This is a genomic window from Williamsia sterculiae, assembly GCF_900156495.1.
Taxonomy (GTDB): Bacteria; Actinomycetota; Actinomycetes; order Mycobacteriales; family Mycobacteriaceae; genus Williamsia_B; species Williamsia_B sterculiae.
This window is the reverse complement of the sequence record NZ_FTNT01000001.1, coordinates 230,687-286,229: the sequence shown is the minus strand read 5'-3', so window position 1 is coordinate 286,229 and position 55,543 is coordinate 230,687. Positions and strand designations below refer to the sequence as shown.

Sequence of the window (55,543 nt, the reverse complement as noted above, 5' to 3'; positions counted from 1 at the left end):
TCGATGGGCGGCGTACGGCACGAATCCCCCGCCGTGACTGAGGATGAACCGGATGTTCGGGTTGTCGCGCACGATCCCGTTGCGCACCAGCAGGTATGACGCACGGGTGGTGTCCAGCAGGAAGTCGGCGGCGAACGGCGGAATGCCGTCGACCGGTGCGGCCGGCAGCTCCGCAGGATGAATGAACACGACGGCGCCGCGCTCGTCGAGCACCTGCCACAGCTCGTCGAGCCCGGGAGCTCCCAGGTAAGTTCCGGCCGAGTTGGCCAGCAGGACCACCCCATCGACACCGTGATCCAGGGCCCGGGTCGCCTCGGCCACCGATTGTTCGACGTGCGGTGTCGGCAAGGTCGCGAAGTACCCGAATCGGTCGGGCCGCTGTGCGACCAGGTCTGCACCGTAGTGGTTGAGCCGCGTTGCCAGTTCCGCGGCCTCGCCTGCGTCACTCAGAAACGAGGTCCCTGGAGTGGACACCGACACCATGGCGGTCGAGATGGCCAGATCCGACATCGTCGCCAACGACGTCTCGGGCGACCAGTCGGGCAATGCTCTGCCACCCGCGTCGGCGATCCCGTGGTCGCGCAAAGCGTCACGATAGAACGGCGGGATCAGGTGATGGTGGGTGTCGATCCGGTTCATGGGTGAACCCTTTCGTCAGCGTACGGAGAGGTCAGTTGTCGGGTATGCCGGAGCCCGCGAGCGCGGGTACGACATCCTCCTCGTGGCGCAACGACCTGGCCGCGAGCCGGAACTGATCGAGTTTGTCGATGATGGTCTGACCGACCGGTGTGTGACCCCAGATGCTGATGCCGTGGTGCGTTGACGGCTCCCAGGTCTTCTCGTCCACGACAAGGGGATTCCACCCGACCTCCCACTCGAAACCGGAGGGAGTCTGCGCATAGAAAGACAGTTCGCGGTCGTTGGTGTGTTGTCCCACCGACAGGGCCATCTCGAAGCCGAGCTGCTTGACCCGCTGGTACGCGGCGGTCATGTCATCCAGGGATGCGACCTCGATGTTCAGATGCTGCACACGCGTGCGAATGGGGTTGATCGGCGCTGTGAGGACGTTGGCGATGGCGATCGAGTGGTGACGTTCGTTGACCCGAAGGAAACGGATCTTTAATTTTGCACCGCTGATCGTCTCGTCGATGTAGTCGGTGAGGCGAGCATCGAACACGGTGTTGTAGTAGCCCCGCATCTGCTGGGGTTTTGTCGACGTGATCGCCACGTGCCCCATCCCGGAAGCGCCGGTGACGAAACCGCCGCGATTGCTCATGTACAGCGGCTGGTCGGTGGTGCGTGCGGTGGTGAAGATCTCCTGAGCCAACCGGTTGGGGCCGGGAAACCTGACCAGACGCTCCACGCCGCGAACGGCCGCGTCCTCCTCAGTGCCCTGCAGCGTGGCCACACCGTGATCGGTGACGCGCGCCAGCACCCGGTCGAACGACTCGTGATCGTCGAGGTGCCAGCCGATGGCGACGACGTCCTCTGCCGGCCCGCGGGTGACGATGAACCTCGCTTCGTGGTCGTCGAGGCGAAAGCGCATGACGTCCGGAGACAGCTCATCGAGATGCATTCCGATGGCATCGCGGCCAAATCGACGCCACTCGGTGAACCGTTGCGACTCGATGACGACGTAGCCCAGGTGCACGTTGCCGAACACCGACGTTGTTGTGGCACTGGTCATGACTGCATTCTTTCTGGAGCGGGGTTTTTCAGGCGTAGGTCTCGGAGAGGAAATCGCCGACGAGTCGGTTGAAGAGCTCGGCGCGTTCCCATTGGACCCAGTGCCCCGTACGAGCGGGCATCACCAGATCGGCGTTGGGCAATCGGTCCAGAAGCTGGTGGGCCCCTGCGGGTTTGTTGACCTTGTCATCACGGCCCCAGAGGATCAGGGTGCGGGTCTGCAATCGTCGCAGGCGCGTGTCGCGAGTAAAGTCCATGCGCCACAGCGTCTTCACAGCACCGAGTCCCGAGGGCCGACGCAGCGGGGGGTTGGCGATGACCTCGGGATCAACAGACGCCTCATACCGCTCATCGATGGCCGCAGCGGGAATGGACTCCGCGTCGTACACCAGGTACGACCGGATGAACTCCTCGAGCTTGTCGCGACTGGGCCCGTCACCGGTGTAGTAACCCAGAAGACTGTTGAGCCCCTTGGTCGGTGCACCGCGAGTCGTACCGATACCACCGGGTCCCATCAGCACGAGGCGCTTGACCCGATGTGGGGTGTCCAATGCCAGCCGCAACGCGCAGGCGCCGCCATAGGAGTTGCCGACCAGGTGGGCTGCGTCGATACGGAGGGCGTCGAGCAGTCCGCGAATGGCGTCGGCCAGGCCGCCGAACGGATCATCCTGCGGCAGCTTCTTGCTGGATTTCCCGTAGCCGGGTAGGTCGGGGACGATGACCCGGAAGTGTTGTGCCAGTGCGTCGATGTTGCGCGCGTAGTTGGACAGCCCGGCGGCTCCCGGCCCGCCACCGTGCAGCAGCAGGACCGGTTCACCGGCACCGCATTCGGTGTAGAAGATCGAGGTGTCACCGTTGACGGTGACGGTACGCGACTGCTTCTCAGCGAGCATGCGCAGAACCTTTCAGAGGAGTGATTGTCGCCGGCGGTGTGGGTAATGGTCTGCCGGCCTCGGCGGCCGCATAGATGAACCCGTCGGGACGGATCACCGCCGCACCCACGGCGCGGTCGGTGAGCCACGCGGTCAGCTCACCACTGATGTCGACGACCGCTTCCTTGGTCGGCCGTGCGCCTCGAGGCACCACGCGTATGGTCGGCACACCCGCTTCCGCCCACTGCTCGTGCTCGACGCCCGTCACGGCCAGAACACACCACCGCCCGGCGAGGACATCGTCGAGAAGTTGCTCGTCGCCGTCACCGGTGGCGACGATCGGCTGGGGAAGCTGCCACCCTCGCGCCCGATGCTCGTCGGGAGCGAGAAGCCCTGCTTCGTAATGGGCGTCGGGAATCCAGTTGTTGTCCACCAACCATCGGCGGGTGGCCGGTGCCCTGGCCAACAACCGCATCACGTGGTTGCGGATCGCGGCAACGACCGGACGTCGTTCGGTGATCATGCGGCCAGTGAAGACGGCATGTTTGGTGGTCTCTCGTACGTGCGGTTCCCGCTCGGTCTGATAGCTGTCGAGCGCAGCATCGGGCAGTTCACCGGCGATCACTCCGGCCAATTTCCAACACAGGTTGGCGACGTCGCGTACACCGGACGCCATGCCCTGACCGATCCACGGCGGCATCGCGTGGGCGGCATCGCCGGCGAGGAACACCCGGCCGACCCGCCAGCGGTCGGCGACCCGAACGTGATGGCTGTACACGACGGATCTCAGGATCTCGACATTGTCGGGAGTAATGTTCTGACCCCGCAACATCTCCCAGATCGCCTCGTGGGTGACGAGATACTTCTCGTCCTCGCCGTCGCGGACCGGGAACTCCCACCGATGGTGACCCAGGGGGGTAGGACAATCCACCGTCGGACGCTGGGGGTCACAGTGGAAGCGCAACCGTGAGCTGCCCGGCCAATCCGAGAGCACCTTGGTGTCGATGACCACCCACCGCTCGGTGTAGGTCCTTCCTTGATATCCCACCCCGAGCTGTCCACGAGTGCCCGAGGATCCGCCGTCGGCGGCGATGACGTACTGGGCAGTCAGTCGCACGAACGTGTCGTCCGCGAGATCCGCGGCCAGGACCTGGGCACACTCCCCCGCCGGGACCACTTTGAGACACTCGTGACCGGTCAGGACGGTGACGTTCGCGAACCGCGAGACACCCTCCCGCAGCGTCATGTCGACAGCCGGTTGGTAGATGAACTGCTGCGGCGGGTGTCCGGCTCCACGCGAGACGGGCTGGACCTCGACGAACGGTCGACCATCGGCATCGACGAAGGCGACCATGCCGCCGGGCAGCATGTCGCGCTGCAGCGCATCCGACAACCCGGCGGACTGCCAGATACGCATGACCTCCTCGTCGGTGGAGATCGCACGTGCGCGCCCATAGATGTCGGCATCGCGCTCGAGAACCACGACCCGGAGCCCCCGCTGACCGAGCAGATTCGCCGCGGTCACACCCGTCGGTCCGTAGCCGATGATCGCCACGTCGTAGTCCGCCTGCTCAGACACGGTTGGATCTCCTTCGGCCTCGTCGCCCGAAACGACGAACGTCGTCCCGTAGTGGTCACTACACTAAGACCTTGACCCGGGGTGGTCAAGGCCCTACCGTAGTGATCACTACAGAATTGGCGAGCGAATTCGCCACTCGAGAACGGGAGCGTCGATGCCTACACAACCGCGCCGCAAGCGTGCGAACGGAGAAGCCTCGCGTGTCAAGATCCTCGACGCCGCAACCGAGATCGCCAGCGAGCGAGGATACGAGGGCACCAGCATCGGGTTGGTCAGCAAACGGTGCGGGCTTCCGGCCAGCTCGATCTACTGGCACTTCACGGACAAGGACGATCTGATCGCTGCGGTCATCGAGCGCAGCTTCGGCCGATGGCTGAGTGCCTGGACGATTCCCGACGCGGGGCCCGCGGCACACCAGGTCTCCGAGATGGCCGGTCAGGTGGCCAAGGCATTGCAGGACTCGCCCGACTTCCTGCGTCTGGGACTGATGTTGGCTCTCGAACGTCGCCCGGTCGAACCGCGTGCGCGCGAGATGTTCCTGTCAGTACGCGCCCAAGCCCTCATGGCCGTACGTGCCGCCGGTGCGCAACTCTCACCGGGACTCGACGAGGCGGATCTCGATCAATTGGCCACCTATGCGATGGCCGGGGCGGATGGGCTGTTCATCGCCAAAGAGATCGGCGGTGATGCCGTCGACCTCCTCGGTTTGTTCCAGTTGCACGGGCAATTGGTCATGGATGCCGCTGTGCGGTTGGCGAACAAGGATCTCGACCGGTGACCGCCGTGAACGCATCGGTCATCGACCACCACGCCCACAGACTCGATGACGCCACACGCGCGGCGTCACCGATCGAACCACTCACCACCGCGCTCCCCGAACTCGACGTGGCCGCCGCGTATGAGATCCAGCAACGTAACCTCGAACGCGCGTTACGCGCAGGGGCGCACCTCGTCGGCCGCAAGATCGGGTTGACCTCCGCACCGATGCAGACACTGCTCGGGGTCGACGAACCCGATTACGGGTTCGTGCTGGACACGATGGTGGTGCCCGACGGCGGCACCATCGCACGCTCGAGTCTGTGCGCGCCACGCGTCGAGCCCGAGATCGCATTCCGGTTGCACCGCCCGTTGCGTGGTCCAGGAGTGAGCGTTGCCGATGTTCTGGATGCCACCGATGCGGTGGCCGCCGCACTCGAGATCGTGGACAGCCGCATCGTCGACTGGCGGATCACATTGCCCGACACCGTTGCCGACAACGCGAGCTCCGCAGCCGTGGTCCTGGGGCCGTGGGTCGCGCTCGGCGACGCACCCGACCTCGACACTGTCGTCGCGACGCTGTCCCTGCGTGGCGACGTGGTGGACACCGGCACCGGTGACGCCGTCTTGGGACATCCCGCCCATGCCGTGGCGTGGTTGGTCAATGCGCTCGCCGACTACGACACCGGGCTCCAACCCGGGGAGTTCATCATGTCGGGATCGATCACCTCGGCGGTGTTCGTCCACGCCGGTGACACCGCGACAGCCGAGTTGTCCGACCTGGGACGGGTATCCGTCTCGTTCACCTGAGGAGCACCATGACCTACAACTATTCCGTCGCCATCATCGGATCAGGCAACATCGGCACCGACCTGATGATCAAGATCTTGCGTTCGGACGGACCACTGCGGGTGGCCGCCATGGTGGGTATCGACCCCGAGTCCGACGGGCTTGCCCGCGCGCGGCGCATGGGTGTGGCTACCACTGCCGATGGCATCGATGGCCTACTCGCGATGGATGAGTTCGCCGAGGTACGACTCGTGTTCGACGCGACGTCCGCGGGCGCGCACCGAGCGAACTGGGCACGACTGCACGAGACGGGCAGGCGCATGTTGGACCTGACACCCGCGTCCATCGGGCCGTTCTGTGTGCCCGTGGTCAATCTGGATGATCATCTCGATGCGCCGAACCTGAACATGGTCACCTGTGGTGGTCAGGCCACGGTGCCCATCGTCGCAGCTGTCGGCGAGGTGACACCGGTGTTCTACGCCGAGATAGTCTCGTCGATTTCCTCGAGGTCCGCCGGGCCCGGAACCCGGGCGAACATCGACGAGTTCACCGAGACCACCTCCACCGCACTGCGTGACGTCGGGGGCGCACAGCGCAGCAAGGCGGTGATGATCCTGAACCCGGCCGACCCGCCCATCCTCATGCGCAACACCGTGTACTGCCTCGTGGAAGGCGACACCGACGACTCGGCGATCGAGGCATCCATCGCGGCGACCGTCGACAAGGTGCACGGCTACGTACCGGGATACCGATTGAAGCAGCGCGTGCAGTTCGAGAAGTTCACGGCCGATGAGCCGTTGTTCATACCCGAGACCGGCAAGTTCATCGGTACCCGAGTGACCACCATGCTCGAGGTCACCGGAGCCGCACACTACCTGCCCTCGTACGCGGGCAATCTCGACATCATGACCTCTGCGGCCAAGGCCACCGCCGAGCGCATAGCCTCCCACGCCACGCCGAAAGCCGAGGTCAACGCATGAGCGCCCTGTACATCAGCGACGTGACCCTCCGTGACGGAATGCACGCCATCGGCCACCAGTACACCCGTGAACAGGTCGCCACCATCGCCCGAGCCCTCGATGGGGCCGGCGTGGATTCGATCGAGGTCACCCACGGGGACGGGCTGTCCGGATCGAGTTGTATCTACGGCTTCGGAGCACACACCGATCTCGAATGGATCGAGACCGTCGCCGGCGTCGTCGAACACGCCCGGGTCGCCACTCTGCTACTACCGGGAATCGGCACCGTGCACGATCTCCGGCAAGCACACGCTGCCGGTGCTCGCGTGGTGCGGGTGGCGACTCACTGCACCGAGGCCGACATCTCCGCCCAGCACATCGCCGCTGCCCGCGAACTCGAGATGGACACCGTGGGTTTCCTGATGATGAGCCACATGACCTCGCCCACCGAACTCGCGACGCAGGCCAAACTCATGGAGGACTACGGCGCGACATGTGTCTACGTCGTCGACTCCGGCGGCGCGCAGACCATGCGCGATATCGCCGATCGCTTCGACGCACTGCGCCAGGTGCTCGATCCGGCAACCGAACTCGGCATCCACGCTCATCACAATCTGTCGTTGGGTGTCGCGAACTCGTTGGTGGCGGTCGAGCACGGAGCACACCGGGTGGACGCCTCACTGGCCGGTATGGGTGCAGGTGCAGGCAACGCACCGCTCGAGGTGTTCATCGCCGCCGCAGCGCGCATGGGGTGGGAACACGGCTGTGACCTCGATGCTCTCGAGGACGCGGCCGACGACATCGTCCGGCCGTTGCAGGACCGTCCCGTCCGCGTCGACCGTGAGACCCTGACCCTCGGTTACGCCGGTGTGTATTCCAGCTTCCTGCGGCACGCCGAGCGCGCCGCGGCGCGGTACGACATCGACGCCCGCTCGTTGCTCGTCGAGGCGGGTCGCCGCGGTATGGTCGGCGGCCAGGAAGACATGCTGGTGGACATCGCGCTCGACCTCGTCGGCCACAATGCCGGCTGATCACCCACAGGAGTCGGCCGTCTCAGCGGGTCGCGGTGGTCATCGCGGCACCCTGTTCGCGATGTGTTTGGCTTTGGTGCTCGTGGTCGCGTCGGTGTCCGCGCTCAACCTCGCGCTGCCGGATCTCGCCGTGAGCCTCGGCGCCGACAACACGGCGCTGACGTGGATCGCCGACGCCTACACCGTCGCGCTGGCCGCTCTGGTCCTACCGCTCGGCGCGATCGGCGACCGACTCGGCCGGCGCAGCGTGTTGATCGCCGGTTGTCTCGTCTTCGGCGTGTCGTCGTCGCTGGCCGCGCAAGCCGGGTCACCGACGACCCTGATCATCTGTCGAATCGCGATGGGCGTCGGCGCGGCGATGATCATGCCCGGCACGCTATCGACGATCACTGCGACTTTCCCCGCCGACCAGCGATCGCGCGGAGTCGCCACATGGTCCGGATTCGCTGCTGCTGGAGCGATTCTCGGTATGCTCGCGGCCGGGGGCCTGCTGGAGCGATGGGGCTGGGAGTCGATCTTCTACGCGAGCGCGGGAGTCGCCGTCGTCGCGGCAGTGGCCGCCGCTATACTCGCGCCCAACACCAAGGACTCGGACCCGGCACCCTTCGACACCGCGGGATCAGTGTTCACCGCGGTCGGCATCGGCACCCTGGTGTTCGCCATCATCGAGGGCAGCGACCAGGGTTGGACGTCGGTGACCGTTCTCGCGACGGCGGTGGTGTGTGTGATCGCGTTCGCCGCGTACGCCGTGCACGGGCTGCGCGCCGAACACCCTCTGCTCGATCCACACCTCTTCGCGCTCCACGGCTTTCGTGCCGGCACCATCACCGTTGTCACGCAGTTCATGGCGATCTTCGGCTTCTTCTTCGTCGGCCTGCAGTTCTTGCAGCTGATCCTCGACTACAGCCCTCTCATCAGTGCCGTGGCTCTGATCCCCGTCGCCGTCGTGGTACTGCCCACCTCACAGATCACGCCTCGCCTCGTTGACGCACTCGGCCTCAAGATCGTCATGACGGTGGGTCTGCTGCTGATCGCCGCTGCCCTGGTGTGGGTGTCACGGCTGACGGTCAGCTCGACCTACCCGGTGTTTCTCGTCGGGCTCGTCCTTGCCGGACTCGGGGTGGGTCTGACCGGCGCAACCGGTACCGCCGCGATCGTGGGCGCGCTCTCGTCGGGGCAGCAGGGCGTCGCCTCGGCGGTCAACGACACCACACGAGAAGTGGGGTCGGCCCTGGGGATTGCGATCATGGGATCGGTGTTCTCGGCGCGCTACGCCGACGGCCTACCCGACCTGAGCCGCTTGCCCGAGAGCGCTGCGACCGCAGTCCGTGATTCCGCTGCCGGTGGACTCGCCGCCGCCGGGCGACTCGGCTCCGCCGGTTCCCAGCTCGCCGACGCGGTGCGGCACGCCTTCATCGACGGACTGTCCTGGGCCATGCTCAGCGTCGCCATAGTTCTCTTCATCGCCGCCGCAGGATGCCTGGTGCGTGCGCCTGGTCGCGCACAACCCACGGCGATCGGCGATGGGCAGGACAACACCTAGAGGCCGCCCACCCGGGCGCACCGACACTTTCGTCCACAACTACACGACCAAGGAACCAATGAAGCCGATCTCGCCCTCGTCACTCAACCGCCGTCAACTGTTCGGCGCCACCGCGGCCGCCGCGGGGGCGGCAGCCGTGGCCGGTACGACCGCCGGCGCCGCCAGCGCCGAGACCTCCCTACCGCGGGGGAACTATCGCATCGATCTGCACGCGCACTTTCTTCCTCCGGAGTACCGTGCGGCACTCATCTCCCACGGGTACTTCACCATCGGCGGTTATCCCACTCCACAGTGGTCACCCGAATCCGCGATCGACTTCATGGATAGATGGGGTATCCAGGCACAAGCTCTGTCGGTGTCGGACCCCGGTGTCTCGTTTCTCCGTGGACGCGAGGCTCGTGACATGGCTCGGTACTGCAACACATACGCCGCCAACCTCTTCAAGCGGGACGGTAGACGTTTCGGGGCCTTCGCCGTGCTGCCCATGCCCGACATCGCGGCGTCGGTGGTCGAGGCCACGTACGCCCTCGACACCCTGCGCCTAGACGGGGTCATCCTGTTGAGCGCCTACGACGGGGTGTACCTCGGCGACCCGCGCTTCGAGCCGCTGATGGCGGCGCTGAACGCACGCCGCGCGTACGTGTTCGTCCACCCTGCGTCCATTCCGGATGACGTCAAACCCAACCTGCCGCTGCCCGACTTCTTGTACGAGTTCACGTTCGACACCACCCGAGCAGCCACCTACATGATGACAACTGGGGTACGAAATCGCTATCCGAACATCCGTTTTCAGCTCGCCCACGCCGGCGGGACGCTGCCATTCCTGTCCAAACGAATCGGTGTCGCGTCGGAGACACCGCTGGGGAACGCCGCCATCCCGAAGGTCTCGCTGCTGGGCGCTCGCCAACTGATCTCCAGCTACTACTACGACACCGCGCTCAGCGCATCGGAAGCCGCGATGCGCTCCGTGCTCGCCGTCAGCGACCGCTCGCACATCGTCTTCGGATCCGACTGGCCCTTCAGCGCGCTCACGTTCACCGGAAGCGGCGACCCCGCTCCGGATCTGAGCGAGGTGTTCACCGCCGACCAACGCGTCGAGGTCGAACGAACCAACCCGCTACGTCAGCTCCCCCGACTTGCCGATGCGGTGCGGTGACATCGGATGCGCGGTGATTTACGCGTGGCCGGAAAAGACCATCCCTATGGGAGGCGCCGTATGAGCGGCAACTAATGCGCTTCGGCCCACGCGGTCGCGGCCGCCTGGATGTCAGGGAACCGCTCGGCCATCCGGGTAGCAAGTGCATGAGCTCCTTTGAGAGGACGCACCATGACCATGAAGTCAACGATTTTTCCCTCGTCGTCGTAGACGAGGAAGTCACACCCGGTCAGCTGGAGCCCATCGACTGTGGCCTCGAAGACGAAGGCGTGCATCGGGTCTTCGCTGATTTCCCTGATGTAGTGAAAGTCTTCGAAGACCTCGATCACCGAACGGAGGATCGCATTCGTGATTGCCTTACCCGTGTAGGGCTTGAACGCCACCGGACTGCGGAAGACAACCTGATCGGCCAACATGGACTCCACCTCATCCATGTTCGCGGTCTCGATCGCCTCGCGGAATCGCATCACAACAACCTCCGGAAATCCCCATCGTCACGTCACGGAACGTCACCCGTCGGTGCAGCCGCCACGGACAGTGTTCGACGCCTGCACCGGAGCCACCCTGAGAACGGTACGCGGTGTCTGCGGCGTCATCGGGTGTCTTCCGCAAGTGCCATGTCATCAATGTCGACGTTGGTGTCGGCGATGGCCGATCGTCTATCCCTCATCACCGGGCGTTGATCCGACGACCGGTACCAACCGATGAGCCCGGTCATCGATGCCGGCGGGCCGGGTTCCCGCATCATCCGTCCAGATCGTCCAGGAACTGTCGGTTGGGCGCGAAGAAGGTGCAGCCGGTGACCGGCGTCGAGTAATCGAGGATACGGTCGTGTTTGCCGGGGGGATCACCGATGAACATGCGCTCCAACATCTGCTCGACCACCCACAGGTGCCGCGAGTACCCGATGAAATACGTCCCGTACTCGTTGCGACCCGGCGTCGCGAAAGGCATGTTGTCCCGGACGATGTCGTGTTCACCGTCGTCGTCGGTGATCGTGCACAGCGTCTTGTGCGACTTCTGCGCATCGCCCTCGGCGTCGGGTAACTCGATGTTGTCGAATTTGGTCCGACCGATGATGTCCTGCTGCGTCTCCGTGCTCTGACTCCGCCAGTCCTTTATCTTGTGCAGGTACTTCTGGATGACCACATAGCTGCCGCCAGCGTATTTCTCGTCCTCATCGCCGACCAGGGTGCTCGGCAGCGCATCGAGACCGTAGGGATTCGCGGTCCCGTCGACGAACTCGAGGAGGTCGCGCGCATCGAAGTAACGGAATCCGCTGACGTCGTCGACCGCGGTGACCGCATCTCCGAAGGCCTCGAGCAACAGTTTCTCGAACTCGAACACCATGTCGTTACCGTCAGCGCGGATGTGGAAGAGCAGGTCTCCGGACGTGGCGACAGCCGTGTGCTCGTGACCCTCGATCACCTGAAACGGCTTGAGCTCCTTGGGTTTGGGCTGACCGGTCAGACTGTCCCACACTCGACTACCGATACCGACGTTGACGCTGAACTCGCTCTGCAGCGATCGCAGACGAACGTCCTTGATGAGGTCCGCGGTACTGGCGACCACCGAGCGGGCGGTGCTCATCGCGTCCTCACCGTCGTTGACGGTGAGGACCAGGAACGCGGCGGCACGAGTCAGTGGTGTGGTGACGTCCTGGGGTCGGGTGGCGATCGCGTGCGGATCAGTCATACACCGAACTCTAGTGCGGCACGCACCAGCGCATCACCCCGCCAGGGTGAGTCCAGCGCTGTCAACGAACACCTCCGATGGCAACGGGTGTGGCGCGTGGGGACGAGCGACGGTCGACCGCCACGACCTACGAAGAATCGCGATGACTCGAAACCGTGCACCGAGTACCTCGTGACACTACTGTGACAACCGATCGAGAAACGGTCGCCGGATACACGGCATCTTCACTCGAGGGGCGCGGGTAGGAGACACCTTCAGACAGGGGACTCCATGTTCGACCGCACGTTCATCAAGAATTCCATCAGCCGGAGCGCCGAGAACCCGGTGGATCGTCGGCGCTTCATGCGCGCCGCAGGTCTCACCGGGCTGGGCATCGGGGGCGCGATGGTCGCAGGCACCGCCGTCGCCGGAGCGGACAGCCCCGACATCCCGCCGGGTGTCGGCGGACTCATCCCGGGACCGGCGCAGCCCATCACCGACTCCGCCATCCTCAACTTCGCGCTCAATCTCGAGTACCTCGAAGCCGAGTTCTACTCCCGTGCAGTGTTCGGCAAGGGGCTCGACGACGGTCTGGTCGGCGGCATCGGCCCGTTGGGCAACGTCACGGGTGGTACCAAGGTGAACTTCACGACCAAGGCCATCGCGAACTACGCGAAGGAGATCGCCGAGGACGAGGTCGCCCACGTCCGGTTTCTGCGTAAGGCCTTGGGCAATCAGGCCGTTGCTCGACCGGCCATCGATCTCGACGCGAGCTTCACCGCCGCCGCCAAGGCCGCCGGGCTGGTCAGCGGGAACCAGAAGTTCGACCCGTTCGCCAACGAGCAGAACTTCTTGCTCGGTGCTTTCGTCTTCGAGGACGTGGGGGTGACCGCGTACAAGGGCGCGGCTCCCCTGGTCGGTAACAAGACCTACCTCGATGCCGCCGCCGGGATCCTGGCCGTGGAGGCCTATCACGCGGGGATCATCCGTACCACGCTGAGCTCACTGGGCCTGGCCGATTCTGCATCCGCCATCTCCGACGCGCGGGACTCGCTCGATGGATCGGCAGACAAGGACCAGGGTCTCGCCGGGGGCACCAACCTCGTCCCTGCCGATGGCAACGCGATCGCCTTCGGCCGCACACCATTTCAGGTTCTCAACGTGGTGTACCTGAACCCCGGTCCGGTTACGTCGGGCGGGTTCCTCCCCAAGGGAGCGAACGGCGCGCTGCGCGTCAGCGGCTGACCGCCCCAGGTATCTCGTCGGGTGTCAGCGGTCGCTGACCACGGCTTGGTCGTTCACGCCCACCGCCGGTTCGCGCAGTCGTTCCAGCGTGGCGGCGTGCAACTTGGTCTTGATCTCCTGCAGGGCGCGACCGCGGGTGTTCTGCACCAACCGTGCCCGCTCCAGGGCACGCGGCATCAGGTCGTCCAGCGAGACCGCCTCGTCCACCACACCGAGCTCCACCGCCTGCGGGCCGCCGTACCGGAGCCCGCCCACCAGGAGTTCGTGCGCGGCGCGGGGCGTGGTCCGGTCGGCGACGAAGTCGATGGTGCCGGGCGCGTAGCTGGCTCCGATGTTCACCCCGGGCATGCAGAAGTATCCGCGGTCCGCCCGCATCAGCGCATGGTCGTGGGCCAGGGAGAACAATGCACCGCCACCGAAGGTGTGCCCCGGCAACGCGGCGACAGTCGGCGTCGCCAGTTCCAACATCCGGGCGAACAACAACTGGACGGCTGTCGTGAACGCGTCGAGCTGATCCAGGTGCGCCATCACCCAGCCGGTGTCGAGACCGGTGGAATAGTACTTGCCGGTCGCGGTGGTGATCAGCGCGGTCGGCCCCTCCGCCGCATCCACCTGATCCAGCAGATCGTGCACCTCGGCCAGCCAGTCGGGTGTGAAGGCGTTCTCGCTGTTCTCCACCCCGGGACTACCGAGATACAGGACGAAGATGTTGTCGACCATCGTCAGGTGGGGCATGGGGTCAGTCTTGCAGAGCCACCCACATCCGATCGTCCGACCGGCGATATCCGCCTGTCAGCGCGCCGTCGACAGCGATCCGGCCCGCGTGTTGTGGACCGGCGGAAGTCCGTAGTGCCCGCGCAACGTCTCGGCGCCGTACTCGGTGCGGAACAGTCCGCGGCGCTGCAGCAGCGGTACCACCTCGTCGACGAAGATCTGCAGGCCACCGGGAAGATGCGGCGGCATGATGTTGAATCCGTCCGCGGCCCCATGGGTGAACCAGAGCTCAAGGTCGTCGGCCAACTGCTCGGGAGTTCCCGCGAACGAACGGTGTCCGCGTCCCCCACCGAGGCGACCGATCAGCTCGCGGACGGTCAGGCGCTCGGTCTCGGCAAGCCGCTTGACGAGGGTGAACCTGCTCTTGGCACCCTCGATCGCGGCTTCCTCCGGCAGTGGAGGCAGCGGAGCGTCCAACTCCTGTCCACTGAGATCCATACCCAGCATCCGCGAGAGCTGCCCGAGGGCGTAGTCCGGTGAGATGAGGTCGGTGAATTCACGTTCCAGGGCGACGGCCTCCGCTTCGGTGGACGCGAGATAGGGCACCACACCGGGCAGGATCGCGACATCCCCCTCGGCTCGCCCGGATGCCCGCACGCGCTCGCGCAGGTCGGAGTAGAAGTCCTGACCGTCGGCCAACGACCGCTGAGCGGTGAAGATGGCCTCGGCGTGTCGCGCGGCGAAGTCCTTACCCGCCTCGGAGGATCCGGCTTGGACCAGCAACGGCCGACCCTGCGGTCCGCGCGGGGTGTTCAGCGGCCCGCGCACGCGGAACCGCTCGCCGACGTGGTCGATGGCGCGGACACGTGTCGGATCGGCGAAGACACCCGCCCCCGGGTCCAGGACCACCGCGTCGTCATCCCAGCTGTCCCAGAGGGCGGTGACCACGTCCAGGAACTCCTGCGCGCGCTCGTAGCGGCGTGCGTGTTCGGGAATCGTCTCGTGACCGAAGTTGCGCGCCTCGTCCTCGGTGCCCGAGGTGACGATGTTCCAACCGGCTCGACCACGGCTGAGGTGATCGAGCGATGCGAACTCCCTTGCCAGATTGAAGGGTTCGTTGTACGACGTCGACGCGGTCGCGATCAGGCCGATGTGCTCGGTGGCCACGGCGATCGCCGAGAGGAGGGTGACCGGTTCGAACACCGCGGTCACGTTCCGCTTCACCCGCGGACCCACGGCGACATTGTCGGCGAAGAAGATCGAGTCGAGTCTGCCGCGTTCGGCGATCTGCGCGAGTTCCTGGTAGTGCCGTACGTCCAGGATCCGCCGCTCGTCGGTCGATGGATGTCGCCAGGCGGCCTCGTGGTGACCGACCCCCATCAGGAACGCGTTCAGGTGCATCTCACGAGCTCTGGTCACGATTGTCCTCTCATGCGCCGGTCCGCCACCGCGAGAACCGGCGTTCCAGCGCGATCAGCAGATAGTTGAACGCCACTCCGATCCCGGCGACCGTGATGATTCCCGCATACATCTGCGGTATCTGGAAGTTGAACTGCTCACTGCTGATCAGGTAACCCAGACCTGCCTTGGCACCGACGAATTCGGTGGTGATGAGCACCAGGATGGATGCGGCTCCGGCCAATCGGATCCCGGTGAAGATGGTGGGCAACGCGGCGGGCAGCACGACCTTGCGGAACAACGCGAAGCTGCCGATCCCGAACGATCGCGCCGATCGGATGAGCAGCGGGTCGACGTTCTTGGCACCGCCGATGGTGTTGTACAGCACCGGCCAGAAGCTCGCGTAGGCGATGATCGCGATCTTGGAGGTCTCGCCGATGCCCAGGATCAGCGTGAACACCGGCAGCAACGCCACGGCTGCGGTGTTCAGGAAGATCGCGAACAGCGGGCTCAGCACCTGCTCCACGTGGCGATACCACGCGATCAACAACCCCACCGGAACCGCGACCACGATGGCGATGGCGAACCCGGACAGCGACCGGGTGAGGCTGGCCCGGACGTCGGTCCACAACTCCCCCGACTGCGCCAACGACCACCACGCGTGCACGACCTGCGTGAACGGCGGAAGGAAGGTCGTGTCGACCCAGCCGAACCGTGGCGCGAACTCCCAGAGCAACAGGAAGGCCACGATGGCGACGGACCGGGTGAGCACCGTGCCCGCCGCGCTGAGGACCCTCCGCCTCCGTACGCCTTTCGCGGATCCGACGGTTTGTGACGGGTCGACCGCGGTGGATGCGGTGACCGATGGTATCGAGGTGGTGTCTGCGAGGGTCATCCCGACACCGCCCCGCTCAGCTCACCCTGGGTCAGACTTTCTGCGGTGAGATTGTTCGCGCGTAGCACCTCATCGTGCAGTGATTCCCATACGCGACTGCGATATCGGACGAATTCGGGTGACGACCGCACATCGGTGCTCAGATCCACCTCGCCGAGGTCGATCTCGAGCGCCTCCTTCACGCGACCGGGTCGCGACGTCATGATGAGGACCCGCTGTCCGAGGAAGATCGCCTCCTCGATTCCGTGGGTGATGAACAGGACGGTCGTCGCCGTACGCTCCCAGATCGACCGTAGTTCCACCTGCAGCAGCTCACGGGTCTGGGCGTCGAGCGCCGCATACGGTTCGTCCATCAACAAGACCTCGGGCTCGTAGGCGAGACTGCGGGCGATGGCCACCCGCTGTTTCATACCACCGGACAACTCGTGTGGATATCGGTTGGCGAACGCGGCCAAACCGACCAGCTCGAGGACTTCACGGGCGCGGTCGGCGCGGTCCCGCTTGCGCAGACCCTTTGCTTCCAAACCGAATTCGACGTTGGCCTGGGCCGTGCGCCAGGGAAACAGCGCATACTGTTGGAACACGATGCCCCGGTCCAGCCCCGGTCCGGTGATCAGTTCACCGTCCAGCCGGACCTCTCCGGACGTCGGTGTCGACAGTCCGCCGACCAGATCCAGCAGCGTCGACTTGCCACAGCCGCTGGGTCCGACCAGGGTCACGAACTCCCCGGCGGCGACGTCGATACTGATGTCATCGAGGGCCGTGAGCGACGTGCCCCGTGCGCGGTCGGGAAAGCTCTTGGTGACGTTGCGCAGGGAGATCTTGGCATGCGTCTGGGCGTCGGACATCACGTCAGCCCTGCGCCGATCCTGTGGAACCCGACTGTCCGGCATACGGGTTGAACTTGTTGGTGTAGATCTTGGACGCGTCCAGCGATCCCTTCACCGCACCGGTGTCCTGAAGCCAGCTCTCCCAGCGGGTGAAGTCCTGGTCGGACTGCAATCCCCCCTTGGACGGGATACCCACGCTCAGCCAGTACTTCAACGCCGACGTGTCCTCGTTCGGCCGCTTGCGCTTGTTGACGATCTCGGTGAACTTCGCGATCACCTGATCACGAGGGGTGGTGCGCTCCCACTCGATGGCCTTGGCGATTCCGGCGGTGAACGCGCGGACCGCATCGGGGTTCTTCGCGATCAGATCGTTGCGGAAAACGTACGGGCCCCCGTTGAACGGACCGTAGAGCGCGAGATCGGTGAACACCGCGCGCAGGCCACCGTTGGCCACCGCCCTCTGCTGGAACTGCCCGGACAGCCCGGCGGCGTCGATCTGCCCCTTGCGCAGCGCATCTTCGGTGTTGGGGGCGGGAAGTGCCACCAGTTGGACCGTCTTGATCTGCTCCTGCGTCAGGCCATCCTTCTTCAGCTGGTCGTGGATGTCCGCCTCGAGCTGCCCGCCGAGGGTGTTGACACCGATCTTCTTACCCACCAGATCGGTGGGTTTGGTGATCGGGCTGTTGTCGGGAACGTAGAAGCCCGCGATGGTCTTGTCGTCGGTGCCGTAGTAGTTCACCACGGCGGTCACCGGTGCGCCCGAACTGACCAATTTGGCCACGGCACCGGCGAACGCGCCGCCGAAGTCTGTCTGACCGGTGGCCGCGGACTGGATGTCCTGTGGACCGCTGATGGTGTTGCCCACCCAGTTCAGCTTGATCTTGCCGTCGAAGAACCCCAGCTCATCGGCGACCTCGGGGAGGATGACCTGCCCCGGCCACCCTTGATACCGCAACGTGGTGACACCGTTCTTGTCGGCGGCAGCGGTATTGCCGCAGGCGCCGAGCACACTCGCGGTCAGTACCACGGCGAGCGCGGTGACCAGGGTTCGCATGGTTCGCACCATTGCTCCGTTCGTCGGGAATGCGTGAAGTCTCAGCGCACACTCCAACCGACGGAAGCCGCAACCGACAACACTTCGACCCAGCGTCGGCAAAACCGTTGTGCGCCCGCCTCTCGTCTCGTTCACTGTGAGCATCTCTACTCATGCGCACGGCTCGCGCACACCAATCACCCTCGGACAAAAGGATCTCAACATGGTCGAGAGCATCAATGGCGATCGCCTCACGGTGACCAAGATCGGTGGACGGATCGGCGCCCAGATCGACGGTGTCGCACTGTCCGGTGATCTCGGCACCACAACGGTGCGGGCGATCAACGATGCACTGCTCGAACACAAGGTGCTGTTCTTCCGCGACCAGCAGCATCTCGACGACGAGGGTCAGGAGCAGTTCGCGCGGCTACTCGGCGAGCCGACGATCGCCCATCCCACCGTCACCTCGCGGGGTCATACGGTGTTGCCGATCGACTCCGACAACGGCAAGGCCAACAGCTGGCACACCGACGTCACCTTTGTCGACCGGGTTCCCAAGGCATCGATCCTGCGGGCGATCACCCTCCCGCCCTACGGGGGAACAACGGTCTGGGCCAACACCGTCACCGCATATGAGTCACTTCCCGAGCCGCTCAAGCGGTTGGTCGAGAACCTACGGGCGGTACACACCAACCTGTACGACTACGCCGACAATCACGACGACGCCGATCAGCCGGTGTCGGACGCGGTGGCCGGTTATCGCGCGGAGTTCCGCTCGCAGCGCTTCGAGACAGAGCACCCGGTGGTGCGCGTACACCCCGAGACCGGTGAACGGTCCCTGCTGCTCGGCCACTTCGTCCGGGAATTCGTCGGACTGAGCGCCAAGGAGTCGAGCGCGCTCTTCGATCTGCTGCAGGCCCGAACCATTCGCCTGGAGAACACCGTGCGGTGGTCCTGGCGGTCGGGTGACCTGGCGATCTGGGACAACCGCGCGACCCAGCACTATGCGGTCGCCGACTACGACGACGCGTACCGGCGTCTGAACCGGATCACCCTGGCCGGTGACGTCCCGGTGGACGTGCACGGTGAGCGCAGCCGCACGCTGAAGGGTGACGCGTCGCACTACTCCGACATCGTGGAACCGCTCGCGCACGCCGGCTGAACCACGACAGCGGGCCGACCCGAGCGCCTCGGATCGGCCCGCTGGTCGGTGGCCTGTTGTCGCGCTCGATCAACCGTTCAGAAACTCGAGCAGGATCTCGTTGATCTCCTCGGCGTGGGTCCACAGCAGCCCGTGTGGCGCGCCCTCGATCGCCTCGAACCGCGCGTCTGGAAGTGCCTCGGCGAAGCGCCGCCCGGTTGCGTCGATGGGCAGGATGTTGTCGGCGGTCCCGTGCACGATCAGCGCGGGCTTGTCGATCTTGGGGACGTCCTCGCGGAAGTCGGTGAGCCATGTGGGTTGGCACCAGACGGACGCGTACGGCGACGCGTTGTAGGCGAGTTGGGTGTTGGCGCGTAATGCCTGGTCGCTCAAACGGTTACCGAGAAAGTCGTCGGTATTGAAGAAGTTCTGGAAGAACTCGGTGAAGAACGCGTAGCGGTCGGTCCGGACGGCCTCCAGAAGCGGGTCGAACACCGACTGGTCGACCCCATCGGGGTTGTCGTCGGTCTTGAGCAGGAACGGTTCGAGCGACCCGAGAAATGCCGCCTTGGCGATACGTTCGGAACCGTACCGTCCGAAATAGCGCCCCACTTCGCCCGTACCCATCGAGAACCCGACCAACACCGCATCACGCAGATCGAGTGTGTCCAGGACGATTTTCAGGTCGCGCGCGAAGGTGTCGTAGTCGTATCCGATGGTGGGCCGGCTCGACCTGCCGAAACCGCGTCGGTCGTAGGTGATGACCCGATATCCGCCGTCCAGCAAGGCCGCGGTCTGCTTCTCCCACGACGACCCGTCGAGCGGATAACCATGGATGAGGACGACGGGCTGACCGTCGCCGTGGTCTTCGTAGTACAGCTCGATGGAGTCGGTGTTCTCGTCTCCGACCTTGATGTGGCCCACTACAGATCCTCCTGTTGGTTGGTGGTCGTGCTGTGTGGCGCGCGCTGCGCGATTCGCGCCGATCGGTGGCACCGACGAACCGACCGCCCCGATCAGAAGATCCGGGGCGGTCGGGGTCAGCGGCGTCGGGCGTCGGTCAGTGGGTCTGTCCGGCCCTCTTCAGGGCTCGCCCACCGGAAATGCGAACGTAGATGCCGATCAGGATGATGGCGACGACGATACCGACGATGAACGGGATGACCTCCCAACCACCGTTGCTGTTGTTGTATCCCAACTTGTAGGTCAGCCACGATCCGATGGCCGATCCGATGATGCCCAACAGGATCGTCATGATGATGCCGATGCTCTGCTTCCCGGGCATGATCAGGCGGGCGAGACCGCCGACGATCAGACCGACAACGATGGCGCTGATGATTGTCCCGATCACGATTGCCTCCACTCGTCTTCCGCGGGCGGGTGTGCACGCGGTGTTGTCGCCGAGGACGCTCCGGGCTCGGATCGGAACCACAGACCGCCGCTGTGCGGCGCCTGATCTGACGCTAGACGTCCGCGCGGGCGCCGAGAAGGCATTGGCGGAACCGGTATCGAATCTTGGTGATGGTCACGAAAAGGTCTCAGTCCTGGACCAGGCTCGGCGGGAAGCCGCCGGTCGCTATCGGCCCCCACCCGGTGAGCCGGATGCGGATGACGGACTTCCCCTGGTTCACCATCGCCTCGCGGTATTCATCCCAGTCGGGATGTTCACCCGAGATCGACCGGAAGTACTCGACCAGCGGTTCGACCGATTCCGGGATGTCGGTCACCTCGGCGACGCCGTCGATCTGCACCCACGCGTCGTTGAAGTCGTCGCCCAGGGAAATCAGCGACGTCTCCGGGCTGCGGCGCAGGTTCACGACCTTGGCACGTTGCGGGTAGGTCGAGATGAGGATGTCGCCGTCGTCGGCCAGGCCGTAGGTGATGGGGCTCAGCTGCGGTCCGCCGCCGGATCGGGTGGCCAGCAGAACCCCGTTGCGACGGCTGCGCAGAAACGTCAGCAGTTCCTCACGTCCGACCCTGTCGGCCTTCGCCACCCTGCGCGCCATACCCCACCTTCCGACATCTCGGCCACCGACTCACGGCGCCGCATCCAGTTCTACTCCTGGGTTGCGCCCGGTTGTCCGGTCAGGAGACGCCGGCCAGGCTCCAGCGTGCACCCGGGCGGATCTCCTCGGGAAAGAGTGGTCGCAGGCGGTCGTGGACGTCGTAGCGGCATCCGCCCTGATAGGTGTGCTGCTCGGAGCACAGCCGGCAGCCGTTCTGATACATGAGTCGCGCTCCCCCCGCTGATCATTAGGCGGGCTCATGGTCACACGACTCCGGAGGCACGGACGAATTCCTCGGTTGCGGTTCTCGTCACACCGTCACGTCGGCGCGTCCACTGACGACCCCGGCACGCCATCCACCTGGTGCCGGGCCACCGCGCTCGCGATACGGGACAACTCGCGCGCATCGCGGTCGCCGACGTGCGCGATCAGCTTGTAGACGTCGTCGGCGAAGCCCCGGGCCACCACGTCCACGATGACGCGTCCCTCGTCGGTGAGCGCGACGAAGGACACCCGACGATCGTCGCGCGACGCCTCCCGCCGGACCAGTCCGCGTCTGGCCGCCCTGTCCACGAGGCCGGTGACACTGGATTTGTCGAGTTCCAGCATGTGGGCCAGTTCCCGCATCCCCGGGGTGCGATCGCGCAGGATGCCCAGCAGGCGCACCTGCGTCAGCGACAGTTCGTGCGCGGCCGCGCGACGCGCCAAAGCGTTCTGCACCGCAAAGGACAGCTGTGCCAGCGCGTCGACGATGCCCAGGTCATCGGCACCGCCCGAGACGGGGTCCGTGGTCATGTCGCCACCCTACTTGACGTAGTTTGTGTCACCAACTAGTTTTGGTTTGTGACACCAACTATTTGATCACCCGATCGGAGTCGTCATGAGCACCATGCAGGCAGCCGTCGTCACCTCGTTCGACGAACCACCCCACCATCTCCCGTTCGACGTCCCCCCGGTCGCCGACGGTCAGATGCTTATCGACGTGGTCGCCGTCGGGTTGCATCCGCGAGTCCGTTCCGGCGCGTCCGGAACGCACTACACCTCCAGCGGTGACCTACCGCTGATTCCCGGAGTCGACGGAGTCGGCCGGGTACCCGGCGGCGGGCTGGTCTACTTCGTCGCCGACGGCGACGCCCTCGGACCGATGGCCGAGAAGGCCGTCGTCGATCGACGACGGATGATCCCGCTGCCGGACGACGTGGACACGTCCCGGATCGCCGCCGGGATGAACCCGGCGATGTCGTCATGGGTCGCGCTGCGCACCCGCGTGGCGATGCGGCCCGGCCAGACCGTGCTGGTCCTCGGAGCCACCGGAAACGCGGGGGCCATGGCGGTGCAGGCGGCCAAGCTGCTCGGCGCGGGTCGAGTGATCGCCGTCGGCCGCAACCCCGCTCGCCTCGCGCAACTATCCGATCTGGGTGCCGACGTGGCCATTCCCCTGCTCGACGACGATTCGGCCACCGCCGCGGCCATCTCCGAGGTCGGCGAGGGCGTCGACATCGTTCTCGACTATCTCTGGGGACCACCCACCGAACGCGTCATGATGGCGCTGATGCTGGGACGTGCGGACCGCAGCGCGCAGGTCGACTGGGTCCAGATCGGATCGGTCGCCGGTGCCGACATCACGCTTCCCTCGGCCCTGCTCCGAGCGTCCGCGCTGCGTCTGCTGGGCAACGGGCAGGGCTCGGTGTCCCCACGGGGATACCTCGCGGAACTGCCCGGTCTGGTGGAGATGCTCGCTGCGGGCCGGTTGCGCGTGTCGCCGCGGGACGTGCCACTCGCCGAGGTGGAGAGCGCGTGGCAGCACCGTGATTCAGGTGATGAACGGACCGTGATCGTGCCCTGACACCCGGTCCCCGGGAGTGCCCCGACCCGCCCTGCGTAGATTTTCGGTGATGACCGACCTGACGGTGTGGCAGGCCCTGTTGATCCTGCTGGCGGGTGCGGGTGCGGGCTCCATCAACTCCCTTGTGGGTAGCGGCACGCTGATCACCTTTCCCACCCTGGTCGCCTTCGGGATGCCCCCGGTCAGTGCGACCATCAGCAACGCGATCGGGTTGGTCGCCGGTGGCGTGTCGGGAACGTGGGGTTACCGCACAGAGCTGGTCGGTCAGCACCGTCGCCTGAGCTGGCAGATGCCCGCCTCGTTCGCGGGTGCGCTGGTGGGTTGCTTCCTGTTGCTGCACCTGCCGGAGAAAGTGTTCGAGGCGGTGGTACCGGCCCTGTTGGTCGCCGCGCTGATCCTCGTGGTGTTGCAACCTCGATTGCAGAAGTGGACCGCCGGGCGACATCCGGCCGATGCCATCCCGAGCACACGCCGCATGGCGGTCTTGTCGGCGGCGACCTTCGCCGTCGGGGTGTACGGCGGGTACTTCACAGCGGCACAGGGGATTCTGCTGATCGCTGCGGTTGGCATCATCCTGCCCGACGATCTGCAACGAATCAACGCCGCCAAGAACCTGCTGTCGCTGTTGGTCAACGTGGTCGCCGCCGTCACCTACGTGATCGTCGCCGGCGACCAGATCTCCTGGCCCGCCGCGGGTCTGATCGCGGCCGGCTCCTTGGTCGGCGGTTTCGTCGGCGCCCGCTACGGACGCCGACTCTCACCCACCGTGCTGCGCGCCATCATCGTGATCGTCGGCCTGATCGGGTTGTGGCGATTACTGGCCGGCTGAACCGATGAGCGCCGCTGGGCCACGCGCGTCGCAGGGTGTCCACCACCGCGTAGAGGAGACCGACGGCGGCCGCGGCCATGCAGGCCGCGTAGGCGCTGAGCATCGCGTCACCGCGGCCCGAGGTGTAGCCGCCGGATCCGCCACCGCCGGGGCCGCCGCTCGGTGCGCCGCCACCGCCGCCGCCCGGGCGTCCGCCGTTTCCGCCGCTCGGTCCGCCGCCACCGGGTGTGCCGCTGGGAGCCCCGCCCCCGGAGCCCATACCGCCGGGACGGCCTGACCCGGAACCCGTTCCGCCGGAACCCGGTCCGCCGCGTCCACCACCGCCGAAGCCCTGACCCTGGTCACCCGACAGTGACGAGTGGTAGACGCCGATCGCCGCGGCCTGTACCAACAACGGGATCAGGATGAAGCGCAACGGCAGGTAGAACGCCATGACCACGCTCAGCACTTCTGCGGTGTAGAAGTAGCGGTCGTGCATCGCGGGCAGCAGGAACGGCACCACGACGGCGCTGGCGGTGGCGACCACCAGTATCGAGGCGGGAGTCACCGGTGGTCGCTTCCACAGCGACCAGGCGAGGAATGCCGCGATCAGCCCGGCGGCCGTGGCGATCCCGGCGTAGGCCAACCAGGTCACGTCACCCGAGATCGGCAGCAGCTGGTAGAGATTGGCCGCCCCGAGGGTGAGCTTCTTGTAGGAGTCGGTCTGGTCCAGGTACACCGACAGCACGGTCTTCCAGTCGGCACCCACCGCCAGCGCCGGGATGTCGAGGGCGAGATACACCGCCGGGATGGCGAGCAACGCGTACCAGGGCAGGCGACGACGCAGCAGCAACCACAGCAGCACCGGGAAGACGAAGACGGCCTGCAGTTTGAACCCGAGGGCGATACCGAAGAACACACACGCCCAGAGGCTGTCGATCCTCGAGGCCCGGCTGCTGATGACGTCGCGTCGCGCGCGGAGCAGGAAGTAGATACCGCCCAGGGCGAACGCCGAGTAGATCCCGTCTGCCTGCCCCCACCACGCGCTGTTGGCGATGACCGACGGCAGCAGGAAGACGACACCCAAGGCGGCGGCGCGCACCGAGAAGCGCGCGGTGCGCAGGCCGACGATCCGATAGGCGAAGAAGGCGAGCACGAGATCGAAAACGATGGAGATCGCCTTGATTCCGACCAACGACGGGATGTGCAGATAGGTCAGCACGGCGATCAGGTACAGGTACGGGTAGTTGTAGTCCGCGAATTTGTCCTTCAACGCGGAGAAGCCACCGTTGTCGGCAATGGTGTCGTACCAGCGACTGAGGAACGCCGTGTAGTCCATCGTCCGTTCGTCGAGATAGGCGTAACGGATGCCCAGCCCGATGATCAGGATCGCGGCGATCACCGACCACCGCATCAGGCGGCCTCGCGTGCGCGGGCGCGGTTCGGCGGTGGTCGGTGCGACGGTGGACGCCGACTCGAGGGTTGACGAGGTCATGACGGCCAGTGTCGGAGATCAACCTGGATGTCCGGTGTGAACAAGCGGTGAGACCGCGTGGAGTCGCGGTCGTATCGTCACAGGACGACCAGTGATCGACTCGACGACGGGTGACACCCCATGCTCGCACTGACCGCCGGCATCATCGCCGGGCTGCTCGTGCTCGGGGGCTGGATGCATTCGGCCCGCCGACTGCGCAGCGCGGCCAATGACGCCGACCTGTCACTCGCGGTGGAGGTCGCGCGCCGAGCGACCGCCAGTCGTCGTACGGCCATCGACGAGGTGATCGAGCGCAAGCACAAGCTGGAGAACCGGGCCACCACACCCGCCCTCGGATCGGCGGTGGTCAGCGCGGTGGCTCTCGCCTTCACCAATCCGCTCTCCGACAGCGACGCCCATTCGCATGCGTGGCAGTTGAGCGTGTCGGCATTGGTGTTGTCGCTGATGGTGGCGGCGATCTGCCGCCTGCAGGTGGCCAGGCTGATCGGCCGCACCATAGAAACGTATCTGGGGCCGCACGATTGACGTGCGGCCCCAGATGACTGATCGGGTCAGCCCAGATGTCAGAGCATCATCAGGGCGATCAGAACCACCAGGGTCATGATCGTCACGGCGATCCACCCGTACGCGGGGGTCTGCCGTTCCTCGACGACCTCGCCCTTGTGGGCCGGATAGGTCAGATCAATGTTCGTGGTCATTCGACCTCACCCCTTTCTCTCGTCCTCACCTGATGGTAATTCGTTGTTTCCGCAGGTCATACGTGATGTTCGGCTAGCTGGACCGGCGCGTGTCGCGACGGCGACAGCACCCGCCCGACAGTGACCGGCACCACTCCGATCCGCACGCGACACCCATGCGTGATCGCACGCCCGTTCGGACTGCTTTGATGACCGAGACGGCCGGACCACCGACGCAGGCAGGAGCACGATGACAGACGAGGTGAGCGTGGTGATCCCCTGCCGTGACGAGGCCGGTGCCCTGCCCGGGGTGATCGGAGCCGTACCCGGCGGATACGCGGTGGTGGTGGTGGACAACGGATCGACCGATGGCACCGCGGACGTGGCGAGATCGCTCGGCGCTCGAGTGGTGGTGGAGTCGGTCCCGGGTTACGGATCCGCCGTGCACGCGGGTGTGCTCGCCGCTGAGACCCCCATCGTCTGCACGATCGATGGCGACGGGTCGATGGATCCCGCCGACCTCGTGCCGATGGTCGCGGCGGTACGCGACGGTGCCGACCTCGCGGTGGGTCGGCGGCGCGCGCTGACGTCTCGGGTGTGGCCGTGGCACGCTCGGCTCGGCTCGGTGATCGTCGCAACGGGACTACGGATCAAGTACCGCGACACCATCCACGACATCGGACCGATGCGGGTGGCCCGCACCGCGGCGCTGCTGGAGCTCGGTGTCACGGATCGCCGCTCGGGTTATCCGGTGGAGTTGTTGGTCCGGGCGATGAATGCCGGCTGGAGGATCCGCGAGTTCGACGTCGCCTACCGTCCCCGCGCGGCGGGGCGGTCAAAGGTCTCGGGTTCGTTACGGGGTTCGTTCATCGCCGCGACCGACTTCCTGACCGCCCTGCGGCACGTAACGTGAGGACTTCGTCATATCGGGGATGGAGAACACCATGAAGCGGGCTGTGGTTCTGACGTTGGCGGTGGGCGCGCTCGCGCTCGCCGGGTGCGGTGACAATGGCAGCGACTCGTCGGGCGGTGCGGGGGCATCGGCATCCAAGGCCATCGACAACGCGACCAGTGCCGCACTCGACGCCCGGGATTCAGGTTTTCTGGCCGCGCTGCGCGCGGGAAACCTCACCTTCGGTGACGACGGCAAGATGGTGGACACGGCCAAACAGGCCTGCTCGGATTTCAAGGACGGCAAGAGCGCGACCGATGTCCGTGGCAGTGTCGGACAGAGTTCCGGTCTGGACGCCGACAAGTCACGTAACTTCATCCGGATCGCGGTACCTGCTTACTGTGCGGACCAGGTGACCAAGCTGTTCGACTTCTGACTGTTCGACTGCAGACGGGACCCCATGAGGATCGACCGGTTCGACCACATCGTGCTCACGGTGGCCGACGTGGATGCCAGTGTGCGTTTCTACACCAGCGTCCTGGGTATGCGGGAACACACCTTCGACCACGGACGCAAGGCACTCGAGTTCGGCAGCAGCAAGATCAACCTGCATCAACTCGGCCACGAGGTCGAGCCACACGCTCGACGCCCCACCCCGGGCAGCGCCGACCTCTGTTTGATCGTCGACCAACCCGTCGACGAGGTGGTCGCCGAGCTCGAGCGTCGTGGCGTCGCCATCGAGATCGGTCCGGTGGACCGGACCGGGGCGCAGGGCCCCTTGGTCAGTGTCTACATCCGCGATCCCGACCAGAACCTCGTCGAGTTGTCGAACTACCGGACGTGATCACGGTTCGTGCGATCAGGGGCCGAGTACTCAGACCCAGTGCAACAGAACAGCCTTCTCCACCGGCACCCGGACGAACAGGGCGCGCCCGGGGCCGATGACCTTCTCGTCCGCATCGGCCTTCGGCACCACACGGGGCCGCACCAGCGTCATCATCCGGCCACGAGTACGGATCCGAACCTCACCGGCAGCAACGATGTTCTTGAGCCAATCGCGATCGGGTCCGTAGGTCAGCGCCAGCGCCACGCCGTCGTCGGTGGCGAAGACGTTCACCGGGGTTCGGTACGGTCGGCCGGACCGTCGGCCCTGGTGATAGAGGATCCCGAAGAGCGGCAAGCGCCCTGCCCCCTTCAGCAGAATGGGATTGGTCACCCGACGATTGAATCGCGCCACACTCTGCGGAAGTTGCATGGCTCGTATCCTCCACCACCCCGTCGACCCGCGATACTCGTTCGCCGCACACGGAGTCGGGCGGCGCGGCCGATCACGATCAGGCCCCTGCCCACACCTCAACCGGGCGCATCCCCGGTGGCCACCGGACGATCCGCATCGGCCGACCATTGGGACCACGAGCCGGGATAGAGCCGGGCGTCGATCCCGGCGATCGCCAGCGCGGCCACCTCGTGGGCGGCGGTCACGCCGGACCCGCAGTACACCGTGACCGGGAGCGAACCATCGACACCCACCGCGTCGAATCTCCGGCGCAGCTCATCCGGCGAGCGGAACCGGCCGCGGTCATCGACGTTGTCGGCGGTGGGTGCGCTCAGCGCTCCCGGGATGTGCCCGGCGCGGGGATCCACCGGTTCGGCGTCGCCGCGGTAGCGTTCGGCGGCACGCGCGTCCAGGAGCACGTCGGTGGTCGTGGCGACGGTGTCGATGTCGGCTCGGGGCACTGAATCCGGTTGTACCGTGACCGAACCCGATCTGGGGACGTCGCCCTCACCGACTGCCGACGACCGTCCCGATTCCGTCCACGCGGTCAGCCCGCCGTCGAGCAGCACCACATCCGACAGTCCCGCCCACCGCAGCAACCACCACGCCCGCGCGGCCGACATCCCACCGTTGTCGTCGTACACGACCACGGAGGAGTCGGCGTCGATTCCCCACCGGCGCATCGACTCCTGCAGCGCGTCGGGGTCCGGCAACGGATGACGCCCCGTACCAGTGCCGACCGGACCGGCGAGCTCGGTGGTCAGGTCGACGTAGACGGCGCCGGGGATGTGTCCGTCGAGATAGTGCTGATACCCCTGGTCGTCCCCGAGTTTCCAGCGGACGTCGAGCAGGACGGGGGTGGTACGCCTCGCGGCGAGGTCGTCGGCGGTGATCGTCACGGTCATGACGCCATTGTCTGCGATGCGGCCCCGGCTGTGCCACGCATTGCCGCAGAACAGGTCACGCTGCGAGAAACCGACCGATCACCGTCAAGCACACCCGCGTGAGCACCGGATCCGCCTCGTCGACGTCGGACATCCCCAGATAGTCACCGTGTCCGGCGGGTAGAACCAGGGCACGACCGTCTCGCACGGTGTCTGCCATCCAGACCGTGTGCCCGGGCCGGACGACGTCGCGATCACCGCCGACGAACAGCACGGGCGCCTCGATCGCCGCCAGGGTGTCATCGGGCACGTCGGTGAATTCGCGCATCAGGGCGAGGTCCAGGTCGAACATGCGACGCAGATCGTCGGGATCGGGGTTGATCTCCCGGTACGCCGCGGCCAACGGTGCGGGTAGCGAGGCGATGTCGGGATGGTCGAAGCCACTCCAGAAACCGTCGACCATCCCGTCGCGGCGGGTGAAACCGGACGCGACGACGATACGCCGGACCAGATCCGGATACCGATGCGCGAAAGCCAACACCGTGGGCCCCCCGTTGCTGAATCCCATCACGTCGACCACGTCGACATCGAGGCTGCGGACCAGAGCGGCGAGGTCGGCGGCCGAGTTGTCGAAGGTGTAGGCGCGCTCGGCATGTGGGGTGTGGCCGTGCCCTTGGAGTTCGACACCGATCAGTTGACTGTCGGGACCGAGGGATGCGATGGTCGCTCGCCAGTTGGTGTCGATCGTGCCCGCACCGTCGTGGACCAAGAGCAGCGGCGGCCGATCACCCGACTCACCGAAGAGCTCGTGGTGCAACGTGATCGTGGTCATCGCCCCTCCCGGACTGCGTGTGTGCTGGTGTGGACCGCTCGGACGGACGAAAGTCACCGGTCGCTCGGTGCAGGAGGTCCGCCGAGGGGGAGCCAGATCGGCGAACGACTTCGCGCATGGTACGAATGGTGCGCATGTGCCGTCGGACTCACGACCTCGATGTGGACACCGTTCGTCGGGTCATCGGAGACCAGATCCCCTGGCTCGCCGAGGAGGACGTCCAGCCTGTGGACGCGCCCGGCACCCAGTCGCACCTGTTCCGGATCGGGGCCCGGTGTGCGACCAAGTTCCCCGTCGCCGATCCGGACGGCCCACCCGCGATCCCTACTCGCTCCACTATCGCCGCGGAACACGCCGCGATGCGCGAATTCTGCTCGACAACAAGCGTTCCCAGCCCGACACCGCTTCATCTGGGTCGACCGACGGCGCTGTATCCGCGGTGGTGGTCGGTGCAGACGTGGGTGGACGGCGTGACCGCCACGCCGACGTCGGTCGCGTCCTCGGACGCCTTCGCCGCAGATGTCGCCTCGTTGATCCACGAGGTCCGCGCGGCCGATATCTACAACCGATCGTTCACCGGGTCCGGACGTGGCGGGACGCTGACGGCACACGACGCATGGGTTGACGAGTGTCTGCGGCGGAGCGACCACATACTGCCCGTCGACGAATTGCGGCGGGCGTGGACGAGGTCGCGGCTGTTACCCCGCGAGGACGCCGACGTGATGGCACACACGGACCTGATCCCCGCCAACCTGCTCGCCACCGACAGCCGCCTCGTCGGAGTCCTCGACACCGGGGGTTTCAGCCCTGCCGATCCCGCGCTCGACCTCGTCGCGGCGTGGCATCTCTTCGACGCGGACCGTCGTGCGCTGCTCCGCGAGTCGTTGGACGTGGATGAACTGCAGTGGCGGCGTGGGGCGGCGTGGGCGTTCGAGCAGGCCATCGGACTGGTCTGGTACTACACCGACATCAATCCCGCGATGAGCGAGCTGGGTCGCACCACCCTCGGTCGGTTGCTGGACGACCCGGCGTTCGCGGTCTAGGTCAGCGCGGACGCAGTCCGTCGACGAGAAGGTCGAGCACGCGGCCGCGGCGTTTTCCGTCGGTGTCGGCCGCGGTGCCCAGCACCGCCCCGAGGAGGGCGACCGTGACGTCGTCGGAGAGCACATCGCCGCGCAATGCCCCCGTCGCGGAACCCACCAGCAGGAACCGGTCGATGGTGGACCGGATCCGTTCCCGGGTCTCGCCCGCGGTGACCGCACCCGAGGCGACGGCCTGCTGGAACGCCTCGGCCATCCCCTTCTTGGTCGCGACGAAGCCGGTGTACCGATCGAACCACCGACGCAGAGCGACGTCGGCGGGGTGCTTGTCGAGCAGCTCGCCCGCGCTCTCGGCGACGGCATCGAGCTCCGTGCGGTAGACCGCCTCCACCAGCGCCTGCCGGTCGGGGAAGTTGCGGTAGAGCGTTCCCACTCCCACCCCCGCTCGACGGGCCAGGGCGTCGAAGGTCACGTCACCCTCGCCTGCCGCAAACGCATCGCGCGCAGCCACGAGCAACTTGGCGCGGTTGCGCACCGCGTCGGCCCGGGGTCGGGCAGAGTCTGCGGTCAAAGTGGAGGCACCTCCGGTTACGGTGTTACGGTGAAGCGGAGATTCCTCCACTTGCTCCTCCAGTATCGCAGAGAATCGAGGCACGCATGCACGACGACAGCGCTGAGACCCGTCCACACCCCGGCGGCCAGGCCGACCTGGGCAACCATCGCGTGGCGCGCATCGGCTTCGGTGCGATGCAGTTGGCCCGTTTTCGCGACGACCCGGACGCCGGGCTCAGCGTGCTGCATCGCGCCGTGGAACTGGGGGTCGACCACATCGACACAGCCGAGTTCTACGGTGACGGATTCGTCAACGACCTGATCCGACGGGCGATCCCCGGGGACGGCGACGTGGTGATCGCGACGAAGGTCGGCGCCGTCCCCGATCCCGACGGACGATTGCCACTGAAGGCGGCCCAACGCCCGCACGAACTGCGACAGGCCGTGGAGGACAACCTACGGTCACTGGACCGAGAGACGCTGCCGGTGGTCAACCTCCGTCGCCTGGAACTGCCCCCGGGCCTGCTCGCCGAGGGCGACCAGGACGTGGATCTCGACGACCAGCTCGCCGAGATGGTGGCACTGCGCGACGAGGGCAAGATCGGTGCGATCGGACTCAGCGCGGTGACGTCGGCGACGATCCGCCGCGCGTTACCGGCTGGGATCGTGTGCGTGCAGAATTGCCACAACCTGCTCGACCGTCGCCTGGAGGACGGCTTGCGGTTGTGTACCGACGAACACATCGCGTGGGTTCCGTTCTTCCCCTTGGGTTCCTCGTTCGAGTCGATGTCGTCGGTCACCAACGATCCGACCGTGGTCGCGACGGCCTCGGCCGTCGGTGCCACCCCCGCCCAGGTCGGTCTCGCGTGGCTCCTCGGGCGCGCCCCCGATGTCCTGCTCATTCCCGGGACCGGTGACCCGGAGCATCTGGTGGCCAACCTGGCCGCGGGGGATCTGCGGCTCGACGCCGAGACCACCGCCCGATTGGACGTGATCGGTCGTCAGAGCGATACCACGTGATCAGAGACCTTCTCTGACCGGCGTGGCGCGACACTCGTGGCTCGCCAGTCGTGCACGCCGCCGCACCGTCGGTGGGCAGAAGGGCAGCGCGACCGCCGTCGCCAGGCCGGCGACGGTCAGGGCGAAGGGGTAGCCGAAGGCCCCGACCAGTTGCCCGGCGACCGCGGGCCCGCAGAGGGTACCGATCGTCAGGGCGGTGTTCACGGCAGCCAATCCGGCCGCCGGGTGTTCGGCAAAGACCTGCTGACTCCAGATTCCCTGCGCCGCAATCACCGTCGGATACAGGACGCCGAATGCGGCTGCGGCGACCAGCGCGGTCGAACCCGTGGTGGCGAGAGGCAACACCACCACCGACACCGCGAGAGCGAGCACGGAGCCCAGATACCCCCGACGCAAGCCGGTGCGGCGGAACAGCAGCGCCGACCACGAGGCGGCGATCCCGGCGATACCGCACGCCGCATAAGCGAACCGGGCAGGCGTCTCGCCCAGGCCTCCCGCGCGCATGGCGTTGACACTGAACGCCCACCAGACCGCACTGCCGAGACCGACGAGCACTGCCGAGACCAGCAGGGGCCGCGATGTGGGGCACAGGAACCAGGTGATCGACAACCGAGGACGGTGGCGGGTCGTCGGGGTCGCTCGTCCGGGGGCATTGACCGTCGCCATCGCACCGACGATCACCGTCACCCCGACGAAGATGAGCCACGCGACCCGCCAATGGTCACCCAGGGCGATCGCGATCGGCCCCGCGATCGCAACACCCCATCCGGTCCCGGAACTGATAGCGGCCCAGGCAGAGTCACGCCGCGAACCGTCCACGCGACGGTCGACCACCTCAGCGTACGGTGGAAAGGCCAGTCCCGCAGAGGCGCCGGCGACGAGAACACCGACCGCCAGCAGTATCGGATCTCCGGCCAGCGCGACGACGGTCATGCCGGTGGCCGCCGCCAGACACGCGAGACCAATGGCCACCCGCGGTCCGGCACGATCCGTGATGGTGACGACGCCGATGTTCGCGACGAGATACACCAGGTATCCACCCGACGAGATGAGCCCGGCGACGGTGGGCGTCAGGCCCAGGCTGTTCGACATCTCCGGCAGCAGCAGTCCGTAACCGTAACGGGCGAGACCGAAGGTCACCGCGATGACCGCCGCGCCCGGGACAACACTCGTGGCCGGACGACGGATCTCCGAGGTGATCTGGTGGGTGGTCATGCGCCCGCCCCCATCGTCGTACCGCGGGTGTGCTCCAACGGACATTCGGACCCGGGGGTCGCGCAGGCCGCGCGATCACACAACCGACACACCTTCAGTGCGCCGGGTCGATCGTCGGCGAGCCCGGCGACCAGGGTGCCCAGAATGCGCTCCAGGTCGGTGCGGTCGGCGGGTGACAGCCGATCGGTCACCTGCGCCATCGCCTGCTCCCGCGCGGCCAGGACCTCGTGGGCTCGCTCGGTCCCGTCCGCGGTGAGCCGTAGCCGCCGACTGCGTGCGTCACCTCCGGTGGACCGCTCCACCCAACCGGCGGATTCCATCCGGTCGACCAAGCGCGTCAGACCGGAACTGGTGAGGCCGAGGATGCGGCTGAGCCAGGAGACCGGGTGACCAGGATGTGCGAGCAGGGTCACCAACGCGGCACGGTCGGACGCGGTGGGGACCACTCCGGCGTCGGCCGCGTCGATGTGGTCGGTCAGCGCCAGCGCCTGTGCGGCGAGCAGATTCTCCAGTCGAGCCATGGCTCATGTGTACATTATTTGACTGAGTCAGGCAATTAATTTCCTGATCGGGCATGCCTACGACAGGGATGCGCTCCCGCGACGGAAAATCCTGTCGCAGGAAGAGAAATGTGTAGCGGGAAACGCGAGGTCAGATGGCGATGCGACGCTCGTCGGTGCCCTGCCAGATCGCCGCGGCATCGGCGAGCGGCAGACCGAGGGCGTCACAGAGCCGTACGACCGTGCCGAAACTCGGGCTGGGCATCCGTCCGACCTCGAGCTTGCGCAGGGTCTCCGGCGAGATGCCGGCGTCGCGGGCGACGACCTCGGGATCACGCCCCGCCCGCGCCTCGCGCATCAACGCGCCCAGACGCCGTCCGGCCTCGACCTGCTCGGGGGTCAGCGGTATGCGCACCATAGCGCCAGCCTAGCCGGTATTTGATTACCGTTGCTGCTACCGTCGGGTGTCGGTATAGAAATACCGAACACCCGTCGCGACAGGAGTGCACCCGGTGACCGAGATCAAGACGCCCGACGAGATCGACGCGATGGCGATCACCGGTGAGTTCCTCGCTTCGACCCTGCAGACGTTGTCCGGGCAGGCCCGGCCGGGCGTCAACCTGCTGGACCTGGAACATCACTGCCGTGACCTCATCGCCGATCGCGGTGCCGTCTCGTGCTACTGGGATTACTCACCGTCGTTCGGCCGCGGCCCGTTTCGCAACGTGATCTGCCTGGCCGTCAACGATGCTGTGCTGCATGGCCTCCCCCATGACCGGGTGTTGCGCGACGGCGACGTGCTCACCCTCGATCTCGCGGTCTCGATCGACGGATGGGTCACCGACTCCGCCGTCACCGTGATGGTCGGCGCGGTGAACGATCCCGCCGACCAGGCGTTGATCGATTCGACACGGCGGGCATTGGCGGCGGGTATCGCCGCGGCCGTGCCAGGAGGACACCTCGGCGACATCTCCGCGGCCATCGGTGCGGTGGCGAAGGCCGACGGATATCGGGTGAACACCGAGTTCGGCGGACACGGTCTCGGTCGCACCATGCACGAGGACCCGCACATCCCCAATCGCGGTAGGCCGGGCCGCGGACTCCGCCTGCAGGCGGGCATGACGCTCGCCCTGGAACCCTGGTGGGCCCGCGGGTCCGATCGCCTAACCGTCGACCCCGATGGATGGACCCTACGCTCGTCGGACGGTTCCACCACCGCACACAGCGAGCACACCGTCGCGATCACCCCAGACGGCCCGCGGGTGCTGACCCGCCGGACCGACGAGACCGCCTGAGCGACTGCAGACGAGCGTCAGGATTTCAGCAGACGGGTGATCGCCTGCATCGCCTCCTTGATCTTGGCGTCGGCCTCCGGACCACCCTCCTGCGCGGCGTTGACCAGGCAATGGCGCAGATGGTCGTCGAGCAGCCCGAGTGCGACCCCCTCCAGCGCCTTGTTGAGGGCCGAGATCTGGGTGAGGATGTCGATGCAGTAGGTGTCCTCGTCGATCATCCGATGGATACCGCGGGCCTGCCCCTCGATGCGCTTCAGTCGCGCAAGGTACCGGTCCTTGTCCGCGATGTACCCGTGCCCCACCTGTGCTGGCGCCTCGGGAGCCGGGTCACCGTGGGTTGCGGCTGCGGATGCTCTGGGAGCCATGGTTCTTCCTTCTTCGTGCGGTGGCGTGTGTCGCAACGGTCGACGTGGCGAAACCCTACCCCTCCGGTGCGCCGGAACCGAGCCTTGCCAAATACCCATAGGGGGTATACGTTGCCGTGTATGGATACCCCATGAGGGTACCCCACCGGACCGGCTCACGACGAGTTGGTCGCGACGAGGACGAGGAGCGGGTGATGACCACCAGCGAATTCCAGGTGACCGGGATGACGTGCGGACACTGCGAGATGTCGGTGCGCGAGGAGGTCGGCGAGGTGCCCGGCGTGGACACCGTCGAGGTGAGCCATCGGAACGGAAAGCTGCTGGTCGGCAGCGTAGTCGAGGTCGACGACGCGGTGATCCTGGCCGCGGTGCGCGAGGCCGGTTACGCCGCCGTGCGCGTCTGATGAACACCGCCGGACGACTTGCCACCTACGGCGCCGGCCTGGCGGTCGCGTTCGTGGCGGCCTTCGCCACCGCGTCGGCGGTCGTCCCCGAGAGCGTGGTGGCGTCGTGGAAGCAGCAGAGCAGCCCCGACGATCACGGCGAGATGGATGGGATGGACATGGCACACGACGAGGCGCCGGTACCGGGACTGGCCATGGCGCAAGACGGCTACCTGATCTCGCCGGTCACCGCACCCGCGGCGGCCGGCCGGGACGGAAACCTGAGCTTCCGGATCCTGACCACCGACGGGCACCCCGTCACCCACTTCGAGACGACTCACGACAAGGACCTCCACCTCATCGTGGTGCGCACCGACGGCAGCCGGTTCCGGCACGTCCATCCGACCCTGGACACCACCACCGGGGTGTGGAGCATCCCGTGGCGGTGGGACGAGGCCGGCACCTACCGGGTGTTCGCCGACTTCCAGGCGACCTCCGACCCGTCGTCGGCCGTGACCCTGACCCGCAGCATCGACGTCGCCGGACCCGTTGCCCCCTCCCCCGCCACCGGTCCGCGGACGGTGGACACCGTCGACGGTGTGACGGTGACGGCCACCGGCGATCTGGCGGCGGGACGTCCGAGCGAGTTGCGGTTCACCGTCACCCGGAGCGGCACACCGGTGACCACCCTGCAGCCGTACCTGGGCGCCTTCGGCCACCTGATTGCACTCCGCGACGGTGATCTCGCGTACCTCCACGTGCACGCCGCGGGTGTCGACCCGACACCCGGGCAGACGAGCGGACCGACGATCCGCTTCGTCGCGCACGTACCGACACCCGGCCGGTACCTGCTCTACCTGGACTTCCAGGTGGACGGCGACGTGCACACGGCCACCTTCGTTCTCGACGCGCCCGCCACCTCCGACGGGGAACACACGTGAGCACCGCCCCACCGACCGAGAATCGGTCCGACATCGAGCTCGAGATCGGCGGTATGACGTGCGCGTCGTGCGCCAACCGGATCGAACGCAAGCTGAACAAGCTCGACGGCGTCACGGCAACGGTCAACTACGCCACCGAGAAGGCACGGGTGACCGCGCCGGCGGGCTACGACCCCGACACGCTGATCACCACCGTCGGCGCCACGGGTTACACCGCGACCCTGCCCGCGGCCGCCGAGCCATCGGATGACGCCGGCGTAGATCACGACCCCGAACTCATCTCGTTGCGCGCCCGGCTGATCGCGGCGGTCACCCTGTCGGTTCCGGTCATCGCGATGGCGATGATCCCGCCGCTGCAGTTCACCAACTGGCAGTGGGCGTCTCTGGTGTTGGCCGCCCCCGTGGTGGTCTGGGCAGGCTGGCCGTTCCACCGGGCGGCGGTCACCAACCTGCGGCACGGCGCCGCGACCATGGACACGCTGATCTCGGTCGGAACCCTCAGCGCCTTCGGATGGTCGTTGTACGCGTTGTTCTTCGGAACCGCGGGTACGCCGGGGATGAGACATCCGTTCGAGTTCACCGTCGCACCGACGGACGGATCGGCGAACATCTACCTCGAGGCCGCAGCCGGGGTCACCGCGTTCATCCTGGCGGGCCGGTATTTCGAGAAGCGGGCCAAGCGACAGGCCGGAGCCGCGCTGCGCGCGTTGCTCGAGCTCGGTTCCAAGGATGTGACGTTGCTGCGCAACGACATCGAGATCACCGTTCCGGTCGGCGAGTTGGTCGTCGGCGACCGCTTCGTGGTCCGACCGGGTGAGAAGATCGCCACCGACGGCGTGGTGGTGTCCGGGAGGTCGGCGGTGGACACGTCGATGCTCACCGGCGAGGCGGTCCCGGTGGAGATCACCACGGGTGACACCGTCACCGGGGCGACGGTCAACGCCGGTGGACGACTGGTCGTCGAGGCCACCCGGGTCGGTTCGGACACCCAGATCGCCCAGATGGCGCGGCTGGTGGAGGATGCACAGACCGGCAAGGCCCAGGTACAGCGCCTCGCCGACCGCATCTCCGGGGTGTTCGTGCCGGTCGTCATCGCCGTCGCGGTCGTCGTGCTCGGGGCATGGCTGGGCGCCGGCTTCGGCGTCACCGCCGCGTTCACCGCAGCCGTGGCGGTGCTGGTGATCGCCTGCCCGTGCGCGCTGGGGTTGGCCACCCCCACCGCCCTGTTGGTCGGCACCGGGCGCGGTGCACAGCTCGGGATCCTCATCAAGGGTCCCGAAGTGCTGGAATCGACCCGCGCCGTCGACACCATCGTGTTGGACAAGACCGGTACGGTCACCACCGGTTCGATGGAGTTGGTGGACGTGATCCCCGACGTCGGGACCAGCCGTGAGGAACTGCTGCGACTGGCCGGGTCCGTCGAGCGCGCCTCCGAACATCCCGTCGCCCGCGCCGTCACGGCCGGTGTGGAGCGTGAGGGCGTGTCGTCTTCGCTCGTGGACGACTTCGTCAACGAACCCGGTTCGGGCGCACGAGGACTGGTGGAAGGACACCCGGTGGTCGTCGGTCGACCGTCGATGACCACCGGGCTGAGTGACGAGCTCGCCTCTGCCGCACGGTCGGCCGAGGAGGCAGGTGAGACCGTCGTGACGGTCGGCTGGGATGACGCCGCCCGCGGCATCCTGGTGGTCGCCGACACCGTGAAACCGACGAGCGCCGAGGCTGTCGCCGGGTTGCGGGCACTCGGCCTGACACCGGTGCTGCTCACCGGGGACAACGCGTCCGCGGCTCGGCGGACCGCCGGCGAGGTGGGTATCGACCGGGTGCACGCCGAGGTCCTGCCGCAGGACAAGGTCGCCGTGGTGGCCGGTCTCCAGGCGGAGGGTCACGTGGTCGCCATGGTGGGTGACGGGGTGAACGATGCGCCCGCGCTGGCCCGGGCCGACCTGGGGATGGCCATGGGCACCGGCACCGACGTCGCCATCGAGGCCGCCGACATCACCCTGGTCGGCGGTGATCTGCGGGCCGCGGTGGATGCGATCCGACTGTCGCGACGCACCCTGGCGACCATCACGTCGAACCTGTTCTGGGCGTTCGCCTACAACGTCGCCGCGATCCCGGTCGCTGCCCTGGGTCTGCTCAACCCCATGCTCGCCGGGGCGGCGATGGCCCTGTCGAGTGTCTTCGTGGTGGTCAACAGCCTCCGACTGCGCGGTTTTCGCAGTTCGATCCCACACTGATACCCGGGGGTGAGTCGGATCGGGACTCGCGGGGGATGCGCTGCCGACGCCGTTCGGGTGATCGTGGTTCATCGAACCGTGACGAAGGGATCACCATGCGCACATCCATCCGTCGGATCGCGACCGTCGCACTCGTCGTGTTCTGCCTCTATCTGGTGGGACGTGCTGTGGCCGAACCGTTCACGATCGGCGACGACTACCGCCTCGACTGGGGTGGTCCGTCGATGGTCGGGGTTCTGGTGGTGCACATGCTGCCCGGGGTGGCGTCGCTGTTGATCCTGGGGTGGATGGTCCGCCGCCGCGCGCGATCGTGGCGAGGATGATCCTGGCCAGCTCATCCGGGGCGTCGACGGGAACGATGTGACCGCTGTCGGGCAGGAGGTACCCGACGAAGTCGGTGGCGATCCGTTCCAACTGGCGCGCGGGCACATCTCCCAACGTCGAGGCGCCGACCGCCGTGACGGCCATCGTGAGGCTGCCGCCCTGTTCAGCCCACGCGCGGTTCGTCACGGCGTTGTCGGGCATGGCGCGGTAATGCTCGAACGCCGCCCGCAGCCGTTCTCGACCCGTGTGGGCGGCGACAATTCGCCGGGCCAGGTGGTCGGGAACCCCTGTGCGCGAACCGGCGTCGAGGAAGAAGCGGATGTAGGCGTCTTCGTTGCCCGCGACCGCGCGCTCGGCCAGCCCACCGGGAGCCTGGTGGAACCCGAACCACCAGGGTCCGCCGGTGGCCGCGAACGATTCGGCACCCGCGAGGCCGCCGATCACCGCTTCGACGATCGTGAGACTCTGTACCCGCTCCGGTGATCCGGTCGCCATCGCGAACGCGGGCGCGGCTCCGGCGTCCAACCCGACCACGTGTGCGGCGCCGATACCCAGGGCGTCGAGCAACTGCACCTGGTCCTGCGCGAGTGACGCTGCCCCATAACCAGTCTCCGACCGAGACGTCTCACCCATACCTCGTAGGTCGGGAGTCACGACCCGATGCCCGGCGGCGACCAACTGCGTGGCGACGAACTGCCAGACCTCCTTCGTGTGCGGGAAGCCGTGCAACAGCAGAACGGGTGTCCCGGTTCCGTGGGTCGTCACCGCGACCGTGATGTCGGGGAGCCGGACCCGGTCGTGCCGGCCACCGTCGTCGGTAGAACGCATGTCCACTCCTGGTTACCATTGGTTACCAGGAAACTGTAGGAGACCTACGCATGGCGCGACAAGACAGCACTTCTGCGACACCTGGTCACCTCGAGGTGACCACGGACGCACGCGGTGACCTCTACGACACCCGGTGTCCGACCCGTGAACTGCTCGATCGGGTGGGATCCAAGTGGACGGTGATGGTGGTGCTCCGACTCGCTGAGGTCGACACGCTGCGCTTTGCCGAACTGAGGCGCAGCGCACCCGGCGTGTCACAGAAGATGCTGACGCAGACCCTTCGGCGACTGGAGACCGACGGTCTCGTGGCTCGCCGGGTCGAGCCGGTCAGCCCACCCGCGGTGCACTACTCCCTCACCGACCTCGGTCGGACGCTCGTTCCGGCGCTCACCGCGCTGAAGGAGTGGGCGGAGACGCACATGCGCACCGTCGACCAGCGGCCGGTCCGCTGACCGAGACCCGGTCGACGGCGGTTTCGGCCCGCTCGACGGGAACGAGGGCCCGGTCGACGTGGGGAGGAGGTTGGTGCCGGGTCAGGGGGTGACGGCCCCGGCGCGGGCCGAGTCGTCGATGGTGGAGTTGACCCCGCCCACCCGGTAACCGGCGCCGCGGTGCCGGTCGGGGAGCTGATCGCCCTCGCCGAACAACTTGTGCCGCAGGGTTCCTGGGGTGTAGTCGGCCTGATAGGCACCGCGCGCGACCAGTTCGGGCACCACGTGGTCGACCACGTCGACGAAGGTGCCGGGGGTGACGGCGTACGCCAGGTTGAAACCGTCGACGTCGGTGTCGTCGACCCAGGCCTGCAGTTGGTCGGCCACCGATGTACCGGACCCCACCAGCACCGGACCCATGCCGCCGATGCCACCCCACGCCGCGATGTCCCGCACGGTCCATTCCTCGCCCGACTCGTCGGCCTGCCGGAACGCGGCGACCGCGGACTGGATGGCGTTGCTCTCCACGTTGCCGATCGGCTCATCGAGGTCGTATTGCGACAGGTCGATCCCCATCCACCCGGACATGAACACCAATGATCCCTCAGCACTGGCGAATCCGCGGTACTGCGCCGCCTTGGCCTGGGCGGCCTCCTCGGTGGCGTCGGTGATGATGGTCAGCAGGGTGTAGATCTTGGCGTCGTGTCTGCGCCGGCCCGCGGCCTCGAGCTGGTCGCGGATCCTGGCCACCACGTCCCGCAGGATCTCCCTGGTGGGCGCGGCGACGAAGATGGCCTCGGCGTTCTCGGCCGCGAACCGCATCCCCCGCGGTGACGCTCCCGCCTGGTAGATCACCGGTGAGCCCTGCGGTGACGGCTCGGCGAGGTGGATGCCGGGCACGTCGAAATGGTCACCGTGATGACCGATGTGGTGCACCTTGAGCGGGTCGGCGAACACACCCGCCTCGCGATCGCGGCGGACCGCGTCCCGTTCCCACGAGCCCTCCCACAGCTTGTAGAGCACGGTGAGGTATTCGTCGGCGTGGTCGTAGCGCGCATCGTGGGCCAGTTGGTCCTGCTGCCCCATGTTTCGGGCGGCCGCCGGGAGGTAGCCGGTGACCACGTTCCAGCCGATACGCCCGCGGGTGAGGTGGTCCAGCGTCGACAACCGACGCGCAAACGGGTAGGGGTGCTCGAAACCGGTTCCGGTGGTGATGCCGAAGCCGAGATTCTCCGTGGCGTGAGCCATGGCACTGACCAGCAACAACGGGTCGTTGACCGGGATCTGCGCACCCTGGCGGATGGCGGCGGTGTCGTCACCGTCGAACACGTCATAGGTACCCAGGACGTCGGCGATGAACAGTCCATCGAAGCCACCACGTTCCAGCAGTGTCGCCAGGTCCACCCAGTAGTCGAGGGTGTTGTAGTCCCACGAGCGGTCGTCGGGATGCCGCCACAGACCGGGTGACTGGTGGGCGACGCAGTTCATGTCGAACGCGTTGAAACGGATCCGTCGGGCCATGACGCCCGATTCTGCTGTAGCGGGCACCGACCGTGACGACTTGCGCTCACGGGGAGCGAAAGGGTGGTCCCCACCGGTCGGTCTCCCACCGGTGCGTTCACTCAGGGCGTAGCGGTTCGGCCTGCCGACGGTGACCGCATCCTCGACACTGGAAACCGATGACTCCCGATGCCGCCCCGACGGGCTACCGCAACCGACCGGTGATCCTGCTCATCTGCACGACCACCCACCGCAATTCCCTCTGCGACGAGATCGCCTCCCGGTACAGCCGCGACTACGAGGTGGTGGACGTACAGACCGGCGGGCTGGCCATCAGGGTGGCCAAACAGCTCGTGTCCGAGGGCAAGCAGATCGCCCTCGTGCTGGCCGAGGCCCGCCTCGAGGACTGGAACGGCGCGGAACTCCTGAACAAGATGCGACGCATCGTGCCGACAGCGCGGCGGATCGCGTTGATCCCGCCGGGTAAGTACACCGACCACCTCGACGAACTGCGTGCGGGACTGGCCGCGGGAATGTTGGACACCTTCCTGGGCATCCCCCGCGGGGCCCGCGATGAGGAGTTCCACACGGCGATCGTCGAGTTCCTCTCCGACTGGGGTTGGACGGTGGCGGCACCCGAGGTGGTGAACTTCCGGATCGTCGCCGACGCGGTGACCCACGAGGTCGGGGCCATCCGCGACTACCTCGACCGGATGGGGATGACCTCGAAGATCTACCCGTCCGACAGCGACCTCGGAAAACAGGTGCTGGCCACCGTGGGCGACCCGGTGGCACTACCGGTGGTGGTACGCGACGGGCAGGAACCCATGATCCAACCCAGCTTCGCCGAGGTGGCGGCGTCGTTGTTCGGGACGCCCGACAGCATTCCCGAGGACAGCATCGCCGATGTGGTGGTGGTCGGGGCCGGACCTGCCGGACTGGCGGCCGCGGTCTACGGCGCCTCCGAGGGATTGAACACCGTGGTGGTCGACAGCGGCGCGGTGGGTGGCCAGGCGGGGACCAGTTCGATGATCCGCAACTACCTCGGGTTCCCGCGCGGCATCTCCGGCATGCGGCTGGCCCAGCGCGCCCGCATCCAGGCGTCGCGTTTCGGCGCGCAGTTCTTCACCGGCACCCCGGTCAGCGGCATCGACGTCGGCGATCACCACCATCACGTGCGGGTGGGACCCTCACGCGTCTGCGCTCGCACCGTCGTCATCGCGACGGGCGTCACCTACCGCCGCTTCGGTGTGGAGTCGGTGGAGGAGCTGGTGGGCAACGGGGTCTACTACGGCGCTGCCACCAGTGCGGCTCGCGAGATGACCGGACACGACGTGTACGTGGTGGGCGGCGGCAACTCGGCCGGGCAGGCCGCGGTGCACCTGTCCCGGTTCGCGCGGTCGGTCACCATCCTGATCCGCAGACCCGAACTCCGGGAGACCATGTCGGAGTATCTGATCCGCGAGATCGACGCGAGCATGCGGATCGCGGTACGTGGCTGTATCGAGGTGGTCGACGGTGGCGGTGACGAACACCTCGAGTGGCTGGCGTTGCGTGACAGCAACACTGGGGAGATCGAGCGGGTGGACGCGGGTGGTCTGTTCCTGTTGATCGGTGCCGAACCACACTGCGACTGGATTCCCGACGACGTGGTACGCGACGACCGCAGCTTCGTCCTCACCGGACGCAAGGTGCCGAAGGATCGCTGGACCAACGGCGCGCCGCCTGCCCCGTTGGAGACCACCGTGCCGGGGATCTTCGCGGTCGGCGACGTGCGGCACGGATCGATGAAGCGGGTCGCCTCGGCCAGTGGCGAAGGGGCGTCGGCGATCCCGTTGGTCCACGACCGATTACAGGAATTACGGCTTGCTGATCTGCCCGCCTCACACTGACGCGTCGGCGTTCAGAACGGCGGTGTGTCGGTTTGTTGGTCGTCGTCGTGTTCGCGTGCGCGGCGGTTGCGTTCCCGTTCGTGTTGGCGGCGGGCGTGTTTGTCTTCCAGGCGGGGTCGGCGTCTTGTGGGTTGCTCGGGTGCCGGTGGCGGCCCGTGGGGTGGGGCGGTGAATTCGATGTGGTCGAGTTCGGGGTGCAGGTCGTAGCCGGTGTGCGCCGGACCGTTGACGGTGAGTCCTTCGGGGGTGGTGATGGTCGTGTGCGGGCGGCCGTGGTTGTCGATGTCCTGGTCGTCGAGGAACGCGGAGATGGTCTTCACCCCGTGGTGGAACCGGCATTTGGAGTTCATGTCGTCCGGGGTGGTCTGACCACCCCGGTCGGGGCTGCCATGATCGTATTCCTCGACGTGATCGGCGTCGCAGCGGATGGTGGCTTGATTGCAGCGGGGCCACACACAGTACTGGTCCCGCATCCACAGGAACCGGGCCAGCGCCGCGGACGGTCGGTACGGGTCGCCGGGTTGTGCTGCCGGTGCTGTCGTCGGGAGGGGTCGGATGGTGGTGTCGGGCCGCTTGACGAGGTCGCGGACATGCTCGGCGGAGATGACGCCATGACCGGGCATGAATCCGGGCTGACGCTTGTGCTTCATCTTCGCGGTCGTGGTGTCGGCGACGACGTGGATCACCACCGAGGTGCCCGGCCCGGTCGGGGTGGCGTCCCAACCCTGGGCTGCGGTGCAGTCCGGGTCACCGCACAGGCATTCCCACCCGGTGCCGGTGGTCAATGCGACCAACGCGTCCGATCGGCGGGCCGCCTTCGTTCGGGGGTCGTTCTTACACACGTGGTCGGCGGCGGCGTGCACCCGTTGGGCCAACAACAGGGTGTTCTCGGCGGTCATGCTCGCGCCCACCACGCCCATGCCGTCGGCGTCGTCGTCGGTCCAAAACGCGCGGGCATCCTTCACGATCTGCCGACGTTCACGCACCCCGTCGGGGTCGTGGGTGTACACGACCCGGTCGACCATGTCCCGCACCCGGTTCGTCGACCACGACCCCTTGCGGCGCAAACATTCCGCGATCTGGGAGTCGACGGTGGCGGCGATGGTCTCATCGGTGATCAGGTCGGTGCGCGACACGATCGTGCGTATGTGCTGCGGGGCGACTCTTCCGTCCCGTAGGCACAACAACACCTGCGGCAGCCTGTCTCGGAGTGCGACCGCCCGGGCCAGCAAGCCTTCGACGGTCAGCTGACTGATCGACAACACCGTCGCGATCCGGGTCGCACACAAGGCGGTGGCGTCGATCATCCGGTAATCGGATACGGCGCCGTCATCGACCAACTGTGATTCCAACTCCGCGGCAACACAATACCGCCGCCACTCCAGAAACGACTGCCCCTGGGTCGCGTGCACCATCTCGTCCAACAAATCGTTGACCGGTGCACCATCGAGCTCACCGAGCAACCCAAATGCTGCCGGCGACTCATCCGCCCAACGACTCTCGATCATGGGTTCGATTGTAGAGCGGGGGTACGACAATTCCCCGTGCAACTGTCGTCGTGAGCCGCCGCACTTCGAGTCCCGCCGATCGGCGCAGGAACAGCGATCTCCCACAACACATCCGAACACCGCATATGGCGGACAAGCCATCCGCTACGGACTCAGCGGTGCAACACACCACATCAGCCGCCGTCGGAGTCCGTCTCGTCGATTCGGTACACCCGGAGTGCATTGTCTCGAAACACCTTTCGCAGCAATCGCGGACCCCTGGGGGCGAGGATGTCGAGCAGTGCGCCGACGATGGTAGGCATCGATGCGTTCGGTCGATCCATCGGGAAGTTGCTGCCGTAGACCAGTCGGTCGGGACCGAACTGTTCGGTGACGTACCGGACCAGCGGACCCATCATGTCGGCCAACACTTCCCGACCCCCGATGTTGCCGCTGCGCTGCAGGCCGTACCCGAGCGGTGGGAAGCCCAACCCGGAGTGTTTGGCGACGACGTTGGGGCAGCGGGCGATCGCGGTGATGTTCTCGCGCCAGGCCCGGAGCAGTTCGGCGCGGGCGGCCGCGGTCTGACCGGTACGCAGTCCCATCGGGCCGAACAGGCCCACCGGCGTCGCGTAATGGTCGAGCACGATGGTGGTGTCGGGGTACTCCCTGGCCAACACCAGCACGTCGCGCAGCTGATGCGAATAGCACCAGGCGTCGAAGGTCAGGTTGCGCGCGGCGAGCTGGGCGAACCCGGTGAGGAATGCCGGGGAGGCGAGGATGCCGTCCTCCGCGCACCAGTCCTTGACCTTGGGGTCGGGATGTCGCGCGGTGATGAACCGGATGCCGCGGAACAGATCCGAGGCGTCGGCGTGGGCGTCGAGCAGCGTCCCGAAGGCGGGATCACGGGGATCGGCGGAGCCGATGATCGCGCCGAGCCGTGGGCCGCGGCCGACACCGAACGGCAGCCCGGCGACCCACCGGGTCTCGTCGGCGGCGGCGAGGGCGCCGGCGCCGTGCCACCCGGCCTCCACGTGCACCACCGTGTCGACCGGCACACCGGCGGCCGTGGACACCCCAGCGGCGTCGCGCAGGTAGTCGCGCGGCTCGTAGGGCTGCACCACGGCCTGCGGCGTCAGGACCAGTTCACGATCGCTCTGCGCGACCAGCCGACGAAACATGAGCTCGCGGACCTGTCCCGGCGCGAAACGGTAGATCCGGGCCAGCCGGCTGACCTCGCGAGGGGTGTGCAGTGGGTCCCACTGATGGATGTGGGCATCGACGATGCCCGTGGTGACCCCGTCCAGGGTCGGCGGACCATCACCGTCGTCGCGCCCACCACCGTGCATGCACCGACTCTAGAACCCGACGGTGTCACCGGTGGCTCCGCGGGTGCGCCGTCGCCACTACGCTCGGCTGGGTCACGGTGGTCGGGGTCGTGGCCACCGGAAGCGGCGGAAGAGGGGAGGTCGGGCGTGGGCACCCATACGCGGCACCCGTTGCTGGACGTTCGCGACGCGATGAACGGCGACACGGATCGCTTCACCACCGAGTTCTACGCCCGGCTCTTCGGTGCGCACCCGGAGCTGCGCGACCTGTTCCCCGCGGAACTGACCACCCAGAAGGCGGCCCTGCTCAGCGTGCTCGACCATGTACTCGCCACCGTCCCCGACGCCGCCACCCATGAACAGCTGGTGCAGGTGTTGGCCCAACTGGGCCGGGACCACCGGAAGTACGGCGTCGAGGAACGACACTACGGCTGGTTCTTCGAGGCGCTGATGCGCCAGTTCGCCGCGACCATGGGCCGGGAATGGGACGACGAGTACTCCGCGGTCACCACTCAGGCGATGATGCTGACCACCGGTGTCATGCGCGGGGCGGCACAGTCGACGACCGACCCCCCGATGTGGCAGGCACGGGTGGTGGAGAAGTTCCGTATCTCCCGCGACATCGCGGTCATCCGGCTGCTGGCCGACCAGCCGCTGCGGTATCGAGCAGGCCAGTACCTGGAGGTACAGATCCCGCAGTGGCCGAGGTTGTGGCGCGATCTGTCACCCGCACTGCCACCGAACCCCGACGGACAGCTCGAATTCCATGTCCGGTCGGTGCCGCGGGGCACGGTGTCGCAGTCGATGGTCACCGAGACGGCGGTCGGGGATGTGTGGGCACTGGCGCAGAGTCACGGGACCCTGCACGTCGACACGGACCGACCGGTGCTCATGCTGGCCGGAGGGACCGGCCTGGCGCCGCTGCGGGCACTGCTGCTGCAGATGGCGCGTCGAGCGGATGCACCGTCGACACACGTGTTCTACGGCGCACGATCGCCGGGCGAGTTGTACGAGCTGCCGATGCTGCGACAGTTGACGGCGACCAATCCGTGGCTGCGGGTCGTCGGGGTGGTGGAGTCCGACGAGGACCCGTGGTGGCTGCGCACCTCCAACGACCCGGCCGCCCTGGGGGTGGATGTGGTCAACGGCACCGTGGTCGGTGCGGCGCTGGCCGCGGGCGACTGGTCGGGTCATCAGGTGTTGGTGGCCGGCCCACCGGAGATGATCGACGTGACCCGCGAGCGGCTGCTGCGGGCCGGTGTCCCCGAGGACCTGATACGGCACGACCCGGTCTGAGGGGTATCGGCCCACTCGACGCGGATACCGGCACGCTCGGGGGTTAGCCGGAGGACGTGGACACCGACGGTGACGTCGCCGGGTCGCTCGTCGACGTGGTCGTCGAGGTCGGGGGTTCCGACGTCTCGGAGGTGCTTGGGGTGGTCTCGATCGTGGTGGGTGTGGCCGTTGTCGTCGTCGGCGGCGGGGCGGTCACGGTGGTGGGTGTCGACTGTGCGGTGGTCGGGACCCGGGTCGTGTCACGGGCGGTGCGGTCGTCCGGGAACGCGGGTGCCCGGGCGGGTACGCGCACGACCGTCGTCTCCGCCACGTGGGTGTGCGGTGCGGCAGGGGTCGACGATGTGGAGACCTGCGCACCGGTCTCGTTCACCGGGGTGTCCTTGTCGCGGGTGGTGGCGATGGCGACCACCAACCCCACGGCCAGCACGAGCGCTGCCGCCGCGGCGGCACTGAGCGCCAGCCAGCGGCCGGCACTCGACGACCGCGATCTCGGCACCGACATCTCGGCGATGAGCGCGGCGCCGTGTGCGGCAGCGTAGGTCGGTTCGGCGGGTACATCGACGGGTGCACCGAGTCGGATGCGCAGCGATTCGACGGCGGCGTGATCGGCGCCGGAACCGATCAACAGTGCTCCGGCCAGTTCACCGGGCCCCGACGGCATCGCCGTGACCGTGGTGGCCAACACCGCCGCACCGGCATCGTCGACGACCGGCGGTCGCGCGTCGGCGGCGATCCGGGCGGCCGAGAGGACCGCCCCGGTCTCCGTGTCCACGGACGCCACCGACAACTCGGGGTACGGGGCGGAGAAGTCGTCGAGTTCGGCGACGACGACCGCGCCGCGGTAGGGCGAGGTTGCGGCCGCATACCGGGCGTAGGCGGTGGGGGCGTCGACCACGGTGACCGTGTCGGTCCACGATCGCTCCTCGGCGTCGGCGAAGGCGGACCGCAGACCGACGAGTACCTCGTGGTCGCAGACAGCGATCCCGACGGTGTCGACGGGTATCGGTGAGGTCTCCACGAGGTCGACGATCGCGGCGAACACCGCGGGCGCGGGAGACTCGTCCGGGCCCGGCGGGTCGAGGGTCACCACATTGCGCGCGAGCACGCCGGTGTCCGAGTCGGCCGCGGTGACCACCGAGGCGATGCAGTCCCCCGCAACCGAGATCCCCAGCACCTCTCCCACGGTTCACCTCGCTTCACGCTCATCGGGCACGCCTCGCCGGTCGCGACCCATCCAACGCGCCACCGACCGCGATTGTCGCCCACATCGGCGCCGACCGCATCGGTCTCGAGGTGGATGTACGCACCCGCCACCGCCCACCCCGTGTGTCGCGTGCTCGCTCGCCGGGCGTTACCGCAGCACAACGGCGACATCGATGAACGATCACCCCCGGTCGCAGCGGCGGTGAACGTACCATCAGCGCATGACCGGATCCGACCGGCAGCGCCGGCCGCCGCCACGACCCGAGGTCCGGGTGACCCCCTTGCGACCGGTGGTCGAACGCCCGACGACCCGACCGGTGACGGTGACGGTGACGGTGACGGTGTGGGCGATCGCGGTGATCGTGCTGCTGGGCACCGCGGCCACGGTGGCCCTGGCCCGGCGTCATCTGCGTGACGACCTGGTCGCCGGACTCCGCTCGGACAACCCGACCCGCTCATCCACGACGTTGGGCAAGGCGGTGGACATCGCGTTCGCGGAGTGCGGCGGTGGTGTCCTGCTGATCGTGGTGCTGGGGGTGGTCGGCGCCTATCTGGTGCATCGCGCGACCCCGTCGACCAGAACCCGTCCCACCCTGGTGTGGGCGACGCTGCTCGCGGTGGTCCTGGCGGCCGTGATGGCGGTGATGATGAGTTCCGCCGACGACGCGAGCCCGGTGGTCACCTGGGGTGCGACGGTGGCGGCGGTGATCGCGGTGGCCGGCACCGGATGCGCGTTCCTGCCGACGACCCGACGGTGGACGGACTGACCCCGACGACCGGAGGCGACCCGGACTCAACCCAGTTGCGCGAGCACCCCTTCAGCGCTTCGGGCGGCGAGCAGGCATGCCGTCGCCGCGTCCGCGGGCAGCAACGGGTGTCCGGCCCGCGACCGCCAGGTGCGCACCTCGTCGAGGGCGACCGCCCGCATCCGGTCCGCGCCGTCGTCCGGAGCCACGCCCAGTCGCGAGGCGGGGTCGATACCGTGTCCGCCGACCAGTCGGGTGAGGTCACGGATCTGCTCGCGCGGCAACGGGACCGTCCCGGTGCGCAGCCGACCCAGTAGCCGCAGCTCGCGGAACCCGTGGATGTCGGCGAGCAGCGCACGGACCCGGTCGCCGAGCGCACCGGCCGACGCCGACGGGTTCTGGGCCAGGATCCGTTCCACCGCCACCAGAGCCGAATGGGCCTTGAGGGCCTCGGCCCGCTGCGCGAACTGGATGTCGATGATGGACCGCAGGTCGTCGAGACCGCTCCGCGCGAGCAGTTCGGATGCCAATGCCGCGGAGGTGTCGGTACCCAGCCGGATGAGCGTCACCGCCATCCGGATGCCGAAGACACCGAACCGCTCGGCCAAGGTCGCCCGCAGCGCCGGTTCGACGGGCAGTGCGGTGTCGGGCCGGGCGAACCGGTCGACCGACAGCAACGCGAGGTCGAGATCGGTGGTCGGTACCGCGGCCAGCTGGGCGAGCGCCCGGAACTCCACCTCACGCAGAGTTCGCGCGGCCAACGCCAGCAACCCGGCCACCGGGACGACCGCTTGGCACAGACCGGTGCGTTCCAGCTCACCGGCGAACCGCCCGGCGATCTCCTCCGCCGAGATCATCGCGTCCATCCGCCCGGCGCCGAGTTCGTCGGCGCGCGACACCACCCCGACCACCCCGAGCGGTCCGGACCCGCCGCCGATCGCGGCGCCGATCCGTTCCAGCATCGACGTGTCGGCGGCGCTCAACGTGCGCAGCAGGTAGACCACCGCGTCGGCACCCGACTCACCGTCGGCCGGGGCGAGCATGTCGACGGTGGACGCCGACAGCTCCCGCGACAACGACGCGGTACCGGGGGTGTCGACGAGGGTGGTCGAGGCCAGCGCACGGGCGGGCCATTCGACGTCGAGCCACTGCACCCGGTCGGCGGTGAGGGTGCCGAAGTCGAACCCGAGTCGACCCTCGTGCCGGGTGACCGGGATCGACATCTGCCGGTCGTCGTCGTAATACGCGGTGACCGACGGGGTCATCCCGCGGCGATACCAGGTGACCACCCGGGTGCACTCGGTGGCGTCGGTGGGGGCGATGTCCTGGCCGACCAACGCGTTGAGCAGAGTGGACTTGCCCGCCTTGAGGGAACCGGCCAGCGCGACCCGCAACGGTTCGTCGAGGCGGGCCGCGCAGGCGTCGAGTTCGGCGCCGGCGTACACGTCGCCGGACATCGCGTGCCGGGCGTCGTCGATGACGGTGCGGACCTGATCGGCAGCGGCCATCAGGCGAGTCCCGCGGGCTTGTCGGCGGGCGGGGTGTCGACCGACAACTCCGGCGGGGGCGGTTGCAGTTGATCGACCGCGCGACGTAGCGCGGCGACCGTGTGCAACTGGTTCTCCAACTCGGCGGTCCGGCGGGTGCGGTCCCCGGACTCCAGCGACGCCGCGGACTGCGCCGCGCGCAGCGATTCGGCGACCGACCGCGCGGCCTGGTCGGCGACCTCGGTGAAGTGGTCCCGCAGTTGCCGCTGCACCATCCGCAACCGATCCCGCGACTCCTTGCCGACCTGGAAGCTCACGTCGTCGGTGAACGCGCGGACCGCGATCTTGGCCTTCTGACGACGCTCGAGAATGCGGTGTTCGCGGTCGTCGCGGTACGCCTTGGACCCGAGCAGCAACCCGGCGCCCACCGACACGGGATTGATCAGCGCCATTCCCACCATCGTCGAGATGAGACCGAACATCAGCACGCCGCCGTAGGACCCACGCATCCCGACCAGCGCCTTCTGCACGATGCTGGTCCGACCGGATTCCAGGTCCGACAGCTCGGTGACGGCGTCGAACAAGCCGTCGGTGTCGACGCTGTCGAGAACGGGCAGGTGGGCGTGCCCCGCGGCGGCGAAATGCTCGGCGACCTGCTCGGCCAGCCACAGCGCACGCTCGTGCGCCCACACGAAGTTGTCGCCGACCACCGCGGCCACCTGCTCGGCCAGCCATTCCCCCAGCCGATCCCAGTCCTTGCCGGGGTCACCGGCGTCGATCGCCCGCTCGGCCTCGCGGGTGACCGCGCGCAACCGGTCGCGCAGGTCGTGGTCGATGTCGGCGGCGAGGTCGGTGATGCCGTCGGCCAGGGTCTGCTGCCAGTGCGCGGAATTGCGCCGCATCTCCTCGGCGGCGAGCTTGGCCCGGCTCAATCCGTCCACGGCGGTGGCCGCGGTCTCCGGATCCTTCAACGCGGTGAGCTCGCTGCCGAGTTTCAGGGCCAGATGCTCCGACACCGATCGCAGTTCGGACGCGGCCGCCGCGCGGGCCGCGGAACGGGCGTCGGCGACCACCCGGTCACGCAGGAACTCGTAGAGCTCGGTGAATCCCGCCTCGGCGTTCAACGACTCGTCGGACAGCCGCAGCGCGTGCGCGCGGAGCACCGAGGAGATGGGCAGCAGCGGGATGTCGAGACCCTCGGCGGCGAGATGCCCGCGGTCGGCCTCGACGATGGCCCGCCAATGCGGATACAGGTCGGTCTTGGTGACCAACCCGGCGACGGTGGGGCACAGGCCGGTGACCTGCCGGATGAACGACATCTCCGGTTCGGTGTACTCCTGCGAGGCATCGGACACCACGAACACGGCATCGGCGGCGGGGATCATCCCGAGGGTGGCAGCGGCGTACGGATGACCGTGCCCGCCGACGCCGGGTGTGTCGACCAGCACCAACCCGTCGCGCAACAGCGGGCTGGGGAGGTCGACCTCCAGGCGCTGCACCTCCCGACCACCGGCCAGCGGGGTGGTCGGGGTGATGGTGGTGATCGCGTCGAGCGAGACGTCCACGGTGTCGGCGGACGCGTCACCGCTGTCGCGCAGACCCCCTGCGCCGCCCAGCACCAACCGCGCGGCGGGCTGTTCGGCGTACTGCACGAGAGTGGGCACCGCGGTGGTCTCGTCGTCGCCGACGGCACAGACCGGCGCGTTCAGCAGGGAGTTGACGAACTGGCTCTTGCCCTGCTTGAGCTGACCGACCACGACGATGCGCAGGCGCTGGTCGGTGACGCGGGTGGTGGCACCGTCGAGCCTGCGTACCAGGTCGTCGCGACCCGCCTGGTCGGCGATGGCGCTCATCGTGACCAGCAGATCGGCGAACCCCGGGGTGGGGACCGCGGGACTCCGCGTGGCCTGGGGTCCGGGCGTGCTCATGGTCAACCAACACCTGCCTCGAGGGATCTGTGGTCGGTGCGACGATCCCACGGGGCGCCGCACCACGCTCGACATCATCGTGCCCGACCGTGGGCCTCGTCGGGTGTGGCACGCAAGGATTGACGGGTCCGAACGGGCATTTCAGGCACGGTGTGGACACGCCACGGTCGGCCGTCCCCTGGGGCTTCGGGGAACGGCCGACCGTGGTCGGGGAGATCAACCGCCGAGGTGGATGTCTCCCAGTCCGTGATGCTGCTCGGTGGTGTCGCCCGAGACATCACCGCTCGTGTGGCCACCCAGACCACCGTTCAGATCGGTGCCGGACAACGTGTCGTGCAGTCCGCTACCGATCGAGTCGGTCAGCCCGTGATCGCCGGTGTCGGCAGCCGCCGAGGTGTCGGTGGTGTGCAGGCTCGTGGCGTCGGCCGCAGGAGCCGCCGCGGCGTCGCCCGTGGTCGCGGCCGGGGCCACATCGGTGGTCGAGTCGAGGCTGCCGGCGTCGAGGGTGGGGTGCACCGCACCGGCCAGATTCCCGGCTGCCGAGCCCGCTCCGGCCAGCCCACCGGTGAGTCCACTGGTGAGCCCACCCGGGGCCTGTCCCAGTCCGCCCACGGCGCCGGTCAGACCACCGGTCGCGCCGCCGACGAGTCCGCCGGTGACGTCGGCGCCGGTGTGTTCGCCCCCTGTCACGTCTGCACCGAGACCGGCGGCCGACCCCAGTCCGCCCGCCAGTCCGGAGGTGAGCGCACCGCCCGCACCGGCGTCACCGCCGAGTCCGGTGACCGCGTTCAGTCCACCGGTCAGATCGGTGACCTGGTCGACACCACCCGCGATCCCCGCGCCCAGACCTGCGTCGCCCCCCAGACCCAGTCCGCCGACCAGACCGGCGGTGCTGTCCAGTCCGCCGCCCGCACCGACACCGAGACCGCCGTCGAGACCCAGCCCGGCCGCGGTCTGCAGGTCGCCGGCCACACCGGTGGCCACCCCGGTGACCGCACCGAGACCGGTCTCCAGTCCGGTGTCCAGTCCGGCGCCGAGTCCACCGCTGAGGTCGAGACCGCCGCCCAGGTCCAGGCCGAGGCTGCTGCCCAGACCACCGGCGAGGGTGCTGCCGAGATCACCTGACAGCCCACCCGCGAGCTCACCGGCCGCGCCGACGCCCGCAGCCAGCGCGCCTTCCAGTCCACCGGTCAGGCCGCCGCCCGCGCCGATCGCTGTCTGCAGGGCCGCGCCCAGCGTGCCCGCGACCTCGCCGTCGAGACCGAGGGCACCGCCCAGCGTCCCCGCCAACGCTCCGCCGACGTCGAGGCCACCGGCCAGTCCGGCGGCGAGGTCGGCACCGAGATCGCCACCCAGTGCGGTACCCAGCACGGCCCCGAAGGCGCCGCCCAGGTCGGCCGCGACGTCGCCCCCCGCGGCGAAGACCCCACCCAGCACGGTCCCGAGGTCGAGACCGCCGGCCAGCCCGGCACCCACACCGACCGCGGAGTCCAGGGTCGCGCCGAGGGTGGTCAACAGGTCACCC

Annotated in this window: 58 protein-coding genes (2 of these 58 cut by a window edge); 24 read left to right on the top strand and 34 right to left on the bottom strand. The window is 67.4% G+C overall.

All coding sequences use genetic code 11. The features are described 5' to 3' along the window. The 4 genes in view from BW971_RS01170 to BW971_RS01155 are tightly spaced (at most 31 nt apart) and all read right to left on the bottom strand, a layout consistent with a single transcriptional unit that may run on beyond the window. On the bottom strand, positions 1 to 639 hold the 5' portion of the coding sequence (locus tag BW971_RS01170) for an amidohydrolase family protein (protein WP_076475760.1). The gene continues 390 nt to the left of window position 1, outside the view; 639 of the gene's 1,029 nt are visible here — the first part of the coding sequence; its start codon is at positions 637 to 639; its stop codon lies beyond the left edge, outside the window. 31 nt (positions 640 to 670) lie between these two features. Then, a complete protein-coding gene (locus tag BW971_RS01165) occupies positions 671 to 1,687 on the bottom strand; it encodes a VOC family protein (protein WP_076475758.1) in 1,017 nt (338 codons plus the stop codon). A gap of 28 nt (positions 1,688 to 1,715) precedes the next feature. Continuing rightward, on the bottom strand, positions 1,716 to 2,579 hold the full coding sequence (locus BW971_RS01160; RefSeq protein WP_076475756.1) for an alpha/beta fold hydrolase: 864 nt from the start codon (positions 2,577 to 2,579) through the stop codon (positions 1,716 to 1,718). Then, positions 2,569 to 4,137: a bifunctional 3-(3-hydroxy-phenyl)propionate/3-hydroxycinnamic acid hydroxylase gene (locus tag BW971_RS01155; RefSeq protein WP_076475754.1), complete on the bottom strand. Its 1,569-nt coding sequence runs from the start codon at positions 4,135 to 4,137 to the stop codon at positions 2,569 to 2,571. Before BW971_RS01155 ends, BW971_RS01160 begins: the two co-directional genes overlap by 11 nt. 154 nt (positions 4,138 to 4,291) lie before the next feature. Between BW971_RS01155 and BW971_RS01150 the strand changes: the two genes are divergently transcribed. The 6 genes from BW971_RS01150 to BW971_RS01125 all read left to right on the top strand — a co-directional run bounded on the left by BW971_RS01150 (position 4,292) and on the right by BW971_RS01125 (position 10,371). Beyond that, positions 4,292 to 4,915: a TetR/AcrR family transcriptional regulator gene (locus tag BW971_RS01150; RefSeq protein WP_076475752.1), complete on the top strand. Its 624-nt coding sequence runs from the start codon at positions 4,292 to 4,294 to the stop codon at positions 4,913 to 4,915. Further along, entirely contained in the window at positions 4,912 to 5,703 is a 792-nt protein-coding gene (locus BW971_RS01145; protein ID WP_083709151.1) for a 2-keto-4-pentenoate hydratase, read from the top strand. The genes BW971_RS01150 and BW971_RS01145 overlap by 4 nt, the downstream gene beginning before the upstream one ends. An 8-nt stretch (positions 5,704 to 5,711) precedes the next feature. Beyond that, the gene (locus tag BW971_RS01140; RefSeq protein ID WP_076475750.1) at positions 5,712 to 6,662 is read left to right on the top strand and encodes an acetaldehyde dehydrogenase (acetylating); all 951 of its coding nucleotides are present in this window, start codon (positions 5,712 to 5,714) and stop codon (positions 6,660 to 6,662) included. Further along, positions 6,659 to 7,672: a 4-hydroxy-2-oxovalerate aldolase gene (gene dmpG, locus BW971_RS01135; RefSeq protein ID WP_076475748.1), complete on the top strand. Its 1,014-nt coding sequence runs from the start codon at positions 6,659 to 6,661 to the stop codon at positions 7,670 to 7,672. The genes BW971_RS01140 and dmpG overlap by 4 nt, the downstream gene beginning before the upstream one ends. Before the next feature lie 61 nt (positions 7,673 to 7,733). After that, positions 7,734 to 9,215 (top strand): MFS transporter, encoded by a 1,482-nt coding sequence (locus BW971_RS01130; RefSeq protein WP_234974154.1) that lies wholly within the window; start codon positions 7,734 to 7,736, stop codon positions 9,213 to 9,215. 58 nt (positions 9,216 to 9,273) lie between these two features. After that, the gene (locus tag BW971_RS01125; protein WP_083709150.1) at positions 9,274 to 10,371 is read left to right on the top strand and encodes an amidohydrolase family protein; all 1,098 of its coding nucleotides are present in this window, start codon (positions 9,274 to 9,276) and stop codon (positions 10,369 to 10,371) included. Between the two features lie 71 nt (positions 10,372 to 10,442). Here BW971_RS01125 and BW971_RS01120 read toward each other — a convergent pair whose 3' ends face one another. After that, a complete protein-coding gene (locus tag BW971_RS01120) occupies positions 10,443 to 10,841 on the bottom strand; it encodes a nuclear transport factor 2 family protein (RefSeq protein ID WP_143690147.1) in 399 nt (132 codons plus the stop codon). A gap of 274 nt (positions 10,842 to 11,115) precedes the next feature. Further along, complete coding sequence (locus BW971_RS01115; protein ID WP_076475744.1) at positions 11,116 to 12,066, bottom strand: Dyp-type peroxidase; 951 nt, start codon at positions 12,064 to 12,066, stop codon at positions 11,116 to 11,118. A 270-nt stretch (positions 12,067 to 12,336) separates the two neighbouring features. On the opposite strand from BW971_RS01115, the gene BW971_RS01110 reads away from it, so the two are divergent. Further along, positions 12,337 to 13,290, top strand: a complete 954-nt coding sequence (locus BW971_RS01110; protein ID WP_076475742.1) for a ferritin-like domain-containing protein — start codon at positions 12,337 to 12,339, stop codon at positions 13,288 to 13,290. Positions 13,291 to 13,314: 24 nt separating this feature from the next. Here BW971_RS01110 and BW971_RS01105 read toward each other — a convergent pair whose 3' ends face one another. From BW971_RS01105 to BW971_RS01085, 5 genes are read right to left on the bottom strand one after another with little or no spacing between them, the layout of a single operon-like run. Continuing rightward, positions 13,315 to 14,025 (bottom strand): enoyl-CoA hydratase/isomerase family protein, encoded by a 711-nt coding sequence (locus BW971_RS01105; RefSeq protein WP_076475740.1) that lies wholly within the window; start codon positions 14,023 to 14,025, stop codon positions 13,315 to 13,317. A gap of 57 nt (positions 14,026 to 14,082) precedes the next feature. Further along, entirely contained in the window at positions 14,083 to 15,423 is a 1,341-nt protein-coding gene (locus BW971_RS01100; RefSeq protein WP_234974152.1) for an LLM class flavin-dependent oxidoreductase, read from the bottom strand. 10 nt (positions 15,424 to 15,433) lie between these two features. Then, the gene (locus tag BW971_RS01095) at positions 15,434 to 16,297 is read right to left on the bottom strand and encodes an ABC transporter permease (RefSeq protein WP_076475737.1); all 864 of its coding nucleotides are present in this window, start codon (positions 16,295 to 16,297) and stop codon (positions 15,434 to 15,436) included. Further along, a complete protein-coding gene (locus BW971_RS01090) occupies positions 16,294 to 17,145 on the bottom strand; it encodes an ABC transporter ATP-binding protein (protein ID WP_076476293.1) in 852 nt (283 codons plus the stop codon). The genes BW971_RS01095 and BW971_RS01090 overlap by 4 nt, the downstream gene beginning before the upstream one ends. A 4-nt stretch (positions 17,146 to 17,149) precedes the next feature. After that, positions 17,150 to 18,181 carry an ABC transporter substrate-binding protein gene (locus tag BW971_RS01085; protein ID WP_143690146.1) on the bottom strand — a complete coding sequence of 344 codons (1,032 nt, stop codon included), beginning with the start codon at positions 18,179 to 18,181 and terminating at the stop codon, positions 17,150 to 17,152. Between the two features lie 202 nt (positions 18,182 to 18,383). Here BW971_RS01085 and BW971_RS01080 point away from each other — a divergent pair, with 202 nt between their 5' ends. Beyond that, positions 18,384 to 19,322, top strand: a complete 939-nt coding sequence (locus BW971_RS01080) for a TauD/TfdA dioxygenase family protein (protein ID WP_076475733.1) — start codon at positions 18,384 to 18,386, stop codon at positions 19,320 to 19,322. A gap of 69 nt (positions 19,323 to 19,391) precedes the next feature. Here BW971_RS01080 and BW971_RS01075 read toward each other — a convergent pair whose 3' ends face one another. The 5 genes from BW971_RS01075 to BW971_RS01060 all read right to left on the bottom strand — a co-directional run bounded on the left by BW971_RS01075 (position 19,392) and on the right by BW971_RS01060 (position 22,102). Next, positions 19,392 to 20,225: an alpha/beta fold hydrolase gene (locus tag BW971_RS01075; protein WP_076475731.1), complete on the bottom strand. Its 834-nt coding sequence runs from the start codon at positions 20,223 to 20,225 to the stop codon at positions 19,392 to 19,394. 136 nt (positions 20,226 to 20,361) lie between these two features. Then, positions 20,362 to 20,652 (bottom strand): GlsB/YeaQ/YmgE family stress response membrane protein, encoded by a 291-nt coding sequence (locus BW971_RS01070; protein ID WP_076476291.1) that lies wholly within the window; start codon positions 20,650 to 20,652, stop codon positions 20,362 to 20,364. A gap of 187 nt (positions 20,653 to 20,839) precedes the next feature. Further along, entirely contained in the window at positions 20,840 to 21,307 is a 468-nt protein-coding gene (locus BW971_RS01065; protein WP_076475729.1) for a PPOX class F420-dependent oxidoreductase, read from the bottom strand. Between the two features lie 79 nt (positions 21,308 to 21,386). Continuing rightward, on the bottom strand, positions 21,387 to 21,530 hold the full coding sequence (locus BW971_RS21615; protein WP_200799334.1) for a hypothetical protein: 144 nt from the start codon (positions 21,528 to 21,530) through the stop codon (positions 21,387 to 21,389). A 95-nt stretch (positions 21,531 to 21,625) separates the two neighbouring features. Further along, positions 21,626 to 22,102 (bottom strand): MarR family winged helix-turn-helix transcriptional regulator, encoded by a 477-nt coding sequence (locus BW971_RS01060; RefSeq protein ID WP_076475727.1) that lies wholly within the window; start codon positions 22,100 to 22,102, stop codon positions 21,626 to 21,628. 85 nt (positions 22,103 to 22,187) lie between these two features. Here BW971_RS01060 and BW971_RS22115 point away from each other — a divergent pair, with 85 nt between their 5' ends. After that, entirely contained in the window at positions 22,188 to 23,153 is a 966-nt protein-coding gene (locus tag BW971_RS22115; RefSeq protein ID WP_327200067.1) for a quinone oxidoreductase family protein, read from the top strand. A gap of 49 nt (positions 23,154 to 23,202) precedes the next feature. Then, positions 23,203 to 23,982, top strand: coding sequence for a sulfite exporter TauE/SafE family protein (locus BW971_RS01050; RefSeq protein WP_407701177.1), 780 nt, complete (start codon positions 23,203 to 23,205; stop codon positions 23,980 to 23,982). On the opposite strand, the gene BW971_RS01045 is transcribed toward BW971_RS01050, so the two are convergent. Then, positions 23,933 to 25,456 carry a hypothetical protein gene (locus tag BW971_RS01045; RefSeq protein ID WP_076475725.1) on the bottom strand — a complete coding sequence of 508 codons (1,524 nt, stop codon included), beginning with the start codon at positions 25,454 to 25,456 and terminating at the stop codon, positions 23,933 to 23,935. The genes BW971_RS01050 and BW971_RS01045 overlap by 50 nt on opposite strands. Positions 25,457 to 25,576: 120 nt before the next feature. Here BW971_RS01045 and BW971_RS01040 point away from each other — a divergent pair, with 120 nt between their 5' ends. After that, on the top strand, positions 25,577 to 25,981 hold the full coding sequence (locus tag BW971_RS01040; RefSeq protein ID WP_076475724.1) for a hypothetical protein: 405 nt from the start codon (positions 25,577 to 25,579) through the stop codon (positions 25,979 to 25,981). Positions 25,982 to 26,019: 38 nt separating this feature from the next. Here the strand turns inward: BW971_RS01040 and BW971_RS22065 are convergent, their stop codons facing one another. Further along, positions 26,020 to 26,154 (bottom strand): hypothetical protein, encoded by a 135-nt coding sequence (locus tag BW971_RS22065; protein WP_268811109.1) that lies wholly within the window; start codon positions 26,152 to 26,154, stop codon positions 26,020 to 26,022. A gap of 229 nt (positions 26,155 to 26,383) precedes the next feature. Here BW971_RS22065 and BW971_RS01035 point away from each other — a divergent pair, with 229 nt between their 5' ends. The 3 genes from BW971_RS01035 to BW971_RS21020 are packed head-to-tail and all read left to right on the top strand — an operon-like array spanning position 26,384 to position 27,869. Beyond that, entirely contained in the window at positions 26,384 to 27,046 is a 663-nt protein-coding gene (locus BW971_RS01035; protein WP_076475722.1) for a glycosyltransferase family 2 protein, read from the top strand. A gap of 31 nt (positions 27,047 to 27,077) precedes the next feature. Then, entirely contained in the window at positions 27,078 to 27,461 is a 384-nt protein-coding gene (locus BW971_RS21025) for a DUF732 domain-containing protein (protein ID WP_159441813.1), read from the top strand. 24 nt (positions 27,462 to 27,485) lie between these two features. Further along, complete coding sequence (locus BW971_RS21020; protein ID WP_076475719.1) at positions 27,486 to 27,869, top strand: VOC family protein; 384 nt, start codon at positions 27,486 to 27,488, stop codon at positions 27,867 to 27,869. A gap of 30 nt (positions 27,870 to 27,899) precedes the next feature. Here BW971_RS21020 and BW971_RS01020 read toward each other — a convergent pair whose 3' ends face one another. The 3 genes from BW971_RS01020 to BW971_RS01010 all read right to left on the bottom strand — a co-directional run bounded on the left by BW971_RS01020 (position 27,900) and on the right by BW971_RS01010 (position 30,017). Then, positions 27,900 to 28,280 carry a nitroreductase family deazaflavin-dependent oxidoreductase gene (locus BW971_RS01020; protein WP_076475718.1) on the bottom strand — a complete coding sequence of 127 codons (381 nt, stop codon included), beginning with the start codon at positions 28,278 to 28,280 and terminating at the stop codon, positions 27,900 to 27,902. A gap of 98 nt (positions 28,281 to 28,378) precedes the next feature. Then, a complete protein-coding gene (locus tag BW971_RS01015) occupies positions 28,379 to 29,206 on the bottom strand; it encodes a sulfurtransferase (protein WP_076475716.1) in 828 nt (275 codons plus the stop codon). 55 nt (positions 29,207 to 29,261) lie between these two features. Next, a complete protein-coding gene (locus tag BW971_RS01010; RefSeq protein WP_076475715.1) occupies positions 29,262 to 30,017 on the bottom strand; it encodes an alpha/beta fold hydrolase in 756 nt (251 codons plus the stop codon). A 134-nt stretch (positions 30,018 to 30,151) separates the two neighbouring features. On the opposite strand from BW971_RS01010, the gene BW971_RS01005 reads away from it, so the two are divergent. After that, a complete protein-coding gene (locus BW971_RS01005) occupies positions 30,152 to 31,060 on the top strand; it encodes a phosphotransferase (RefSeq protein ID WP_076476285.1) in 909 nt (302 codons plus the stop codon). A 1-nt stretch (position 31,061) separates the two neighbouring features. Here the strand turns inward: BW971_RS01005 and BW971_RS01000 are convergent, their stop codons facing one another. Next, on the bottom strand, positions 31,062 to 31,628 hold the full coding sequence (locus BW971_RS01000; RefSeq protein ID WP_076475713.1) for a TetR/AcrR family transcriptional regulator: 567 nt from the start codon (positions 31,626 to 31,628) through the stop codon (positions 31,062 to 31,064). An 86-nt stretch (positions 31,629 to 31,714) separates the two neighbouring features. On the opposite strand from BW971_RS01000, the gene BW971_RS00995 reads away from it, so the two are divergent. Then, positions 31,715 to 32,629 carry an aldo/keto reductase gene (locus tag BW971_RS00995; protein ID WP_076475712.1) on the top strand — a complete coding sequence of 305 codons (915 nt, stop codon included), beginning with the start codon at positions 31,715 to 31,717 and terminating at the stop codon, positions 32,627 to 32,629. On the opposite strand, the gene BW971_RS00990 is transcribed toward BW971_RS00995, so the two are convergent. From BW971_RS00990 to BW971_RS00980, 3 genes are all read right to left on the bottom strand, one after another. Continuing rightward, positions 32,630 to 33,844: an MFS transporter gene (locus BW971_RS00990; RefSeq protein ID WP_076475710.1), complete on the bottom strand. Its 1,215-nt coding sequence runs from the start codon at positions 33,842 to 33,844 to the stop codon at positions 32,630 to 32,632. Beyond that, positions 33,841 to 34,365, bottom strand: a complete 525-nt coding sequence (locus BW971_RS00985) for a MarR family winged helix-turn-helix transcriptional regulator (RefSeq protein WP_076475708.1) — start codon at positions 34,363 to 34,365, stop codon at positions 33,841 to 33,843. Before BW971_RS00985 ends, BW971_RS00990 begins: the two co-directional genes overlap by 4 nt. 130 nt (positions 34,366 to 34,495) lie before the next feature. Beyond that, complete coding sequence (locus BW971_RS00980) at positions 34,496 to 34,762, bottom strand: helix-turn-helix domain-containing protein (protein WP_076475706.1); 267 nt, start codon at positions 34,760 to 34,762, stop codon at positions 34,496 to 34,498. Between the two features lie 94 nt (positions 34,763 to 34,856). Between BW971_RS00980 and map the strand changes: the two genes are divergently transcribed. Further along, the gene (gene map / locus BW971_RS00975; protein ID WP_076476283.1) at positions 34,857 to 35,639 is read left to right on the top strand and encodes a type I methionyl aminopeptidase; all 783 of its coding nucleotides are present in this window, start codon (positions 34,857 to 34,859) and stop codon (positions 35,637 to 35,639) included. Between the two features lie 17 nt (positions 35,640 to 35,656). Here map and BW971_RS00970 read toward each other — a convergent pair whose 3' ends face one another. Beyond that, positions 35,657 to 36,004 (bottom strand): metal-sensitive transcriptional regulator, encoded by a 348-nt coding sequence (locus tag BW971_RS00970; RefSeq protein WP_076475704.1) that lies wholly within the window; start codon positions 36,002 to 36,004, stop codon positions 35,657 to 35,659. A gap of 194 nt (positions 36,005 to 36,198) precedes the next feature. Here BW971_RS00970 and BW971_RS00965 point away from each other — a divergent pair, with 194 nt between their 5' ends. Genes BW971_RS00965 through BW971_RS00955 form a run of 3 tightly spaced genes read left to right on the top strand, consistent with a single transcriptional unit; the run spans position 36,199 to position 39,568 of the window. Further along, positions 36,199 to 36,408 (top strand): heavy-metal-associated domain-containing protein, encoded by a 210-nt coding sequence (locus BW971_RS00965; protein ID WP_076475702.1) that lies wholly within the window; start codon positions 36,199 to 36,201, stop codon positions 36,406 to 36,408. Next, positions 36,408 to 37,328 carry a heavy metal-binding domain-containing protein gene (locus tag BW971_RS00960; RefSeq protein ID WP_076475700.1) on the top strand — a complete coding sequence of 307 codons (921 nt, stop codon included), beginning with the start codon at positions 36,408 to 36,410 and terminating at the stop codon, positions 37,326 to 37,328. The genes BW971_RS00965 and BW971_RS00960 overlap by 1 nt, the downstream gene beginning before the upstream one ends. 53 nt (positions 37,329 to 37,381) lie before the next feature. Next, entirely contained in the window at positions 37,382 to 39,568 is a 2,187-nt protein-coding gene (locus BW971_RS00955) for a heavy metal translocating P-type ATPase (protein WP_407701184.1), read from the top strand. Between the two features lie 180 nt (positions 39,569 to 39,748). Here BW971_RS00955 and BW971_RS00945 read toward each other — a convergent pair whose 3' ends face one another. After that, a complete protein-coding gene (locus BW971_RS00945; RefSeq protein ID WP_200799333.1) occupies positions 39,749 to 40,720 on the bottom strand; it encodes an alpha/beta fold hydrolase in 972 nt (323 codons plus the stop codon). 50 nt (positions 40,721 to 40,770) lie between these two features. On the opposite strand from BW971_RS00945, the gene BW971_RS00940 reads away from it, so the two are divergent. Next, entirely contained in the window at positions 40,771 to 41,172 is a 402-nt protein-coding gene (locus BW971_RS00940; protein ID WP_076475694.1) for a winged helix-turn-helix transcriptional regulator, read from the top strand. Between the two features lie 81 nt (positions 41,173 to 41,253). Here BW971_RS00940 and BW971_RS00935 read toward each other — a convergent pair whose 3' ends face one another. Beyond that, complete coding sequence (locus BW971_RS00935; RefSeq protein ID WP_076475690.1) at positions 41,254 to 42,672, bottom strand: LLM class flavin-dependent oxidoreductase; 1,419 nt, start codon at positions 42,670 to 42,672, stop codon at positions 41,254 to 41,256. Between the two features lie 158 nt (positions 42,673 to 42,830). Between BW971_RS00935 and BW971_RS00930 the strand changes: the two genes are divergently transcribed. Beyond that, the gene (locus BW971_RS00930) at positions 42,831 to 44,543 is read left to right on the top strand and encodes an NAD(P)/FAD-dependent oxidoreductase (RefSeq protein WP_076475688.1); all 1,713 of its coding nucleotides are present in this window, start codon (positions 42,831 to 42,833) and stop codon (positions 44,541 to 44,543) included. A gap of 11 nt (positions 44,544 to 44,554) precedes the next feature. Here BW971_RS00930 and BW971_RS00925 read toward each other — a convergent pair whose 3' ends face one another. Both BW971_RS00925 and BW971_RS00920 read right to left on the bottom strand, forming a co-directional pair. After that, on the bottom strand, positions 44,555 to 46,051 hold the full coding sequence (locus BW971_RS00925) for a DUF222 domain-containing protein (RefSeq protein ID WP_076475686.1): 1,497 nt from the start codon (positions 46,049 to 46,051) through the stop codon (positions 44,555 to 44,557). Between the two features lie 173 nt (positions 46,052 to 46,224). After that, the gene (locus tag BW971_RS00920) at positions 46,225 to 47,379 is read right to left on the bottom strand and encodes an amidohydrolase family protein (protein WP_076475685.1); all 1,155 of its coding nucleotides are present in this window, start codon (positions 47,377 to 47,379) and stop codon (positions 46,225 to 46,227) included. Between the two features lie 126 nt (positions 47,380 to 47,505). Here BW971_RS00920 and BW971_RS00915 point away from each other — a divergent pair, with 126 nt between their 5' ends. Then, entirely contained in the window at positions 47,506 to 48,654 is a 1,149-nt protein-coding gene (locus tag BW971_RS00915) for an FAD-binding oxidoreductase (RefSeq protein WP_076476279.1), read from the top strand. Between the two features lie 43 nt (positions 48,655 to 48,697). On the opposite strand, the gene BW971_RS00910 is transcribed toward BW971_RS00915, so the two are convergent. Next, entirely contained in the window at positions 48,698 to 49,837 is a 1,140-nt protein-coding gene (locus BW971_RS00910) for a hypothetical protein (RefSeq protein ID WP_076475684.1), read from the bottom strand. Between the two features lie 241 nt (positions 49,838 to 50,078). Between BW971_RS00910 and BW971_RS00905 the strand changes: the two genes are divergently transcribed. After that, positions 50,079 to 50,624, top strand: coding sequence for a hypothetical protein (locus tag BW971_RS00905; protein WP_076475682.1), 546 nt, complete (start codon positions 50,079 to 50,081; stop codon positions 50,622 to 50,624). A gap of 26 nt (positions 50,625 to 50,650) precedes the next feature. Here the strand turns inward: BW971_RS00905 and BW971_RS00900 are convergent, their stop codons facing one another. The 3 genes from BW971_RS00900 to BW971_RS22060 form a co-directional block, all read right to left on the bottom strand. Continuing rightward, complete coding sequence (locus BW971_RS00900; protein ID WP_076475681.1) at positions 50,651 to 52,111, bottom strand: dynamin family protein; 1,461 nt, start codon at positions 52,109 to 52,111, stop codon at positions 50,651 to 50,653. Then, positions 52,111 to 54,018, bottom strand: a complete 1,908-nt coding sequence (locus tag BW971_RS00895; protein WP_143690145.1) for a dynamin family protein — start codon at positions 54,016 to 54,018, stop codon at positions 52,111 to 52,113. The genes BW971_RS00900 and BW971_RS00895 overlap by 1 nt, the downstream gene beginning before the upstream one ends. Positions 54,019 to 54,234: 216 nt before the next feature. After that, positions 54,235 to 55,543 carry the final stretch of an IniB N-terminal domain-containing protein gene (locus tag BW971_RS22060; protein ID WP_143690144.1) on the bottom strand. It continues 3,275 nt past the right edge of the window, so 1,309 of the gene's 4,584 nt are visible here — the last part of the coding sequence; its start codon lies beyond the right edge, outside the window; the stop codon is at positions 54,235 to 54,237.

Bases quoted from the DNA above. Each gene is read 5' to 3' on its own strand.
- BW971_RS00980 (WP_076475706.1), bottom strand. From the start codon at position 34,762: ATGGTGCGCATACCGCTGACCCCCGAGCAGGTCGAGGCCGGACGGCGT.
- BW971_RS01015 (WP_076475716.1), bottom strand. From the start codon at position 29,206: ATGACCGTGACGATCACCGCCGACGACCTCGCCGCGAGGCGTACCACC.
- BW971_RS01050 (WP_407701177.1), top strand. From the start codon at position 23,203: ATGACCGACCTGACGGTGTGGCAGGCCCTGTTGATCCTGCTGGCGGGT.
- BW971_RS01005 (WP_076476285.1), top strand. From the start codon at position 30,152: ATGTGCCGTCGGACTCACGACCTCGATGTGGACACCGTTCGTCGGGTC.
- BW971_RS00940 (WP_076475694.1), top strand. From the start codon at position 40,771: ATGGCGCGACAAGACAGCACTTCTGCGACACCTGGTCACCTCGAGGTG.
- BW971_RS22115 (WP_327200067.1), top strand. From the start codon at position 22,188: ATGAGCACCATGCAGGCAGCCGTCGTCACCTCGTTCGACGAACCACCC.
- BW971_RS00990 (WP_076475710.1), bottom strand. From the start codon at position 33,844: ATGACCACCCACCAGATCACCTCGGAGATCCGTCGTCCGGCCACGAGT.
- BW971_RS00930 (WP_076475688.1), top strand. From the start codon at position 42,831: ATGACTCCCGATGCCGCCCCGACGGGCTACCGCAACCGACCGGTGATC.
- BW971_RS01130 (WP_234974154.1), top strand. From the start codon at position 7,734: ATGTGTTTGGCTTTGGTGCTCGTGGTCGCGTCGGTGTCCGCGCTCAAC.
- BW971_RS00970 (WP_076475704.1), bottom strand. From the start codon at position 36,004: ATGGCTCCCAGAGCATCCGCAGCCGCAACCCACGGTGACCCGGCTCCC.
- BW971_RS00920 (WP_076475685.1), bottom strand. From the start codon at position 47,379: ATGCACGGTGGTGGGCGCGACGACGGTGATGGTCCGCCGACCCTGGAC.
- BW971_RS01060 (WP_076475727.1), bottom strand. From the start codon at position 22,102: ATGACCACGGACCCCGTCTCGGGCGGTGCCGATGACCTGGGCATCGTC.
- BW971_RS01020 (WP_076475718.1), bottom strand. From the start codon at position 28,280: ATGCAACTTCCGCAGAGTGTGGCGCGATTCAATCGTCGGGTGACCAAT.
- BW971_RS01040 (WP_076475724.1), top strand. From the start codon at position 25,577: ATGCTCGCACTGACCGCCGGCATCATCGCCGGGCTGCTCGTGCTCGGG.
- BW971_RS01105 (WP_076475740.1), bottom strand. From the start codon at position 14,025: ATGCCCCACCTGACGATGGTCGACAACATCTTCGTCCTGTATCTCGGT.
- BW971_RS00925 (WP_076475686.1), bottom strand. From the start codon at position 46,051: ATGATCGAGAGTCGTTGGGCGGATGAGTCGCCGGCAGCATTTGGGTTG.
- BW971_RS00985 (WP_076475708.1), bottom strand. From the start codon at position 34,365: ATGGCTCGACTGGAGAATCTGCTCGCCGCACAGGCGCTGGCGCTGACC.
- BW971_RS01010 (WP_076475715.1), bottom strand. From the start codon at position 30,017: ATGACCACGATCACGTTGCACCACGAGCTCTTCGGTGAGTCGGGTGAT.
- BW971_RS00960 (WP_076475700.1), top strand. From the start codon at position 36,408: ATGAACACCGCCGGACGACTTGCCACCTACGGCGCCGGCCTGGCGGTC.
- BW971_RS01110 (WP_076475742.1), top strand. From the start codon at position 12,337: ATGTTCGACCGCACGTTCATCAAGAATTCCATCAGCCGGAGCGCCGAG.
- BW971_RS01140 (WP_076475750.1), top strand. From the start codon at position 5,712: ATGACCTACAACTATTCCGTCGCCATCATCGGATCAGGCAACATCGGC.
- BW971_RS01125 (WP_083709150.1), top strand. From the start codon at position 9,274: ATGAAGCCGATCTCGCCCTCGTCACTCAACCGCCGTCAACTGTTCGGC.
- BW971_RS01035 (WP_076475722.1), top strand. From the start codon at position 26,384: ATGACAGACGAGGTGAGCGTGGTGATCCCCTGCCGTGACGAGGCCGGT.
- BW971_RS00955 (WP_407701184.1), top strand. From the start codon at position 37,382: ATGACGTGCGCGTCGTGCGCCAACCGGATCGAACGCAAGCTGAACAAG.
- dmpG (WP_076475748.1), top strand. From the start codon at position 6,659: ATGAGCGCCCTGTACATCAGCGACGTGACCCTCCGTGACGGAATGCAC.
- BW971_RS00945 (WP_200799333.1), bottom strand. From the start codon at position 40,720: ATGCGTTCTACCGACGACGGTGGCCGGCACGACCGGGTCCGGCTCCCC.
- BW971_RS00995 (WP_076475712.1), top strand. From the start codon at position 31,715: ATGCACGACGACAGCGCTGAGACCCGTCCACACCCCGGCGGCCAGGCC.
- BW971_RS00905 (WP_076475682.1), top strand. From the start codon at position 50,079: ATGACCGGATCCGACCGGCAGCGCCGGCCGCCGCCACGACCCGAGGTC.
- BW971_RS01080 (WP_076475733.1), top strand. From the start codon at position 18,384: ATGGTCGAGAGCATCAATGGCGATCGCCTCACGGTGACCAAGATCGGT.
- BW971_RS01115 (WP_076475744.1), bottom strand. From the start codon at position 12,066: ATGACTGATCCGCACGCGATCGCCACCCGACCCCAGGACGTCACCACA.
- BW971_RS00965 (WP_076475702.1), top strand. From the start codon at position 36,199: ATGACCACCAGCGAATTCCAGGTGACCGGGATGACGTGCGGACACTGC.
- BW971_RS01065 (WP_076475729.1), bottom strand. From the start codon at position 21,307: ATGGCGCGCAGGGTGGCGAAGGCCGACAGGGTCGGACGTGAGGAACTG.
- BW971_RS21020 (WP_076475719.1), top strand. From the start codon at position 27,486: ATGAGGATCGACCGGTTCGACCACATCGTGCTCACGGTGGCCGACGTG.
- BW971_RS01160 (WP_076475756.1), bottom strand. From the start codon at position 2,579: ATGCTCGCTGAGAAGCAGTCGCGTACCGTCACCGTCAACGGTGACACC.
- BW971_RS21025 (WP_159441813.1), top strand. From the start codon at position 27,078: ATGAAGCGGGCTGTGGTTCTGACGTTGGCGGTGGGCGCGCTCGCGCTC.
- BW971_RS22065 (WP_268811109.1), bottom strand. From the start codon at position 26,154: ATGACCACGAACATTGATCTGACCTATCCGGCCCACAAGGGCGAGGTC.
- BW971_RS01095 (WP_076475737.1), bottom strand. From the start codon at position 16,297: ATGACCCTCGCAGACACCACCTCGATACCATCGGTCACCGCATCCACC.
- BW971_RS00900 (WP_076475681.1), bottom strand. From the start codon at position 52,111: ATGGCCGCTGCCGATCAGGTCCGCACCGTCATCGACGACGCCCGGCAC.
- BW971_RS00895 (WP_143690145.1), bottom strand. From the start codon at position 54,018: ATGAGCACGCCCGGACCCCAGGCCACGCGGAGTCCCGCGGTCCCCACC.
- BW971_RS01085 (WP_143690146.1), bottom strand. From the start codon at position 18,181: ATGCGAACCCTGGTCACCGCGCTCGCCGTGGTACTGACCGCGAGTGTG.
- BW971_RS21615 (WP_200799334.1), bottom strand. From the start codon at position 21,530: ATGTATCAGAACGGCTGCCGGCTGTGCTCCGAGCAGCACACCTATCAG.
- BW971_RS00935 (WP_076475690.1), bottom strand. From the start codon at position 42,672: ATGGCCCGACGGATCCGTTTCAACGCGTTCGACATGAACTGCGTCGCC.
- BW971_RS01045 (WP_076475725.1), bottom strand. From the start codon at position 25,456: ATGACCTCGTCAACCCTCGAGTCGGCGTCCACCGTCGCACCGACCACC.
- BW971_RS01090 (WP_076476293.1), bottom strand. From the start codon at position 17,145: ATGTCCGACGCCCAGACGCATGCCAAGATCTCCCTGCGCAACGTCACC.
- BW971_RS01150 (WP_076475752.1), top strand. From the start codon at position 4,292: ATGCCTACACAACCGCGCCGCAAGCGTGCGAACGGAGAAGCCTCGCGT.
- BW971_RS01165 (WP_076475758.1), bottom strand. From the start codon at position 1,687: ATGACCAGTGCCACAACAACGTCGGTGTTCGGCAACGTGCACCTGGGC.